The organism is Paenibacillus sp. FSL R7-0272 (assembly GCF_037969905.1).
Taxonomy (GTDB): Bacteria; Bacillota; Bacilli; order Paenibacillales; family Paenibacillaceae; genus Paenibacillus; species Paenibacillus polysaccharolyticus.
On the sequence record NZ_CP150221.1, the window covers coordinates 2650648 to 2708318 of the forward strand.

Here is a 57671-nt window from a genome sequence, read left to right on the forward strand (position 1 = left end):
ATCCGTTACCGTCTGGATTGGTACAGGCCGCGACCAGGCGCAGGTATTAAAAGCGATGATTGATGACACGTTTACACCGCTGACAGGCATTAGTGTCAATCTCAAGCTGGTCAATGCCGACGTGTTGCTCCGCGCCTCGCTTGCAGGAGAAGGACCGGATGTGGCGATGCAAGTAGGCAATGATGTGCCGGTTAACTTCGGGATGCGGCATGCGGCAGAGGATCTGTCTACGTATCCGGGGTACCACGAATTGATCAAACAGTTCAGGGACAGTGCCATGGTTCCTTATCAATTTGAGGATCAAGTATTTGCCCTACCGGAACAGCAAATATTCAATATGTTATTTTACCGGAAAGATATTCTGGAACAGCTTGACCTTGAGCCGCCGCAGACGTGGGAAGATGTGTATGCCATGATTCCGGTGCTGCAGAAGCATAACATGGAAATGGCACTGCCGCTTGCTCAAACCACAGGTGTACCGGTACTCGAAGTGAACCGGGCGTATGCAATGCTGCTCTACCAAATGGGTGGTTCATTCTATCTAGACCAGGGTGCGAAAAGTGGTATGGATACGGAAACGGGACTGGAAGCGTTCAAAGAATGGACGAATTTTTATACCAGTTATAAACTTCCGCTCACCTTTGATTTCCCGATGCGCTTTAGAACAGGTGAAATGCCAGTGGGCATTATGGATTACACCTTCTACAACTATTTGTCTGTATCTGCGCCAGAGATCAAAGGATTATGGGAGTTCATCCCGGTTCCAGGAATCAAGCAGAAGGACGGAAGCATCAAACGGGATGTGGCTAGTGGTGGCACGGCGACGGTCATGCTGAAACAATCCAAACATAAGGATGCGGCATGGGAATTCATGAAATGGTGGGTTAGTAAGGATGCACAAGTTCGATTCGGACGGGAAATGGAAGGTCTGATGGGAGCTGCGGCGCGCTATCCGACAGCCAACATTGAAGCATTACAGGAATTGCCTTGGCCAATCCGCGATTATCGCAGTTTGGAAGAACAATGGGAGTGGGTGCAGGGCGTGCCTGAAGTGCCTGGAGGTTACTTTACAGGTCGCCATCTGGACAATGCATTGCGTGAGGTCGTGAATAACGGTACCAATTCCACGGATGCCATCTATGATTATGTGCAGGAAATTAACTACGAAATTCAGCAGAAACGAAAAGAGTTTAAATTGGACGGAATGCGCTAGGGAGGGAATCTTTTGCAAAAGACAGAAATGGTGAACAAAACCGGTTCTCGGCCCAAGCGCACGCCTGCCGGCATGCCGGGAAAATGGGAACTCTTTGTCAGAGATATGAAGCGGGATAAACATCTGTATGTCCTACTATCTCCTTATATGTTGTTATTTTTACTATTTACCGTGTTTCCCGTCATCATCTCCATTTTCTTCAGCTTTACTAACTTCAATATGCTGGAGTTTCCGCAATGGGTCGGCTGGGAGAACTATTCCAAGCTGCTCTGGAATGATGATGTGTTCTTGATTGGTCTCAAAAATACAATTATTTTCTCGGTGGTCACCGGCCCAATCAGTTACATCGCTTGTTTTGTATTCGCGTGGCTGATTAATGAGCTGAATCCCAAGGTGAGAGCCTTTATGACCCTGATCTTTTTTGCACCTTCAATTTCAGGCAATGTGTTTTTTATTTGGCAAATTATATTCTCCGGGGATTCATACGGCATTATGAACGGTTTCTTGATGAAAACAGGCATTCTTTACGAACCGATCCTGTGGCTTCAAGATCCGAAATATATGCTGGCGATCATCATGCTAGTGCAGCTGTGGCTCAGCTTGGGAACCAGTTTCCTGGCGTTCATCGCCGGTTTGCAGACCGTGGATCGTACGCTGTATGAAGCAGGAGCAATCGATGGGGTACAAAATCGCTGGCAGGAGTTATGGTACATTACGCTGCCTTCGATGCGGCCTCAGTTGATGTTTGGTGCGGTCATTCAGATTACTGCGTCCTTGGCGGTTGCCGAAGTTGCTACGGCGCTAGCAGGGTTCCCAAGTGTGCAGTACGGTGCGCATACGATCGTCACTCACTTGATGGATTACGGAACGATCCGCTTCGAAATGGGTTATGCGTCTGCCATTGCAACGGTGTTGTTCGGTCTGATGCTGGGTTCCAACCTGCTTGTACAAAAGCTTCTGAAGAGAGTGGGGGAATAGCAGATGAAGATAGCCCTGCGTATGAAACGAAAAATCAACCGATCCTGGCAGGTCGACATCCTGCTGTTCCTGCTACTTGGCGGATTTGGCGCATTTATGGCGGTTCCGCTCATCTATGTCATTAATAATGCGTTTAAACCGCTGGATGAGCTGTTCATTTTCCCGCCAACCCTGTTTGTTCGCAATCCGACGTTCGAGAATTTCTCGGATTTGTTTCAGGTGATGAAAAATTCATGGGTTCCTTTTTCGAGATACATTTTTAATACCGTGTTCATTACTGCGGCGGGTACGTTTGGTCATATCATTCTGGCCTCGGCGGCTGCATACCCACTAGCGAAACATAAATTTCGCGGACACAAGGTGCTGTTTACAGTCATCGTATTGTCGCTTATGTTCTCGCCACATGTCACGGCAATTCCGAATTACATGATTATGTCGACCCTTGGGTGGCTCGACTCGTATCAAGCGATTATTATCCCTGCCTTTGCTTATCCGCTGGGTTTGTATCTGATGAAGCAGTTTATGGAGCAGATCCCGGATGCATTGCTGGAGGCGGCGAAAATGGATGGTGCGAGCGAATACCGGATTTTCATACAGGTCGTTATGCCGCTCGTTAAACCGGCTTGGTTAACCCTGCTAATCCTGATGATGCAGATGCTGTGGGGAACGGATGGCGGCAGTTTTATCTACAGTGAGCAGCTCAAAACGATGCATTACGCCATGGGACAGATTGTTCAAGGGGGAATTGCTCGTGCAGGGGTAGGCGCTGCAGTAGCGGTCATCATGATGACGGTGCCGATCGTGACGTTTGTATTGTCGCAGAGCAATGTCATTCAAACGATGGCTTCATCCGGCATGAAGGATTAAGGGAGAGGGTGTTACAGATGAGAGTGAAATCATGGCTAATCGTTCTGGCAGCTTCCCTGCTGATTGCCGGATTCGGACATAACCAGGCTCATGCGGCACCGTATGAGGGATATACCTACAACTATTGGGGAGATGCAGTGAAATCACCGATTGCGTTTCTTCCCTCCAGAGTAATCACAGGGGATGAGGCCGGAACAGGAGCATGGCAGTCTCCGCTGGATTTATATGCTGCGAAAGATGGCTTGCTCTATATTCTGGATTCAGGCAATGGACGGATCGTTGTCTTGAACGAGAAATGGGAAACGGTTCGGGTCATTCAAGAGTTTAACCATGACGGTAAAAAGGACAGCTTTAACAATCCTGAGGGACTTTTTGTGACGGAAGCAGGTCAAATCTACGTTGCGGATACCGAAAACAGACGAATCGTAGAGTTGAATCAAGATGGTACTTTTGTGCGGGCCATCGGTGCACCAGAGTCGGATGTGCTTAGTGATACGTTTGAATACTTTCCTCGCAAGGTTATCGTGGACAAAGCTGGACGGATCTACGTGGTTGGTCGCGGGGTCTTTGAAGGACTGATCGAGTTTGATAGTGACGGACGTTTCACCGGATTTATGGGTACCAATCGAGTGCAGTTTGATCCGGTCGACCTGTTCTGGAAAACCGTATCCACCAAGGAACAACGGGAGAAAATGATTCGTTTTATCCCACTGGAGTTCAACAACGCGGACATCGATGATGGCGGTTTTATCTACACCACAACAGCGGACAAAAACTCGCTTTCTGCGGTCAAAAGATTGAATCCCTCCGGTATTGACGTACTTCGGGTTAACGGTGAATTTTCACCGGTCGGAGACTTGACCTTTAATCGTTCTTCCTTCGTGGATATCCAGGTGTCCAGTAACGGTGTCTATCGTGCGCTGGATTCAACAAGAGGTCGGGTGTTCACGTATAACGAGGATGGTAATCTGCTCTATGTCATAGGTCAGCTTGGCAACCAGATCGGTACATTCAAAAATCCGGTCGCCATCGAAAGCTATGGGGACGCTATCTACGTACTGGATCGGGATCTCGGGCGAATTACGGAGTTCAAGGCAACAACGTTTGGAAGCCTGGTTAATGAGGCCAATCGGTTGTACAGCTCTGGCAAACATACGGAAGCCGCGAAGTTATGGCAAGAGGTGTTGCGCCTTGACGCGAACTATGAGATGGCCTATATCGGTATCGGAAAATCGATGCTGCGAGAAGGGAAGTACAAGGACGCAATGACCTATCTGAAGTTAGGGAATGACCGCGAATACTATTCCAAAGCTTTGGCGAAATATCGGAGAGAATACATGCGTGAATATTTCGGAATGTACATGACTGTAGCAATTGCCTTGCTAATCAGCGTCATCGTCTGGCGCCGGATCGCCAGAACAAGGAATGAGAGGGGGGTCAGAGATGTCGCTAATTAAGGAACTCAAATACTCTCTGCATGTCGCGGTACGTCCTTTTGACGGATACTGGGATTTGAAATATGAAAATAAAGGCAGATTGCGCGTTGCATTGCTAGTGCTTCTGGCTGTCACGATAACGATGATCTTGAAGCGACAGTTTGCCGGGTATGTTGTCAATGATAACTATCCGCTCTCGCTTAATAGTATTAACGAGTTCAAATATATCGTTCTCCCTTTTCTACTCTGGTGTATTTCCAATTGGTCCTTGACTACGCTGATGGACGGGGAAGGTAAGTTCAAAGACATCTTGATTGCAACAGGATATGCGATGCTTCCGCTTATTCTGGTCAACATTCCTAATATTTTGCTGAGTAATGTGATTACGCTGCGCGAATCTTCTTTTTATTACTTGCTGGATTCGTTCGGTGTCATCTGGTTTGTGTGGCTGCTGTTTATCGGAACCAAGACAGTACATCAATACTCGGTCATGAAAACGATTACCACCATGCTGCTTACGCTAGTTGTCATGGGTGTTGTGATCTTCCTGGGCCTGCTTTTCTTCAGCCTGATCCAGCAGATCATCAGTTTCGGTTATACCCTCTTTCAAGAGATTACACTGCGCGAATAGGAGAAGAAGGGAGGTGCCTGATATGAGAAAAAAGCGTACTACGTTTGCAGCGGTCATCCTTATTGCAAGCTTGTTTATGGCTCAAAATATCAACTATGCGGAATCCGTATCTGAACGTGTGGTAACCACATCTGGCGATTTACAAGAGGCGGATCAGAGTTCGGCTACTGAGTCTTCTAAAACACAGGAAACTTTAACAAAACAAGAGTCTACAACGACGGATCCTGAACGTGAGGGGGAAAAGCAATCCGATGCGACCAGCTCTGAACCGCAGACGGCATCTGCGAATCAACAGAAGAACGAAGCCGTAACTGTTCCTGAGGGGATGGAAGCTGTTGCGGAAAAGGATGGCCTGATCCTGTATCTAAAGCCGGAAACGACAGAGATTGCGGTCAAGGATCAGAAGAATGGTGCGATGTGGTTTTCTAACCCGCAGGATCGTGAACAGGATACCATTGCGACCGGTTATAACAAGTCCCAGCTGAATGTGCAATTTGAATTGACGTATTACGATAATACGGGCAATGCGCTCAAATACGATAATTTTACGCACAGTGTAGAGAGTGGTCAGTTTGAAGTTGAAAAAGTAGAGGACGGCTTCAACGTTGTATACACGCTGGGTGAAGTCAAAAGTGATATTGAAGCTATCCCTAAATATATTAGCGAAGAACGTTTTAACACGTTGATTCTCGGGAAACTGGAAGAAAAAGACCAGAAAGAGATTGAGAAGCGCTTTAAGTATGATGAGCAGAACAAACGATACGAAAGACGGGATTCATCTCTGAAAGGCGTAGGTTTGTCCAAAGTAACCCGAATTTTCGAGTCTGTCGGCTATGATGAGGCACAGATTGCCATAGACAAAGCGGCCTACGGTGAAGAGGAAAGCGGGAGCGCAAGTGTCATTGTGCCTGTCCAGTATCGGCTGGAGCAAGGACATCTGCGTGTTTCCATTCCGGAAAATGGAATCCAGTATCCAGATACGATGAAAATTCAATCCTTGTCCCTGCTGCCGTTTTTTGGAGCAAGCGGTCCAAAAGATAAAGGATACAGTCTGGTGCCAGACGGATCAGGATCTCTGATTTATTTTAATAATAAAAAAACGTCAGTATCCCCATATAGTACGGCTCTGTATGGAAGTGATCATGCTGTAAATCAGCTCTCCCAGATCCAGAAGGAACAGAAGGCGAGAATGCCGGTGTTTGGTATGAGTTACGGAGACAAAGGATACCTTGCTGTCATTGATAAAGGTGATGCGGTTGCGTCTGTTGAAGCGGATGTCAGCGGCAGATTGAACCAGTACAATACGGTGCATTCTAGTTTTTCACTGAGCAGTATGGAAGAGGTTACCCTGACGAACGGCTGGCGTTCCAGCACAGTCAAACGGTTTCAGGCACAGCCTTTTCATAATGAAATGTCCGTTATCTATGAATTTTTGGGCGCAGATGATGCGAGCTATTCCGGTATGGCCTCGACTTATCGGGATTATCTGACGGAGCAAAAGAATCTCACCCGTTTAGGTGATGATACGGAACTCCCTTTTTACGTGGAATTGATCGGCGGTATCCCGAAGAAAAAGTTTTTCCTCGGCATCCCGTATAATGCTTACGAGTCGCTTACCACGTTTGAAGAGGCACAGGATATTTTAAAAGAAATGCAAAGCCTTGGTGTGGAGGATATCCAGCTTCGGTACTCGGGGTGGTTTAACGGAGGTATGCATCATGATATGCCGAAGTCCATCGATGTTGATAAAAAGCTTGGTGGCGCTAAAGGTTTGCAAAGCCTACAGGCCTATACACAAGAGAATGGTTTTGGATTATATCCGGACGTATCCTTCCTGGAGGCGTTCCCAGAAGCGAAGGGATTCAAAAAATCGTATGCTTCTCGCCAAATTACGGGTAAACTTGCGCAGTTGTTCCCGTACTATATCGCCTCCTTTACACAGGATAATGAAGCCTCTCCGGGCTATGTCCTGAGTCCGGAAGCGGTGCCGGGCATTGTGAGCGGATTTATGCAAGATTATAAGAAAACAGGACTGACAGGTCTATCGCTTCGAGATTTAGGCGACCAGCTGAATTCCGACTTCAACCGCGCTAACGTGATCAATCGCGAACAAGCCAAAGAGGTTGTGATGAATCAGCTTGAGCAGGTGCGCAGCTCGGATGCATCGCTTCTCGTAGAGGGCGGCAATAGTTATGCAAGCCCCTATGCCAGACATATCGTAGATGCACCTGTGAGCAACAGCGGGTTTAACATCACCGATGAAGCGGTTCCCTTTTTCCAACTGGTCTATCACGGCTTCGTGCAATACACAGGGCAGGCTTGGAATATGGCGGATGATCAGGATTCTCATGTACAGATGCTCCGAGCGATCGAAACCGGATCGGCACCATATTACACGTGGTTCTACGCAGATCCATCTGCGATCAAACTGACGAGTTTTGACGCGTTATATTCGGCCGATTATCGACGCTGGATCGAGGAATCAGCAGAGCGATACAAGGAACTTAGGAATGTGTTGCAAGATGTACAGAATCAAACGATTGTTAAACATGAGAAGCTGAGTAAGGGTGTTTATCAAACGACTTACGAACAAGGTAAAACGGTCATTGTGAATTACAACGATGCTGCTGTGGAGTGGAATGGCACACGTGTGGCAGCGAAGAGCTACTGGGTAGGAGGTGACATGCCGGAATGAAACTTAAGAAATTATCCCTAGAGCAAAAAAACAGATATTACGGTTTGTATTTCATCCTGCCTTGGTTCATCGGTTTCCTGTTACTTTTCATGGTGCCGCTGATCTCATCGTTCCGATACAGTCTGAGCAATCTGCAGGTGTCCAATGAAGGGTTTACGCTGGAATTTATCGGTTTGGCGAATTTCCGTGAGGCTTTATTCTCTCATGAATCCTATGTGAGGATGCTGACGGAATCAGTGATCAATATCGTCGTGAATACACCGTTAATTATTATTTTCAGCCTGTTTTTTGCGGTGATTCTGAATCAGAAGTTTCATGGAAGGGTTTTGGCGAGAGCCATCTTTTTCCTTCCGGTTATTCTGGCTTCGGGTATTATTGCAAGTATCGAAAACGGGGATTTGATGCAATCCGTTGTACGTAGTGCTAACGATATGACGGGCGGTGGACTGTCCGTGATGAAAAATCTGGATCTGACCATTATGTTGCTTGAATCCGGCATGAGTCCGATTTTGGTCGAATATCTGACAGGTGCGGTTAGCCGGATATACGAAATTGTCAGTCAGTCAGGCGTCCAGATTCTGATTTTCCTGGCCGGTTTGCAGTCGATTTCTCCATCGCTCTATGAAGCAGCCAAAATCGAAGGATCTACAGGCTATGAAGCCTTTTGGAAAATTACGTTCCCGATGCTAAGCCCGTTGATTCTGACGAATCTGGTGTATACCATCGTGGATAGCTTCATCAGTGATCAGACGAGTCGGCTTGTGGTGGATACGGCCTTCAAAAGCTTTAACTTCGGGCTCAGTGCGGCGATGTCCTGGATGTATTTTGCCGTGATTGCACTGATCCTGTGGGTAACGACCGCCTTGGTATCCCGCAAGGTCTTTTATCAAAACTAGTATTCTGAAGGAGGCCTGACATGAAGACAGAAACCGCAGCAGGGCAACCGCCAGCGAAAAAGGAATGGCTGCATCGCCTGGGTTCCACGGCCTACTGGTTTGAAGCGATCAAGAAGTGGGCATGGATTCTGGTTCGGTTTGTCTTGATCTTTGGCATTTCATTTGTGATTCTATATCCGATTTTATTGAAAATATCAATATCCTTTAAAAGCATGTCCGATCTGTATGACCCAACGGTGATCTGGATTCCGCGTACGTTTACGCTCGAAAACTTTAAGCTGGTCTTCACGGCAATGAACTATCCCGGCGTGTTAATGAACACCTTATGGTTATCCTCTGCGGTCATGCTTCTACAGACGATAACCTGTGTGCTAGCCGGCTATGGGTTTGCAAGAATCAAGTTCAGAGGCAGTGGTTTGTTGTTTGCTGCCGTAATTTTTACCATTCTGGTGCCTACACAAACGATCATGATTCCGCTCTATCTGAATTTTAAGAACTTTGATGTGATGGGCTTAATCGAGCTGTTTCGTGGCAGTCCTGCTAATCTGATCAACACATACTGGCCGTTTCTGATCTCCGCAGCACTCGGTATGGGTGTGAAAACAGGTCTGTACGTCTACATTTTCCGCCAGTTCTTCAGAGGTATTCCGCGTGAGATTGAAGAGGCTGCCTACGTGGATGGTGCAGGATATTTCAAAACGTTTGGACGTATTATTTTGCCTAACGCGATACCTTCAATGGTTACGGTCATGTTGTTCTCGTTCGTATGGCAATGGAATGACTCCTTCTTCACCAATATGTATTTGAATGAACCTAAAGTCATGTCGTCGATGATGTCATCCTCGGGCTTTACCATTGCGACATATCTAACGGGCGGAGGCCAAGCTGCGGCATCTTATACACAAGACCCGTTTTTCATGTCCATGATGATGAATACGAGCGTGTTGATGGCGATTCTGCCGCTGATTATCATTTACCTGTTCGTTCAGCGTCATTTTGTGGAGAGTGTGGAACGTTCCGGTCTTGTAGGATAACAGGAATCGGAGCAGGGAATAAAGGGGGGGTATTCCTTTATAACCTGAGAAGACACTGAATTCGAAAAAATATAAGAGGCTGCCTACATAGCTGGCAGTCTCTAACCCATAGCCAATGAACGGTTTGGAGTGCAAAGATCTGCAAAGATAGACCAGGAAGAGGAGGATGAGGGATGCAAAGAGATACCCCAAAAGCAAACGATAGGCTGGATGCACAAGTCACAATTTATGGAAATATATGTCATCAGAGTATAGACAATTTTGGCGCGTCGGATGCGTGGTCGATGGAACCGCTAGGGAAGCATTGGAGCGAGGAAAACAAGGCGCAAATCGCCGATCTGTTATTTTCCAGGGAGCGAGGCATCGGGTTGTCCGCATGGCGTTTTAACATAGGCGCAGGTTCAACAGAAACCGATCAGGATCGAATTCCCGACCCTTGGAGAAGAGCCGAAGCTTTCAAAATATCAGAGGAGCACGAGTATGACTGGAGTAAACAGTCGGGCCAACAGTGGTTCCTTCAAGCTGCGCGTGATCGGGGAGTTGAGACACTTATCGCTTTTGTAAATAGTCCGCCGGTATGGATGACCAAAAATGGGCATGCCCAGCCTGATCTTGAAGTGGGTTCGACGAATCTGAAACCGGAGTATAATGGAAAGTTCGCGTCGTATCTAATTGATGTTTTATCGTATTTCAAGGGAAAAGGACTTGCTTTTGACTATATTAGCCCGATCAACGAGCCGACTTGGGACTGGAATCAGTCTTGGCAGGAGGGAAATCGTTATAATAATGATGATCTGAAGCAAGTGATTCTGGAATTATATCGCCAGTTACAGCAGACCGATTTACAGACACGGATCAGTGCACCGGACGGTGTGGAAATTACGGCGCTCTTGGACGACGAATACTATCGTCAGTTTGCGGGAAGTGGAACGTATTCCAGCGGCGCTAACAAGCTGGGAACAGGGAAGTATCGGGAATACATAAAGGATATGATCGGTGATCCTGAGGTGAAAGAAGCGATAGGCAATAAAATGGCTTCTCATTCATACTGGTCTGACTACAGTAATCCGGGGGATGATCGGTTAGTCAGATTGAGGCAATTGCTGCACACGAACATGAAGCATTATGATGAAGAGAGCAAGTACTGGGTGACGGAATATTGCATTCTGGGGGATTATGGTCCTGGACGTGATCTAGGGATTGAGCCTGCGCTTCATGTGGCAAGAACAATTCATTTTGATCTGGTGGAAGCGAATGCGGCAGCTTGGCAATGGTGGACAGCGGTTTCCAAAGTAGATTACAAAGATGGATTAATCTATACGGATTATAATGAAAATGGCGATGAGCAAAATATTCTGACATCTAAAATGCTGTGGGTGTTCGGTAACTATAGCCGATTTATTCGGCCTGGTGCGAAGCGAATCGACTTGACCGGGCTTGGTGAGGAAGCCGACAGCGGTTTGTTAGGTTCTGCCTATGTCCATGTAGGAGAGCAGACCGTGACTGCTGTTTTTGTGAATCATGGTGAACAGGACAAAAGCGTGCAATTAGACCTCCATGAGCTGGGATTAAATGAACGAATTGCAACAATGCAGTCTTACGTAACCAATGCGGAACTGGATCTGATTTGTCAGGAGAGAGTTACCGCAGCGGAAGAGGAGCAATCTTTTATCGTGAACATTCCAGGAAAATCGGTTGTGACCGTCACTGGCTGTGTTCAGAAAGTGGAAAGTAAAGAGTAAGAGCTTCACTTCATATTGCCCATGACATCATGAAGCTTGAACCATGCAGAGATGTGTGATTAAGCCATAATTTTGTCATGGGCTTTTTCCGGATCATGCGAACTTGTTCAGGCTGGATAAGAATCCGAATTTAAACTCCAAATTGTTTGAGATGATGGTCCAGATGTTTATAGATGCCTTTTCCCCATTGCTCAGGCGTTAGTTTTCCGAAGAAAGGATGAGGATGATGGGAGCAGTGATCTGAGCCGTTTACTTGAAAAGTGGTAATCTGCTGTTTCAGCTTTTCTTTCTCCGTCCTAAACACTCGATCATCATCAATAACGATCGTTGGAATGGTCGACATATTTTGTGGTAAGGGCTTTTCATTGTAAAACATCGGTTTGGCAAACCGTCCAACAAGTCTTCCGAGCAACCCTCTCGGCGGGAACGTATTACCCAAGGGAATATCATGAAAAGCCACACAGTGAGCTAACATTTGAGAAACCTGCATGGTTCCCCACAGAGGTGTGGAATCTTCACGGAGTCGATCAATACGATCTGTAATTTCAGAAGCATGCTTTGTTTCAAAGATACTTTTCATTGAAGCACCCCGATCCATTATAGTAACTGGTGAACTAGAAACAGGATCATTCCATTATTGAGAGGTTTATTCTGATATGTTCAACAATAATAAAATATGGTAAGTTTAGTCAATGAAAACGAGGAAAATAATGTTAGCAAAATGGAGGCGGATACCATGGAAAACAAGGAAACATTTAATCTCGTAGTGAGTGAATATGAGCGTTACAGACCTGTCTATCCGAGCGAAATGTTTGATGATATTTTTACATATGCGAAGCTTGATAAGCAAGATTCCATTCTTGAAGTTGGTTGCGGAACAGGGCAGGCCACTGGTGGTTTGGTGAGTAAGGACTACACCGACATTACGTGTATTGAATTAGGTAGCAATTTGGCACAGTTTACCGCAGATAAATTCAGATCGTATCCATCGATTCAAGTGATCAACACTTCGTTTGAGGAATGGAATGAAGAAGGAAAGCTTTTCAAGTTGATGGTGTCAGGGACAGCCTTTCATTTTATTGATCCAGAGATCGGCTACCGCAGGGCCTGGGAAGTGCTTGAGGATGAGGGATGCATAGGTTTTTTTTGGACCGTTCATGTTTCTGGCTACGACCAGCTGCATCGAGAAATCCGTGCGCATTACATTGCGCTAGCCCCTCATTTGGATGATTCTCAATATCCTTCGCCTGATGAAGTCATTCAGGAGCGCAAAGAAATAACGGAGCGTTCGGGCTTGTTCACAGACATTAAGGTCAAGGAATATAACTGGATACAGTCCTGTTCGAGCGATGAATATGTTGCACTTTTAAATACAAATTCCAAGCATCAGCAGCTTTCTGAGGATGTTCGGAGTACGCTTTTGGAGAGAATCAAACGTTAATTAGATCATGCAGGCGGAACGATAGACAAACATCACAAGGTCGCTCTTTTTTTAGGTAGAAAAAAAGTGTAAAAATACAGGTTCTATCATTTTAATCAAGAGGAGGAAAAGGAATATGACTGACCCGCGTTCAACTTACAATATCCAAACCGCAGTATTAAGTTTCGAAGCTGAATTAGAGAGGTTAAAGATGCAAGCCGGCATGGGATGGTCCAAAGAATTTCGTAATCTGGCGTGGTATGGGCTGGAAAATGGAATGCGTGTATTAGAGGTCGGAAGCGGACCCGGCTACATCACGGAACAATTATTGAACAGTCTACCGGGCAGCGAGATTACCTCGCTTGAGATAGATCGTACGTTACAAGCGCAAGCCAAAGAACGGCTGAAGGACGTTTCTTCGGAGCGACTGCAATTTGTGGAATCTTCCATTTATCAGATGGACCTGCCGGATAATTCATTTGATTTTGTGGTGGCTAGGCTGATCTTTCTTCACCTGAACAATCCGATCGAAGCTGCGCAAGAAATTTATCGTGTGCTCAAGCCTGGTGGCCGGCTGGCCATTATTGATGTTGACGATGGTGTTTTTGGCGCAGTGAATCCAGATATACCGGCGCTATATACCGTATTAATGAAAATCGCGGGCTATGTAGCCCAACATGGTGGGAATCGGTTAATTGGAAGAAGTTTGCCGCGGCTCCTCTCTGAGAGTGGATACATTGATGTTGACATCGATGCGGTTGTTCAACACAGTGACATCATCGGGATGGAGGGTTTCAAGCAACAATTCAATCTCCAGCGTTTTGTACATTTTGTTGAGAAGAGTATCATTAGCCGGGAGGAGTTTGCCCAGTTAGAGCGAGCTTTCGAAGCTATAAATCAATCACCAGAAGCCTATGCCATGATGAATTTTATTACTGCTTGCGGCACGAAGCCATTGTAAGGGCTATGAGGGACGGAGGATGAAGATGAGGAAGAATATCGTTCATGCTTTTCAGGAAACAGTCGCTCGAGGCGACCATCAGGGGATGATCAACTTATTGAAAGAATATGAACAATCCGGCGAACTAGCTGTGAATGAACGAGGCTGGGTATACTGGAATATTTCAGATGGTTATGCCCTTTTAAGAGATCCGGAGCCACTTTATGCCAATCATTTGGCATTTTTCGAATGGGGGAAGCAGATTCTCCCCCCTGAACAGTACCATTGGGTCGTTTCTGATTCTACACAGGCTTTGTCGTTGTCTCTAGGGAATTACTTAAATCATTGGATTGACTGGTATCGATATGCTTGTGATCATGCGCCAAGATTGGATTCCAATCGCGCCGTTCGTTTTGAGAGCCACCGGCCTTAAGCGGTACGTTCTGGGCATTAGAGAGATACAGCGAGATGCCGGAAGTCTTAGAACATATGAAACGGCTTATTGAAGAAGATCAGCAGTGGGACAATCTTCTTTTCGCCCGAATTACATACAACAAACAGCGTCTAGCTTATTTGTATCACTCCAGGAATGAAAAAGAAGTAGATTTACTTATGCATGAAACGATGCATTTAATAGATCACATCGATTGGGCTTCCTTAGAGCCAATGAAAAAAGAAGAAGTTGTCGGCAGTTGGGAAGATGTGAATTCGAGCAGAATATCACAGAGAGATATTCACATTGCGCTAAACAATCTGGCTTGTATTCTAGCGGATATTGAACAGTCTGAAGAAAGTGCGAAATTGTTCAGACAGCTACAAGATAGCGGGTACGTCTTGAATGGATATGCCTTTTCCAAATATATTTATTCGATCTGGAAGTCGGAAGGTTTAGGAGGTGTTCGGGAAGTAATGGTGGCTAACAAATCTTTTGAGTTCCCTGAACTGACTAAACATAGTCCTACTCTTGTCGAGATCGGAGATCAGATTTAAGCATGCAATAGTGAATAGCACTTAATGGAAATAAGAAAGAAGGAATCCTAAAATGATACATGACATCTTGTTAAATCGATTCCCCAATGTAAAAATCTTCGAATTAACTGGCGGTTATACGAATATGACCCTCTTACTTGAGGAAACTGACATGAAGAGGGTTGCCAAAATCTATGATGTGAACAACGCAGATGCAAAGACAGAAATAAATGCACTGAGGCTGTTAACTCATTCTGGGGTGACTCCGCGAGTGTATGATTTTTTTGAACAGGATGAACGGCTATTTGTAATGATGGACTATGTCCCGGGCGTAAATGCACAGACGATTTTGGATCAAGATGGACTTGAACAAGGCAGGAGAATGTATGAGCAACTGGGTAAATATCTTGCCAAAGAGGTGCACTCCGTCAAACGAGACAATAAAGACACAGAGTTGCCTGTTATCATGAAATCCGCTGTTGCTGTGGATGGACTTGAGTTCATCCCCACCGGAATCATGAGCATGGCAAATGAAGTGTTAAGCACTCCTGATCATGGGGAACAAACTCTGATCCACGGGGATTATGGACCTCATAATGTAATGTTTGGTAACGATTCCTTGTTCATTTTGGATTGGGAGTGGGCAGGCTGGGGGAACCCGTTATTTGATGTGGCATGGGTTGTCTGGTTTGTGCATTTACATTATCCTGATATGGCGAAGAAACTGTCAGGAGCCTTCTTAAGTACATATACAGAACATACAAATATCAAAATATCACATGATTTAATCCGATCTTACGCCACATCCAAAGTAATACAGATTATGAACCGCATCAAGAATGCCCACCCGGATGTACAGAAGGAATGGTTGCGAAGATTAGAATGGACGCTTCATACGAACTTTAGTGTAAATGAATAGCGAGATGAATCAAACCGAAATACCTAAGCCTATGTGAAAGGAGTGATGCAGTATGAGTAAACAGTTGAATATATGCATTAGAAAACGAAGAAAACCATTAGGAGGATTTTTAAATGACTATTCAGGTGAGACCGGTTTCGATGGATGATTGGTTTGCTTGTACTCAATTACAGGTAAGTGAAGAACAGAAAAAGGCGTTCCCTGCACCCGTGGTATATTGGTTAGCTGAGTCCAGGTTTGTCACTGACTTTCAACCCATGGCCATCTACAAGGACTTAGATCTGGTAGGTTTTGCAGTATACTCCGATCAAGAGCATGACGAGGGTGATTATTGGCTGCCTGCTGTGATGATTGATAGTAAATATCAGGGTAGAGGATATGGAAAAGAAGCGCTTCGTGCTTTGATTCAAAGGATGCAAAAGACACTAAACTGCAAACGCATTCTAATTGGACATAGGCCTGATAATCACGTTGCCGGCGCCTTATACGAATCTCTTGGTTTTCAGCGGATCAGTGAGCAACTTATCGATGGTGAGGTTGTTCGAGCTCTGAAATTTGGCATATAAAGGGTTTGAATAACGTCTTTATGATGGATTGAGCTGATGAGCCTCAACTTGTTTGGAGAGGAGGGACAGACGAAGATGAACATATTCAAAAGGCTGACCTTTTGGTTAGTCCTTTTCTCATTACTGGTATGTTTCAATAACCTAACGGGCAATGACGATAAAAACATTTTGATATATTTAACGAATCCATTCAATCCACTATTAAACCGCTGGCTAACAGGCATCAATATGAACCCGGAGACAACGTACTTGTTTAAACCTCTCATTTGTGGATTACATCTACTCTTTTGGACAGCATTGGGTCTGATTATTGATAAATTAATAAAGAAGGATAACATCAGGAAACAAACCGGGAGGTAATATTCAATAATGGTTGATCAACCACGTCGTAGACTAAGAGCTATGGCGTGTTTTTTATTTCCAGCATTTAGATGGTTGAGATCCTTTGGAATCATTTGCAACAATTGTGATCAACAATACAGCAATATAGTTCATATTAGTTCGAAATATCTGTGATACAATTCATTGTAAAGCGCTATCATTACAAATGATTAAACTATATTGCTATTTGTATTCAGAGAAGGGAGATCTTTATTGATGTTAACTATACACACCCCGACGAATATGGCATTGCAGGAAAATGAAGTTTATGTGCGCTCAGAAGCTGACAATTTTCAGGATGAATGGCCCATTCATACACATAACGGGTATGAGATTCATTATTTCATCCAAGGGGATGCAACCTTCTTAATCGGTGATCGAATCTATAAGCCGAAGCCCGGGGATATGTTTATTTTCAGAGGTGGAGTTCCTCATCGAATTAATCCTTCGAGAGAGATTGTGTACAAGCGAAGTTTTGTTAATTTTACGGAAATATTGCTATTAGATATGCTCGAACTTAGTCAATTAGAAAATCTGATGTCTATTTTCCGTCACCCCGACGGTTTATTGGTACATTGGTCCCCGGAGGAGCGTGAATACATCTCAAGTACATTTAAAGGGATTAAAGAGGAGATGGATGCCCGAAGTGCGGGATGCAAAACGATGGTTAAATTGATTCTTACTCAGTTGCTACTGCGGATTTATCGAAAAATGACTACGGAGCAATCTGTCGATCCGATTCTGATTTCCTCACAGAAGCAGTCCAGTGTGAGCCGGGTTCTTCATTATTTGAACCAAAATTATGCGGAGAACGTTTCGCTGGATGAACTGTCCAAAACGCTACATTTGAATAAATATTATATTTGTCATTCTTTTAAAGAAACAACGGGATATACGATCAGCAATTATGTCATACGAAAAAGGGTGGCAGAGGCCAAAAAGCTGTTGCTATCTACCGATGCACCGATTTTGTCTATATCCGAGACATTAGGCTTCAATACGCCTGTGTATTTCAGCAGAGCATTCAAACAATACGTCGGTGTTTCTCCACAGTTGTTCCGTAAAAACGAATTGCTTCATGTATCCCAAAATCATTAATTCTTCTTAAGGAGAGGTTAAAATGACAAGAAAAACATGGTTTAAGATGAGCATCAGCGCGTTACTGACAGCGGTGCTCATCCTGCTGAGTGCTTGTGGAGATGCAGGTAACAACGCTAATGGGAAACAAAAATCTCTTGATTTCTTATGGTTCTCTGATGGGAAAGAAGGAGAAGTCATCAAGGAGGTCATTAAGGAATACGAGCAAAGTAATACTAACGTAAAAATCAATCTGATTGAAGTCGGCTTCAAGGATATTCAAACCAAGTTGAAAACGATGTTATCCGGAGGTAAACCACCAGCCTTGAGCCGGGTGACGGATACGGGGTCTTTTGCCAATCAGGCTGTTGATCTTACCCCTTATGTACAGAATGCGGAACAATTCCAAGATCAATTTATCGACTCGCTTAAACCTTACTATGTTATGGATAACAAACTGGTAGCCGCACCGATGGATGTTACAGCAAATGGATTGATTTATAACAAAACCTTGTTTGATAAAGCCGGTGTCAAGGTGCCAACTTCTCCAGATGAAGTATGGACTTGGGATGAATATATCGCTGCATTAAAGCAGGTGATGGACAAAGGCGGAGCACGGTATGGCATGGTTTGGGATGTCACTCCCCACCGGTGGTCTACGCTGTTGTACCAGAATGGCGGAAGCATCTTGACAGAGGATGGCAGTGCTGCGGCGATTAACAGTGAAGCTGGAATTCGCTCCATGGAGATGTTCAAACAGCTTCATCAAGAGGGTATCATGCCTGAATCGGTATGGCTGGGTGGAGAAAATCCGAACAACTTGTTCCGTTCCGGAACGGTAGCGGCGCACTGGGCTGGCAACTGGATGATTAGCAATTATAAGGATATTACCGACTTCGAATGGGGTGTCACCTACATGCCAAAAGGAACGCAGCGTTCTTCCGTACCCGGAGGGAAGTTCCTTATGGCCTTTAAGGGCAGCGGACAGGAAGAGGAAGCTGCAAAGTTTATTGAATATTTGACGTCCAAGGAAGTGAATTCCAAATATAATCAGGAGTCCTTGTTCATGAGTCCAAGGAAGGACAGTTCCACACTGAATTATGAATTTGGCAAGGAGATGTTTGAAGTTTTCTCGGATGAACTGAAAAACAGTTCGCCGCTTGCAGCGAATGATTGGTCCAGACAAACGCTTATATCCAAGATTTCTACGGATTTGAAAAATCATATTATGGACGTGTTATCCGATAAAGCAACCCCGCAGGATGCATTGGATCAGATGGCTAAGCAGATCAATGAAGCCATTGCCAGTCAATAAGGTCTAAACCAAACACAAAGTTAAACGTAAAGCCAAATGTTCATCACAACCGGGGGCTTAGCGATTCCAGTTAGGCCTCCCTTTCGTTTAATTTATAAGGAAGGGGCACGCAGATGAGTGAAGCACAGCGAACAAATCATAAAACATTGACCAAACAGAACAGGAAACTCGTTATTGCTCCGTATCTGTTCATACTTCCGAATCTCCTGATCTTTAGTACATTTATTGTCTTTCCCTCTTTATTGGGGCTGTACTATTCATTCCATGTCTATGATGGGTTGAATCCGATGAAGTTTAATGGGCTGGACAATTATATGAAGATTCTGACGGATCAGGAGTTCTGGTCAACCATAGGACGAACAGGCGTTTATGCTGTCATTGTTGTTCCGTTAATTTATGCAACGGCTTTAGGCATTGCGTTGTTGCTAGCGCGTGAGATTCGGATGCGCGGTTTCTTCAGAGCTATCTTTTACTGGCCGACCATGATTTCCTTTATCATTGTAGGTTTAACCTGGAAGTGGATTTTCGGAGATTCTTTCGGCATTCTGAATCATCTGTTAACGATGGCAGGTGCAGAACCCGTAGGCTTTCTAACTTCATCTTTCTGGGCCAATACGGCCGTTATTGTAGCGACGGTATGGTCACGAGCAGGATTTTTCATGGTCATTTTTATTGCGGGGTTACAAGCTATACCCACAGATTATTATGAGGCCGCTCGCTTGGATGGAGCAACGGGCACCAAAGTTTTTCGTTATATTACCTTACCACTACTGAAGCCGACAAGTTTACTCGTGGTTATGCTTTGTCTGATTGACGCGTTTAAAGCCTTCCCACTTATGTTTGCGCTTACAGGCGGTGGGCCAGGTAAAGAGACGACCTTTATTGTTCAATACATTTATGAGATTGGATTTAACAGGCAGGAATTAGGTCTGGCCAGTGCCATGTCCGTTATTTTGTTTATACTTATTGGCGGTTTCTCGGCGCTTCAATTCCGCTTATCGAAAGGAGGAGCTGTCTGATGGTGATGAAACCTATGGCCAAAATTGCAATCTACAGTATATTGAGTGTGGCTGCAGTGTTATGGCTCCTGCCTGTACTATGGGTTGTGATCTCTGCTCTGAAAACCAATAGCGATCTATACAGCTTTCCTCCTAAATTGTGGCCAGATCCAGTGACCTTCGAACATTTTAAGGCGGCATTCAAAAAAGGTGATTTTGGCTTGTATTTTATGAATAGCACGATCGTCACGATATCTTCAACGTTATTGCTGTTATTGATCAATTCCATGGCAGGGTTTGCACTCGCAAAATATCGCTTCCGTGGAAGCTCCATTATACTTATTGCTTTTATCTCAACACTTATGATCCCGATTGAGGTCATTATGATCCCAATCTTCAAAGTGCTAAGTGCACTTGGTTTATATAACAGCCTGCTTGCCATCATCATTCCGCCTGCAGCAACGCCGACAGGTGTGTTCCTTATGCGGCAATATTTGCTGACCGTACCGGATGAGTTGTTAGAAGCGGCTCGTATGGATGGAGCTGGCGAATGGAAAATTTACTGGAGCATTATTCTTCCGATAGCCAAGCCCATTCTGGCTGTACTTGCGATCTTTTCTTTTATGTGGAGATGGGATGATTTCGTATGGCCGTTAATTGCAATCAGTGATCCATCCAAATACACCATTCAGCTGGCGCTCTCTAATTTTATTGGGGAATACAATGTCGATTGGGGAAGCCTGCTTGCGATGTCCGTTATTACGATGCTTCCGGTCTTAATTGTATTTATGGTTTTCCAGCGTTATTTTGTCAGCGGTATGATTACTTCAGGGATGAAAGGATGAGTTAAATGATAGAATCCACCCAGGGCGGGACGGAAACTTTAAATTACAAGCCGATGAAACTAGGCGGAGATCAAGTGATCAATCATTGGTTGATCAATGGTATATATACGGAGCCTGTTGCGTTTGTTCCAACAACGATGGAGGGAGATATTAATGATTGGCTTATCGATGGATTTGCTATTCACGAAAACCCGTGCAGGCAGGAGTTTGTTGAACATAGAAGATCACAGCCTGTATCCCGATTTTTCGATCAATGGAGTGAGTTCCCGAGTCCGGGAGATCGATTTCGTGGAGAACAGGTTGAAAAGCCATGGGAGATTTATTCTCCCTGGGGTAATCCGCGAGTAGAGAAATCAGGTTTCTGGTTTGTACCCACTCATCTACGTAGCTATGCCGCGACACGTCTGGTCTCTCCAACCGCTCATAAGGCGTCATTCCGAATCAAAACGTATGGAAGCCTGACACTGTGGATCAATGGAGAACAGGTCACGGATTTTACGCCACTTGTTCGTAACAAGGAGCAGGAAATCGTGATTCAAGCCGATCTTGTAGCCGGAATCAATGAGATTTATGCCTGCTGGGAGGATCTGGCTGAACGAGATACGATGTATGCTTTTGCCTTAGAATACCTTGGAAAAGAAGAATTGCAAGTTTCGTTGCCTATTGCTTCCCATTTGGTAGAGCCTGTGCGATCCGCCGAGCGTGCTCTGGAACAAGCTTACTTTCCTTCGGATATTTTTAAAGGCGAACAGATTAAACTGAAGCTTCCGCTTTCCTTGCCAGATATCGTCAGAGAGGTACGTGTTGAGTATGGCAATTTCTTTGATGGCACCGAAAATAAGACGATACAGATCGCCGAGAAGGAAGCGGATCTGGTTCTGGGACATACCAATGAAATTGGACATCATTACGTCTATTTCACGCTGACCCTTTCGGTTTCAAACGTAGTGCTCACCAAAAAGTTTGGCTGCCAATCCTACGATACCCGATATGATGAGGCTGCTCAACAAGCCAAGGATATTGAAGCCCGCAAATTGCTGGCTCTGAAGTGTATTGCCGAGAAGGGTAGCTCAAACATTCACACAGCGATCGCTATGCTAAAAACAAATGGCAATGTGCAAGACGCGGAGACCATGTTGTTAGAAGGTGTGGAGGGCATTGAAGAGCGGAAGGATTGTAGTGATTTTTATCTCGTAGGGTTGTTCCGGCTATGGAGAGATGAACGAGATAGCGGGTTGTTCAGTGAAGCATTCTGGGAGCGGGTAAAAGCAAGTATCCTGAATTATCGGTATTGGATCGATGAACCTGGCGATGATGTGATGTGGTTTTTCAGTGAGAATCATGCTTTGTTGTTCCATACGAATGAACTGTTAGCGGGGCAAATGTTTGGGGAAGAAATGTTCACGAATAGTGGTGAATCCGGTGCAGTACATCGTCAGAAGGCAGAGCAGAGGCTTGCTTTATGGTTTGAGCGTTTTATGGAAGAAGGATTGGCTGAATGGAATTCTAGTGCGTACATTCCCATTGATGCCGTTGGACTCTTGCATATTTACGAGTTTGCTCAGAATGAACAACTTAGAGAGCAAGCGAAAAAAGCAATGGATTTGTTATTTTATTATATTACGATTCAGATGCATCAAGGGGTAATGTCCACCACGTTTGGGCGTAGCTACGAGAAGGAATTGCTGGGGAGTTATGCCGCGGGGACAACGTCAATGTGCTGGATCGGTTATGGTGTAGGTCATGTGAACAATTATTCGATTAGTAACGTGGCTCTGAGTTTATCCGATTATATCCCTCCTGCGGCTTATCAGGAACATCTATTGCTTGAGGAAAATGAACAGTTAACGTTTACCAATCAGCAGGGCAAGGGAGGGTATGCCAAACTCTATCATTATCGAACAGCGGAGTACGCTTTATCTTCCATTATAAACTTTAGACCTGGAAAATCAGGTTATCAGGAGCATGTTAACCATCTGTCCCTGTCGCCAGAGGCGCAGGTATGGGTGAATCATCCCGCAGAGATATACAAACATGGGGATGGTAGACCTTGTTTCTGGGCTGGAAATGGTATTTTGCCTGACGTTGTTCAGCATGAAGCGATCGCTTTGATGATGTTTGATATTCCGGCAACGCATACTTCGGATTGGACACATGCTTATTTTCCTACGTCATTTTTCACGACATGGGAGAAACATGAGAATTGGTATTTTGGCTGTCTGAATAAAGGGTATGTGGCTCTATATGCAGCCAATGGAACGAGCATGGAGAAGAACGGAGTGACCAGAGAGCGTGAGCTTGTTTCCCCCGGATTGCGTAATGCCTGGATTATCAGAGCAGGCAATGAATCGCAATTCGGATCATTTAGCCATTTTATAGACCAAGTTCGTTCTTCCAGCCCGCAATTCGACAGTACTTCTCTGACGCTTAGCCTGACCGATCCGATATACGGTTCCGTTCAGTGGGGAATGAACAAACCTTTATTTGTCCAAAGAGAGGAAATCGTACATGCAGGTCATGGTGTTATGGGACAGTTGCATCTAGATAACATCAAACGTTGAATCGTGTGCAATAAAATCTGGGGAGTGAAACAATCATGCTGAATCAAGATATGCTTATGGAGAAAATAAGCAAGGTATCAGGTGCGATGAAATCGATGAAAAACACAAGCATCAACGAACAGTTTCCCATTGGACTGATCGACATTCATCTATGGGAATGGCCTCAAGGGGTCGGACTTTACGGTCTCCTTCAGCTCTATGAAGCAACCAACGATGCTGAAGTGCTTCGTTTTCTTGAATCCTGGTATGATGCCAGGCTGATGGAGGGACTACCCGAGAAAAATGTGAATACCTGTGCACCGTTGCTTACTTTAATGACACTAAGCCAGCTGACCGGAAACAATGAGTACGAACGTGTCTGTGAAGAATGGAGCAGCTGGATTATGGATGAACTGCTACGGACCGGAGATGGTGCGTTTCAGCATATGATCACGGGAGATGCAAATGACGGACAGATTCTGATTGATACCCTTTTTATGACGGTGTTGTTTTTGGCCAAAGCCGGAGTGCACTTTAAGAAACAAGCCTATGTGGAAGAAGCCAAGCGGCAATTCCTTGTGCATATTAAATATCTGTACAATAAACAAACCGGATTATTCTATCACGGCTGGGATTTCAATGAAAACCATAACTATGGTGCTGTTCATTGGGGAAGAGGAAATGCATGGTATACGGCCGGAGTGATGGATTTTCTAAATATCATTCCCATTGAAGATGGGCTCAAGGCTTATCTGCTGGATACAGCGACTGCGCAAGTCAGAGCACTTAGCAAGCTGCAGCATGAGGATGGCATGTGGCATACGGTACTGGATGATCCAGACTCCTATAAAGAAACGTCCGCAACGGCGGCGTTTGGATACGGAATTCTCAAGGGAATCCGGTACGGCTACCTGGATGAATCCTATCTTGATACGGGGATGAGGGCGCTTGAAGCCGTGTTGCAGCATATTGATGAAACCGGAGTCGTACAGCAAGTATCTTATGGAACACCTGTAGGGCATGATGCCCAGTTTTATAAAGAAATACCGATTAGTCCGATGGGCTATGGACAAGCGTTGACGTTATTTATCCTCATTGAGGGCTTGCGGTCTTCAGTCGTTGCAGAAGTGTCTTAAAAAGATAATACTCTCTACATGATTCGATAAAATTTCACCCTATAGCGAAGCCCTCTGAAAGGCTATTTCTATAGGGTGATTTCAATTCGTTACTATTCAGATGGAAGTATAGTTTGGTTGATTTCCTTTATCCCGGTATTAATAAAATTCTCAACAGGAAGTTCCTCGCTTGCACGCAGCAGCGTCTCAATAATTTTTGTTCCCCATACCTGCTCATTTTGCGAAATCACGGTTGATATCTGCCCATTTGACAGTCCTTTTTCACTAATTGAATTGCCACCGAAAGCGATTAGATGCCGGTTCAAGCCTTTGGCTTTCCAAACAAGGGTAGAGGCGGAAACGGATACAAAATCCAGCCCCACCACTGCATTAAAATGGGGGTGTGCATCAATCATGGATTCAATATCGTTGACCGCTCGATCTTCATTGCCTTGATTGTATCTGACTTCCAAAATTTCGATGTCAGTGTCATTACGAATATAATCAATGAATCCGTCCAGACGTTGCTGTAGACCAACCATCTCTTCCATACCACTTTCGACTAGAATCATGCCTTCATTATTCAGGAGCCTGGCTGTGGTCTGAGCAAACTGTCGGCCCGTTAGATAATTATCCGCTCCAACATACGCCATTCGATCGCTGGAAGGTGCATCCGATTCAAATGTAATCACCGGAATACCTGCTGCCGTAGCTTTATGAATGACCGGTGTAAGCGCGGCAATATCAATAGGAGCGATGGCAATTCCGTCAACATGTTGTTTGATCATATTTTCCAGAATGCGTATTTGCTGTTCGGTACTTGCTTCGTCTGGCGCGTTGACGGTAAGCGTCACATGATGTTTTTCAGCAGATTGTGTAGCATCCATTGTGATCATCTCATATGTCGGATAGGTCATCGGATAGATGATTCCGAAGGTTTTGTTTTTGGACGCGGATGCTTCCTCAGCTGTAGCAACATATTGGCTTACTTCCTGATTTTTGGGATGTGAATCACCTGAATCCGAATGGATCGTTGAACTCGAAGGGGCTCTCGTGCAAGAGGTTATCGATGATGCAAGCAAGATTAACAACAAGAACCAGCCAGCACTTTGGAGCTTACTCATACATCGGCTCTTTTCTCATGTCCACAGATGATTCATCGGGTACCACGGCCCCCCGTGTGCGATATTCCTTGGGCGTAAATCCGGTTGTCTTTTTGAATATATTTGAAAAATAGTGTGGATCGTTATATCCAACCTTGAATGCAATCTCAAATGTCTTGTTGCTCGTTGTTTTCAGCAGTTCTTTGGCTTTGCCGATTCTCACTTGGGTTAAGTATTCCGTTATGGTCTGACCGGTTTCCTGGCTGAAAATTTTACTGAGATGGCTTGGGCTAATACGCACATGTGCTGAGATACTCTTCAAGGAAACCTGCTCGTTATTGTATTGCCCAGACACATACGCTTTGACCTGATCAATGACATCACTGTATTTGCCAGAAGATGCTGCTCTTCGCTGCCATAATTGATCGAGCAGATCACACAAGTATCGGGTACAGGCTTCCCAGCTTGTAATTCCCCGAATCATCTGTTGCAAGCTCCGAATGTTTTCGTCCGGGTCAGCGCCCATACGAAAGATTTGATTCGCGATACGGAAGGATTCAAGAGTAAGATCGTTTAACAAATAAACGCCATACGACGAAGAATTCCAGTCCATCGACTGTAATGGAGCTGCAAATTCTTGTACAAAGCTGTCACGTAGATGGGGGTCACCAATCTTGAGAAATTCAAGAAATCGACTGCGATCTAACAAAATATTCATTTTCTCATCCAGGTGAATCTCTCGTAACGAGGCTTTGTTTTGCTGCGTCAAACGCGTGATATATTTGTCTTCATCCGCTTCCAGATAGGAAACATGAATGCCTTGCAGGCGTTCCTGATGACTTCCAATGCCAATAACGACACTGCAGTTGAACTGTTGCTCCAGATCGAGACGAATCTGTCCTCGAAGTTGTTCCAGATAAGCCATAATACGGTTTTCGGAGCTGGATTTAAGCAACAGCACCCGTTCCGTCCGGCTACGAATGTAAGAGAGAAGTTCCACATCAACGCTACAGCATTCCTCCAGAATCCGAAGTGTTTTATTTAATAATAACTCCGAATTTTGAGAATCATCATGGGGTCTGATATCCATAATGACAATGGTGTAGAATTTGGCAGAAAGAGATAGTGAGAGCTTTTTGGCAGAATCGATGGCATCCGATGTACCGATGAGCCCCCCGCACAGATCGGCGAGCAATTTTTCTTTGGTCATCGTAAGACTGGTCAGTCGTTGTTCTTCTTCATCCATCTTCTGGCTGACTTCATGCAATATCTGAAGAAGTTCTGTTGCACTGACGGGTTTAAGACAATATTCAGTAACGCCAAGCCGGATTGCCTCCTGAGCATAACTGAACTCATCATGTCCGCTCATAATAATGATCTTGATATGAGGTTTTTGCGCACGGATGATAGAGGCCAGCTCTAAACCGTTCATAAACGGCATTTTAATATCTGTAATGAGAATATCAGGTGCCCATTCTTCAATTAAGGGTAAAGCCAGCTCTCCATCTGGTGCATCTCCGCAGTAGTGAAAACCTTCCTTTTCCCATTGTACGCTGTTGCGTATATTCTCCCGAATCCCGATCTCATCATCGACAATCATTACCTTTTTCAATGCTGAACCTCCTTGCTTTTGGGGATGCGAATCTGAAATGTACTTCCTTCCATATACGTGCTCTCCATCTCAACACCATAGGATGGGCCAAAATAGAGACGAATGCGATCATGCACATTCAGCAGACCAAACCCGCCGTCTTGCTCATTTTCTTGAGGAGAACGGGAACCAGCAGGTTGATCTAATTTTTCTCTCAACTGTGTCAGTTGTTCGGTGTTCATACCAATGCCGTTGTCACGCACCGTGAGCACAATGCTTGTATCGTCCGAGTATCCCTGAATCGAGATGAGTCCTTGACCCCGTTTGTTTTTGATGCCATGATAGATGGCGTTTTCGATTAGAGGTTGTAGTGTCATTTTCAGAATGGGATACTCTTGAAGCTCATGCTCGACCTTGATTTCGTATGTCAAAATATCGTGATACCTCATCTGCTGAATTACCAGATAATTGCGCGCATGTTCAAGCTCTGTTTGGATCGATACCCAATCAAAGCCTTTGTTCAGACCCAACCGAAAGAACCTGGAGAGCGCCTGAACCAGCTTGATCACACTTTCCTTTTTTTCGGCTTCAGCCATCCAGATGATGGACTCCAGCGTATTGTATAGAAAATGCGGGTTAATCTGCGCTTGCAACGTTCGTAATTCGGCTATTTTGACTTGTTCATTTTCTTTGATGCTTTGGTCAATCAGCGTTTTAATTTTCTCCAGCATGATGTTGAAGCTTTGCCCTAAATCCGCGATTTCGTCCGAACCGGTAGGGGTGACTTTGACCTCCAGATATCCGCTAGCCGCTTTACGCATCTTGTTCATGAGAATTTGTATGGGATGAATGAGTCTGTTATTCAGGAAAAAATATAAAGAAATCGCAAAAAATGCGCTTAATAAAACACTGATGATAATTAGCTGGCGAATGCCATTGGCCTCCGTAATAATTTCTTGAAAAGGCGCAGCTCCGATGATTTTCCATCCCGTCTGCCTGGATGTACTATATACGACAAACTGCGGTTTCGAGCCTGCGGACAAGTTGAAGCTGTCTTGCTCTGCGTGTAGAGGCACGGAATTGATCTGGTTGATGATGGCGAGAGACGCCTCGCCCGCAGGCGGTGTGAAAAGTGTTTTCCCATATTGATCGTTAATATAGAAGAAGCCGGAATCTTTAATTTTCGTCGTTGTCAAAAAATCATCAATGAATGAATCATTCATATCAATCACAATAAAGCCGATGACTTCATGTGTAATGCGTTCCTTGACGGTTGTCATAATTGAAAGCGCATTCTCTTTTGGGTACGCGAATCCATCCAAACGGTTATATTCAGCATAAGGTGCAGCATGAGGAATTCGCAAAATAGCGTTTGGGTACTGTACCAGATACTGAAAATAGGGATTGCGAAGCGGGTTGCGTTCCAGCTTGAATACTCCTTTTCGTTCGCTGATGCCTTTGCCATAGAAGTTAACAAATGAGATGTTGAGTACCTTATCGTATTTGTAGGTTTCACGGTAAAGATTGTAGGTCTGTAAAATAGCCTTGGCTTCGCCATACGACTCGGATTGTGCGTACAAATACTGTAGAACTTGTGGATTCTTGCCCAGTTCTAGTAGCCGCTCCGTATCTTCAAACATGATGTCAATATTTCTGGCAAGCTGGTCCGCAGCCAGTTGGGTGGAGGCTTTGTTGTGATTCGATACAACGGTATATGACTTGTGGTACGAAATTAATCCAACGATAATCAGCGGTACAGAACTGAGGATGATAAACATGCTGAGTAATTTAAGTCTGAGGCTTGAAGCTATCCACCTAACAAGTTTCAACGTATTCCACTCCATCTGAAGGAATCAGGATCTAAAGGTAGCATTATTATAACATGAATTTGAACAATGAAAGCGTATCGCAAAATAGTACACCATTCACTAAAAAAATTACACGTTTATATGACATGTCCTCCACAATTACTAAATTATTACATAAAATTCGCATCACATTCCATGTTAGTAAATGATGTAAGCGTTTTATAATGTGATCACACCACACAAGGTGAACTGAAAAAGGGAGGATCACATGATGCGAAGCAAAAAAAAGTGGGGACTCGCCATCACACTGGCGATGGTTATGCTTGTAAGTACAGCGTGTAACAGCGGTAATGGGGCATCTGGTACAAATCAAGCGAGTTCTGGAGGAGATAGCGGAAGTGCACCTGCGACTTCCAAGACGATTACACTTGGTTTTTCTCAAGTAGGTGCGGAGAGCGGCTGGCGTTCAGCCAACACCAAATCCATTCAGGACTCAGCCAAAGAAGCCGGGTATGATCTGAAATTCTCGGACGCGCAGCAGAAACAGGAAAATCAGATCAAAGCCTTGCGCTCCTTTATTCAGCAGAAGGTGACTGTGATTGCTTTTTCTCCGGTGGTGGAGTCTGGTTGGGATACGGTCTTAAAAGAAGCAAAGGATGCGGGCATCCCGGTCATTCTGACGGATCGCGCCGTAGATTCACCGGATAAATCATTGTACAAGACGTTTATCGGTTCCGACTTTGTAGAAGAAGGACGTAAAGCAGGCCAGTGGCTGAGCGATAAGTATAAAGATGCACAAGAGGAGATCAATATTGTTGAACTGCAAGGTACAACAGGTTCTGCTCCAGCGAATGATCGCCAGGAAGGTTTTATGGAGATCATTGGTTCCAATGCCAAGCTGAAAGTGATCGCGTCCCAATCCGGCGACTTTACACGTGCCAAAGGGAAAGAGGTTATGCAGGCTTTCCTCAAAGCTCATAAAAAAATCGACGTTCTCTATGCACATAATGACGACATGGCACTTGGGGCCATTCAGGCCATTGAAGCTGCGGGTTTAAAACCTGGTGTAGATATCACCATTATCTCGGTTGATGCGGTGAAAGACGGTATGCAGGCTGCAGCAGATGGCAAGATCAACTTCATCGTGGAATGTAATCCGCTGCTCGGACCTCAGTTGATGGAGGCGGTTCAGGCTGTGGTGGACGGCAAAGAGATTGAGCCGCGTATCGTCACGGAAGAAACGACCTTTACATCGGAGCAAGCCAAAGAAGCACTGCCATCACGGCAATATTAAAAGCAGCTGCGGTTAACACCGAAAAGTCATTTTTCGACCTCACTGTCGCTAAATGACTTTTTTCTATCCCAATCGGATGGCCGTTCGAATGCGAACGGCTTCTACAATAAAGGAGAGATGGATGTGGAGGATCATCACGCACCGATCCTGCAGATGACGGGGATCACCAAACGTTTTCCAGGCGTTAAAGCACTCTCTGACGTCAGTTTTCGCCTGTTTCCGGGTGAGATTCATGCATTGATGGGTGAGAATGGAGCGGGAAAATCAACATTGATCAAAGTATTGACAGGGGTATACTCGATTGACGAAGGCACGGTGACGATGGACAGTCGAACGCTTGCCATATCAGGGCCGCTAGAAGCTCAAAAAGCGGGGATTAGTACGGTATATCAGGAAGTGAATCTTTGTCCGAATCTGACGGTAGCGGAGAACATCTATATCGGGCGGGAGCCGATGAAGTATGGCCGAATCAATTGGAAACAGATGAACCAGGATGCGGAGAAACTTTTACGTGAACGATTAAATCTGGTCATCGACGTGAAAGCGCCTCTGCAGTCTTATTCGGTAGCGGTACAGCAACTCATCGCCATTGCAAGAGCACTTAGCATCTCGGCTAAAGTCCTTATTTTAGATGAACCCACTTCCAGTCTGGATAAAAATGAAGTGCAGCAACTCTTCCAGATTATGCGCAAGTTGAAAAGCGAAGGACTGGCGATTCTGTTCGTCACGCATTTTCTTGACCAAGTGTACGAAATGTCGGATCGTCTGACCGTGCTCCGCAACGGGGAACTCGAAGGGGAATACATTGCTGCATCGCTTCCACGTATGGAACTCGTACTCAAGATGATTGGTAAAGAACTCGAAATACTAGAGGATCTTCCTAAGCAAACGATCGAAGGGAAGTCAGAGACAGAAGTGGAGACAGATGCAAGGGAGGTTATGATTACCGCAACGGGATTGGGACGAAAAGGAGCGATCGACCCATTCGATTTAACGATTCGTAAGGGCGAAGTTGTGGGTTTGGCTGGATTGCTCGGATCAGGTCGTACGGAGATTGCTCGTCTGATCTTTGGCGCAGATCGTGCCGACGAAGGCAAGCTGACGGTTGCAGATACAGGTAACTCGGTAAAGTCACCGCGGCATGCGATTGACCAACATATTGCCTTCTGCTCGGAGAATCGCAAAACCGAAGGCATCATCGACGATCTGACGATCAGGGAGAATATCGTTCTTGCCTATCAGGCGACACGGGGCTGGTCGAAGCCTATTTCGCGCAAAAAGCAGGATGAGCTTGCGGAGAGATATATCAATCTGTTGCATATTCATCCTAAAAATCCGGAGCAGCTGATCAAAAACCTGAGTGGTGGCAATCAGCAGAAAGTATTGCTTGCGCGTTGGTTATTGATGAATCCCGATCTGTTGATCCTGGATGAGCCTACACGCGGTATTGATATCGGGGCGAAGGCGGAAATACAGAAGCTGGTGCTCTCATTGTCGAAGCAAGGCATGGGTGTTCTGTTTATTTCGTCGGAGCTGGAAGAAGTGATTCGGGTTAGCGACCGGGTAGCGGTGTTGCGAGACCGGAAAAAAGTAAAAGAGCTCAGTGGAGAAGAGATCAATAAGCAGCAAATTATGAAAGCGATGGCAGGAGGTTGACGTCATGATGAGCAGGATGCGAAAACATCATTTGTTTTGGCCGTTATGTATGCTCGGTTTACTTTTATTATTTAACTTGATTTATTCACCCGATTTTTTCTCGCTTGTGATACGTGAAGGCAATCTATATGGCAGTTTGATCGATATTCTTAATTTCGGCGCACCGCTGATTCTGGTCTCCATAGGTATGACACTGGTCATCGCAACCGGCGGTATTGATCTGTCCGTAGGTTCGATTGTTGCGATCTCGGGGGCAATGGCTTGCATGACGATCAGCAAAGGAACAGATCAAAGTTCACTTTGGCTTGTTCTGAGTGCACTTGCGTTATCGATTGGTCTTTCGCTTGTTCTTGGTGTGTGGAACGGAGCGCTGGTATCCGTAGCTCGAATCCAACCCATTATTGCAACGCTCATTCTTATGGTGGCTGGCCGAGGTGTTGCGCAACTAATCACCGACGGACAGATTATAACGGTGTCCAATGCACAATATCAGTACATTGGCGCGGGTTCACTTGCGGCGTTACCTTTCTCAATTTTCATCGTACTGACGGTACTGCTTATTGCTGTACTTCTCACGAGAAAAACAGCACTGGGGCTGTTTATTGAGTCGGTGGGGAATAACGCACGGGCGAGCCAACTTGCTGGCATTCGTTCCAAAACGGTCATCCTTGCCGTGTACGTGTTCTGTGGTCTCTGTGCCGGAATTGCCGGACTGATTCTCAGCTCCAACGTATCCAGTGCGGATGGCAATAACGCCGGCCTGTGGTATGAGCTGGACGCTATTCTAGCCGTCGTGATCGGTGGAACTTCACTGAATGGTGGACGTTTCTATCTGATGGGTACGGTGGTCGGTGCGCTGATTATCCAGACCTTAACGACAACCATCTACATGATTGGTGTACCGCCTGAGGTTACACTCGTTGTCAAAGCCTTTGTTGTGCTCGCCGTATGTCTAATCCAATCCGATGCTTTCCGCAAGACCATGGCAGATCGCCTGAAAAAGCGGAAGTTTCCAGCTGAACAAGGGGTGAATCGCCATGTATCTTAATCGAAAGCTGCTCCCGGTTCTGGTCACCTTTGGCTTACTGGCTGTTATGATTGCCATTGGCTCGTTCCGTTACACGGGTTTCTTTTCCACACAAGTACTGTTTAATCTGTTGATTGACAATGCTTTTCTCATTGTGACGGCGATTGGCATGACCTTTGTCATCGTATCCGGCGGCATTGATCTGTCCGTCGGTTCGGTCATTGCACTGACCACGATTATTAGTGCGAGTTTGGTTGAAAAACAAGGCTGGTCGCCTACCGTGGTCATTCCCATGGTGCTCATAATGGGTGCGGTGTTTGGTACATTGATGGGAGCCATCATTCATTATTTTAAAATTCAGCCCTTTATCGTGACACTCGCCGGTATGTTTCTGGCAAGGGGACTCTGTTATGTCATCAGTACCGACACCATTACGATTACCAACTCGTTCTATACGGACGTTGCACAAGCCAAGATTCCGTTACCTGGAGGCAGCTTCGTTTCCGTTAATGTAATCATAGCTCTGATCGTCTTATTGCTTGCCATCTTCCTTGCCCACTACACCCGTTTTGGACGCAATGTGTACGCCATTGGCGGAAGTGAGCAATCGGCCATGCTGATGGGTTTACCTGTAGCACGCACCAAAATTTTGGTGTATACCTTCAGTGGTTTTTGCTCTGCACTGGCAGGAGTTGTATTTACATTCTATATGTTGTCGGGTTATGGATTACACGCCATGGGTCTGGAGCTGGATACGATTGCAGCGGTAGTTATCGGGGGGACATTGCTGACGGGTGGCGTTGGTTACGTAGCTGGCACGTTCCTTGGTGTATTGATCCAGGGGGTTATCCAAACTATAATTAGTTTCGAAGGCACGCTCAGCTCCTGGTGGACGAAAATTGTGATCGGTTTGATGCTGTTTGTCTTTATTTTATTCCAACGACTTCTCAGTGAACGGCGAGTATCCGCCAAATCATTGCATTAACCCACTTTATAACCATTGGCGAGTTGAATTTCTCAACACACATTTAAGAAAAGCACGTCAGATCAGATTGTAGTGAGAGGCTGGCAGACTTGGTTGGTATAAATGATGTTAGAGGGGGAGGGAATTGGTGAAAACAAATGCGATTTGGTTGTGTGTACTGCTACTGATACTGTTATGTCTTTCAGGCTGCACCCTGGTTGAGTCCGAGTCCAAACCTCTTCCTGTCCCTTCAAACGTTGAATCTCTGCCCTCGTTAGAGGAATGGATGGAATCAGCGGAATATAATCTGCCTTCCAAAGAACCGATTATATTGGGCTTTTCGCAACTGGGTACGGAGAGTGCCTGGCGTATCGCCAATTCCACCTCCATTCAGGATGCCGCCAAGGAATCTGGAATTACCCTTATTATAAAAAATGCAGAGCAGTCTCAGACGAAACAATTTGAGGCTGTTCGTTCGTTTATCAAGCAAAAGGTAGATGTAATCGCTATTGCACCCGTGGTGGAATCCGGCTGGGATGACATTCTGCAGGAAGCGAAGCAAGCCGGAATTCCCGTAATCATCGTAGATCGGTCCGTTGACGCTAAAGATACCTCTCTGTTTGTAACGACGATCGGCTCGGACTTCTATGAAGAGGGTGTGAAAGCCGGAAAGTATATTCAGGATCGGCTACGGAATATGCCAGGAACGATTCGCATTGCTGAATTGCAGGGCACAAGTGGATCAACGCCGTCTATCCAGCGGGGAGAGGGCTTTCGAAGCATTTTAGGGGATAAAGCTCAGATCTTGTTCTCGCAAAGTGCCCCTGCTGATTTCACAGAAAACAAGGGCAGGCAAGTGATGGAAGGTTTTCTTCAGGTTCGGGAAGAGGAGCGACCACAAGTCCTTTTTGCGCATAATGACGAGATGGCTTTTGGTGCTATTCAGGCGATTCAGGATGCTGGCTTGAAACCTGGTGAAGACATCATTATTGTGTCGGTAGACGGATCACGGAAAGCACTGCAGAGTTTGGCGGACGGGCAGATTAATGCCGTGGTGGAATGTAACCCGTTACTTGGACCTCAGTTGATGCAAGCTACCAAAGAAATTATGGCAGGGCGCACACTTCCCAAACGCATGGTACCCCGAGAGGATATTTTCACACAAGAAAGTGCGAAGCGTGAGATGCTTAATCGAAAATTTTGAGCGGTTAGAGTTTATAAAAATCCTGTTGGACAATCCCGACGGGATTTTGCATTTTTATTGAAGATGGCATATAGTATTTACCCGATATGATTTGATGTGAAGGAGTGAGTGTATGATCATCATGATTAATGGTGCGTTTGGTTCCGGTAAGACCTCAGCAGCGAAGGCGCTACAGCCAAGAATTGAAAATAGCATGATCTATGATCCCGAAGAGATTGGTTATATGATCCGAAAGCTTCTGCCTGAGGAATATCGGGAAGAACAGGAGCGCACCGATGATTTTCAGGATATTGAACTCTGGAAAGTGTTGACGGTGAACGCTGCGAGAGAGGTGAAGCAAAAATACAATAAACATCTGATTGTTCCCATGACGCTCTACAAGAAAGCAAACTTTGATTACATTTATAGTTGGCTAAAGAAGATTGATCCGGACCTACATCATTTTTGTCTAACGGCTGAACTAGAGACGATATATAAACGTCTTGCCAAGCGTGGAGATGAATTCGGCGGATGGCAATATCAACAGGCTCCGAAGTGTGTTGAAGCGTTCAAGGAAGCTGCATTCGAAACCCGAATTGCGACAGATCATCTGGCAACAGATGAAGTGATCGATATCATTTTGCAGAAAGTGAAAGGGTAAAACTAAGAGGAGGCAATATGAAAAGAGGCATACGATTTCAAATTCCAAATGAATATGGGAGCTTTTTGGGAGAAATCCTGAAACCGATCAAGATCGCGGATTATGACTGGTTTGTTGGCGGGGAAGAGTCCTATTTAGTGGTTAAGAATAGCTTGGGAGAGAGTCTTTTTCCAGACCGGGTTATGGGCATGGCAGGAGAAGAGTTGCAGACAATGATTGATGATAACAAGTATTATTTGATTTTTGCCAATCTGAAAGCCTATCCGAGAGGTACAGCAATTATAGATATAGAGACATATGAAGACTATGCAGAGAGTGATTGTCAGCTTGCATTGCTTGTCGTAGATAGCAGTTACGTTGCGGTATACATTAAAGATGCTGAAATACGGGAAGAAATGCTTGAGCATATCAAGAGAATAGGATACGAAGCGCTGGATTATATTACGGATGATAATGACGTAAGAACAAAACTGTCCGTCTGGTGATAATTGCTGGAAGTTCGGGATCATATCATCCTGAAGTTGGATAGACTATGACATATTTTAGGATTAGAATGAGATGTATTGAATTGTAAATGAAGTTAGATGAAGTCCTTTGGAAATGTGAATGCGTTTACAAGTAAGGGGTGTAACTATTGTCGGATTATTATTGGGATAACCAAATAGAGTATCTGAGAAATACACGCTGGCTTTATTATAACGATGATTATCTCGAATTTTTGGTTGAACGCGTTTGGAAGATTAAGCAAGCTGTACATATGATTGATTATGGATGTGGTTTTGGTTACATGGGACTGAAGTTACTCCCGCTCCTGCCTGTTGGCTCAAGGTACACGGGAGTAGATCAAGGATCAGAACTGATTAAACATGCGAAAGAACTCTACGCACACACAACTTATCAGGCTGAATTCATAGAAGGTGACATTGAAACGGTGCAGGTCGAACGAGCTTATGACATCGCGATAAGTCATGCTTTTTTGTTACATATGACAGAACCACGTGTGATATTAGAAAAGATGATTGGCAGTGTGGTGGATGGAGGCCGAGTGATTTGTTTCGAGCCACACTGGATTGCCAACATGGCGAGTTATGCAATAGACGGTATGGAGCAGTCCAGCATTGTGCAACTGGGCGTACTTCAGAAGTTGTATGAGCAGGCTGCCGGAGAGAGTGGCAAAGACGGGAATATAGGAATGAAGATTCCGACACTGCTCAGTCAGCTTGGTGTTAGAGGCGTGGAATGCCGAGTAAGCGATCGTGTGAACTTTTTAGATCAACAGATGGATGAACCGGATAAACATACGTTGTATAACGCGTTAAAAGAAGAAGGGTTAGGGGCTGTCCCGGGTAACCGAGAAGAAGTCATTGCCCACCTTATTGGACGAGGATTAACTTCCGAGGAAGCCACACATCAGTATGAGGCAGAAGAGAGATTTGCCAGGGAATTCAATAAACACACGTATATGACGTATGCTCCAAATATGAAAATTACTAGCGGAATTGTAATGGGATAAATTGAATGTATACCGAAGAAAGGCAGTGAAATTATATGGTGTCTACAGCAATACTTTCACAAGCTTCTCAATCCTTTGGCATTGCTCCGGACTCACTGGTTTTAGTAAGTCAATCCACGAATATGGTTTACAAATACCATCAGCAAAATAAAACATATTTTCTTCGGTTATCGGAGAAACCGGCAGCTTATGAAACATCTATTCAGGCAGAAGTTCACTGGGTTCGCTATCTGGTATCCAAGGGGGTTCGTGCATCATTACCCATTCTTACAGTAGAAGGCAAGCTGACTGCTGTATGCCGTGATCAAGAGAAATGTTATGTTGCCGCGGTATTTGAAGGAGCGACCGGATATTTTTTTGATTATGACTGGAGTGTATGGGATACGGATTTATTTACTCGATGGGGGAGCGTGATGGGCAGATTACACCATTTAACACAAAGCTATCAACCCGAAGATCCGAGGTTAGTCAGAGCGGACTGGGCGCCACTGGAACTGGAGAATCCACATCTGCATACAGGTGACTATGCCTTGCTCCTAGGGAAGCTTCGAGCAATGGAGCAACAACTGACGGATTTGCCCAGAGAGGCCGAAGGTTATGGCCTAATTCATTATGATTTCCATCCTTATAATTTTTTGATTGATCAGGGTGAGCTTAATGTCTTTGACTTTGATGATGCGATACGCGGCTGGTATGCTCTGGATATTGGGATCGCGGCTACACATGCGGTGTGGTGGGGGTCACATGATCCGAAGTGGGGAACGAAGGATGAGTTCGCGAAGACGTTTCTGACCGCTTTTCTGGAAGGGTATGTGCAACAACAGCCAATAAGTCAGGAATGGATCGCTCGGATTCCTTTATTCATGGAGTACCGAAATATAAGTTCATTCTTCTGGTGGTTGAAAGATTGGAACGGAGATGAAGCGAGCTTATCTGAACATCAAAAAGGGGCTATCGCATCAACAGTTAATTTGATCCAAAATGATCTAACGTTTGAAGGTTGCCGTTTTAAACTATAGAAGACCAAATGGAGATGTTAAATCTAGGAGTGGTGTATAGGATGGAGACAGAAAGGCTTATATTTCGTGAATATACTAAAAATGATTTTGAACATTTATATATGATGACAAGTGAACCAAATGTGATGAAATACATTCGCCACGGAAATCCATGGACAAAAGAAGAAACGATGCAGACACTAGAGAAGTTTATTCAATGGAACAAGGCAGGCAAAGGACTTTTGCTTGCCTTTAACAAAGAAGATCAGCAGCTTGTTGGAACGTCTGGATTGATACCGCAAGTGATTGATGGAACCGATGAGCTGGAAGTCGGTTATTGGGTGCGAGAGCCCTATTGGAGACAAGGCTACGGGTATGAGCAAGCTAAAGCCTGGAAGGAGTACGGTTTGCAACAAGGAGAGAACCGTTTGATTTCCTTGATCCAACACGGAAATGCAGGCTCGATGCGAGTTGCGGAAAAGAATGGCATGACTCATGAGAAGGATGTCGACATCATAGGGAAACAAGTTGCCATATTTTCTATCGAGGTGTAGTGGAATTTGAAAATTCGCATTATTGGCGCTTGCGGAAGCGGAAAATCGACTTTAGCTAGAGAACTGTCTCGAAAATATAACATTGCCTTCTATGAAATGGATAATCTGATTTGGGATCGAAGCGCAGAAAATAGGAGATATCCTGATGAGGTTAGGGACAGTTCTCTGCAAGCTATTGTTGGCTCAGATGCCTGGATCATTGAAGGAGCACAGCTGAAACCATGGACTTCATCTCTATTCTTGAAGCAGATTTGATTTTTGTGTTGCACCCCCATGTATTGGTTCGAGATTATCGGATTATTAAAAGGTTTCTGCTGTCTCGAACAGGGTTGCAGACGTGGAATTACAGACAATCCTTTAGCAATTTGTGCAAGATGATTGTGGAATGGAATCATCAATATGACGTTCAGGATGTCATAGAGATGACGAGTAAACATGGCAAGGATGTAGTTGTCATTACGAATGAGAAGCAGGCTGTAGAAAAGATAAATTCTACTTATAAACCTGCAACAACAATGTTTTAAAGATTGAATAAGGAGATTTACATGAGGACACACATCACTGAGATTCATCCCGTTACACAAGAGAATTGGGAACAGGCTCTAAAAATTTCGCTACATGAAAACCAAAAACATCTGGTTCCAAGTGTTACGGAGGGACTTGCTTATGCCTATATTAAACCATGGGATGAAGCATTTGATCCTTACGTTCTGCAAATCGAAGGCAAAATCATTGGATTCTTTTATATAAGTTATACGCCTGAAAGTACAGATAATTACTGGATTGGCGGCTTTCAGATCGACAAGACGTTTCAAGGGCAAGGTATGGGAAAACGAGCATTAAGAGCCATCATCGATTTTATCACCGATAAACATCCGTTATGTCACATCCTTTCTCTGACCGTTGAAAAAGACAATCATATTGCCCAGCACTTATATAGAAGTATGTCATTTGTAAGCGAGAATCTGACCAATTCGGATGGTGAGGTTATTTACAGATTGAAAATAAGATGAATCACAAAGTCAACATACATCGTTTAGAGGGAGGTATTTTTATGAGAACAATTGATTACAGCCAGTATTACTGGCAAGATGACAAAGTAAGGCTGAGAGCTTTTGAAGAAGAGGATTGGGAGAGTTGTTACACCGGTGGCTTTGACTCTCCCGCGCGCATTTTGCTTGAATGTGCTGTTGAACTTCCGCCAACGATCACTGGAGCTAAACGATTAATAGATCAGAACGTAACATTCTCATCAACCAATGGTCGTATTATGTTTACCACCCTAAAATCTTGAGGGGTACACCATACTGGGCCAATAAAAAGGAGACAAAAGAATGATTACATACCAAATCTTGAACCTGGATCATGTAAAACAGTTACATGAAATTGATCGTTCTGAATATATCGATCTCATCTATGAGGCCGGTGAACAGGGCTTAGTTGAGCACAAACAAGATCATGTATGCGCGAATTGGGGTCAGGAACAACTGGAAGAGATAGAGGATCGTTATATTTATGAATTGCAACATGGGGGAATGGCTTATGGGGCTTTTGATGGTACGAGATTAGTAGGCTTTGGTGTACTTGCCCATCAATTTAGGGGGAAAGAGCAGAATCAGTTGCAGCTCGATCTCATGTATGTCTCCAGAGCGTACAGACGGCAGGGAATTGGGACACGCATTCTTGCTTTTTTAAGTGAGGAGGCAAGAAGGCGTGGAGCGCGGTCCTTGTACATCTCGTCAACCGAAACGAGATCAGCGGTTTCTTTTTATCAAAGCCAGGGCAGTGAAATGACAGGAGAGGTGGACAAAGAACTGTACACCAAAGAGCCCAAAGATATTCATATGATAAAGGAGCTTAACGGATGACGACGGTTGGTTTGTTAGGAACCATTCATAACGTTGGTGCGGATCACAATTACATATTTCAGGATGAGTTACGGAAAGAGGATGTTCATTGGATTTATCCTTTGAAATTAAAGGAGAACGAATGAGGAAAAAGATAGCAAAAGTCTGTAAATATACCTTCTTTACCGTCGTAGGAATGTTCGTAGTTTTTCTCATTTTTCCTACATGGACACCGAGTATCGAAGGGGAGAACAGTATAAGCCGTATAGAGCAGATTGACATCAACGGTGAAGGGCACGAAGTGATGATCAGGGGAGCGGATCGAGCCAATCCGGTATTGTTATTTGTTCATGGTGGACCTGGGTACTCAGAGATTCCTTATGTAAGAAAATATCAGCGTGAGCTCGAGCGGTATTTTACAATTGTTCATTATGATCAACGCGGTAGCGGAAAGTCGTTCCATTTTACAGCGGATTATTCAAAGCTGACAACCGATGTACTTGCAGATGATTTAATCGCTCTGACAAAGTATGTTACTGAGGAACTTCATCAAGAGCAGGTGATCCTGGTCGGGCATTCTTTTGGGACGTATATCGGCATCAAGGCGGTTGCGAAGGCTCCAGAACAGTTTAAAGCTTATATTGGAATTGGACAGGTGGCCGACATCATTCAGAGTGAAATGGAGACGCTGGATTATACGATAAAGCAGGCAACCGCGGCAGGAAACAAAGCGGATGTGAAACAATTAGAGTTATTGCGTGATTCTGTGCAGCAAGGGAAAGGACTGACTCCTCGAACGTTTGTGCAAAAGTATGGCGGTTCAGCCAGACTCATTAACGAGAATGCTGATTATGTTAAAGGATTTCTAATAAATCCCGAGTACAACGGATGGGATGTCATTCGATTTTATACAGGGGTTCTCCAGTTGCAAGATCGGCTTGTGCGAGAAGCATTGGATCACCCATTGCCTGAGATTGTAGACGAGATCCAAGTTCCGACTTATTTCCTAATGGGGCAATATGATTATATGACGACCCTTAATGCTGCCAAGGATTACTTGCAAAAGTTGAAAGCACCCGAGAAAGAACTGGTTATATTTCATGAGTCCGCGCATTATCCTCAGTTTGAAGAGAAGGAACAATTCCTGGCTTGGCTGATTGAACATTTCAAATAGGGTTGAAAAGTGTAAAAACCTGTCAAAAAGGACAAGAGAATGAACTTTATTTACCATAATTGTGTTATTATGTTGGTGCGAACCGTTTTTTCGCTCACCACTCTATTCATAGAGAAGGGAGGAATATATTTTCGTATTTCTTCAATCAATCCATTTTTTAACCATCTAGATGAATCACTAGAATAACTGCACTGCTTGTTCTAAAATAAAATAAGCGGAGGTACCGTTATGACGAAAACGTTTAAAAAATTTGGCATAGCCAGTTTGGCACTGCTTTTTATGGCCACAGCGGCGTTTGCGGGATGGGGCTCTAAAGCATCGGCCGCTGATATGAGATCATTAACCGCTGCGCAGATTACTGCGGAGATGGGTGCAGGCTGGAATCTGGGTAATCAGCTGGAAGCAACCGTGAACGGAACACCGAATGAAACGTCATGGGGCAATCCAACGATCACACCTGAGCTGATCAAAAAGGTAAAAGCGGCAGGTTTTAAAACGATTCGTATTCCGATTTCTTATCTGAACTATATTGGAAGCGCTCCCAATTATACAGTGAATGCATCTTGGCTTAATCGTATACAGCAAGTGGTGGACTATGCGTATAACGAAGGTTTATACGTAGTCATCAATATGCATGGAGACGGGTTCCACTCGATTCCGGGCTCGTGGTTACATGTGAACAGTGGCAATCAGAACGTTATTCGTGAGAAGTATCAAAAGGTGTGGCAACAAGTTGCCAACAAGTTCAGTAATTATAACGAACGTCTGATTTTTGAATCTATGAATGAGGTGTTTGACGGAAATTACAACAATCCGAATACGTCTTATTATGGTAACTTGAATGCGTACAATCAGATCTTTGTGGATACCGTTCGCAAAACAGGTGGCAACAACAATGCAAGATGGTTGCTTGTTCCAGGCTGGAACACAAACATAGACTACACTGTGGGCAATTATGGTTTTGTCGTTCCAAGTGATAATTTCAGATCTTCCGCCATTCCAAGCTCTCAGAAGCGAATCATGATCTCGGCACACTATTACTCGCCATGGGATTTTGCTGGTGAAGAAAATGGAAACATTACGCAATGGGGAGCTACCGCGACGAATCCTTCCAAAAGATCGACATGGGGGCAAGAGGATTACTTGGAATCTCAGTTCAAATCTATGTACGATAAATTTGTGACTCAAGGTTATCCAGTCGTTATGGGTGAGTTCGGTTCCATCGATAAATCTTCTTATGATTCCAGCAACAGTACCTATCGTGCGGTTTATGCCAAAGCCGTGACTGCCAAGGCGAAAAAATATAAAATGGTTCCAGTTTATTGGGACAACGGGTTCAACGGCCAGCATGGATTCGCGCTGTTCAACCGGTTTAACAATACGGTAACACAGCAAAATATCATTAATGCGATCATGCAAGGCATGCAATAATTGATGTTGTCAGAAGCAAGAATGGGGCGGCATGTTTCTTATAACCAGGGACATGCCGCTTTAGTATGTTTTCTCAAAAAAGGTGATGCGAGTTCACTCGTAATTTCTCATGAATTTTTACACAAGCCGCAAGTAGAATTCATTAAATGCCACACAATCATGGTTATACTTAATTTTGCTTTGATCTAGCGAACTTGAAGGATTGGGTGGTAGACAGAATGTTGAAGAAGCGTGAGATGCATGAATGTCAATCTCTGTACAGCTTGATGATGGATCCCGCAGTTTCCCCTTATGTTCGTTATGCATGTCAGTCGCAAGAGGAATTTATGTTTTTAACGAGGCAGTTGATCGCAGAAGAAGAACAGGGAAGTGTTATAACGCGTACGATTTTGAATGAAACAGGCACCGCAATTGGCACTATTGATCTGTATCAGATTGTCAACCAGACTGGATTTCTGGCAACTTGGATTGGTGCTCCTTATTTCGGACAAGGATACAGTCAAAGAGCCAAGTCCGCGTTTTTGACAGAATTGTTTCTTGAACAAGATATACAGACGGTTTTTATGAAAATACGCAAACAAAATGTTCGTTCCCGCAAAGCGGTGGAGAAACTACCTTACGTTAACCTCTCCAATGACCTGTATCCAGAGGTCACGCATTCCATTAATGCGAAGCAGTCCATATATGATTTGTACCATGTCGAACGTGCTACTTTTCTCGAAAGTCATATGGAATTGCATCACATTTTAGCTACGTAAGAACCACTGGTTGAGAGTCATCAAAGAATAGTAAAAGAGTATACACGGCGCCGTCAGAGATGACGGTGCTATTTGATATACAGGGAAACACGACCTTATGAAACTAGGTATAGCTTCATTCGTAGAAGCATTGGTGAAAACTCCGGGATAAAAACTACTGCATACCTCGTTTAAAAAGTTATAGAAATTCCTTAATGGAAGAACATGGATTATAATTGAGGTGAAGTGTATTGAAGGAGGTTGTTGTTTTGACAACAGAGGTATGGATTCCAATGGAGGAGATTCAGGATCAGGAGCCGATCTGGGCAGGTACCAAAATTCGAATATATCAAGAACAGCCACTGGAATACTTGCTCTCATACATATATGGGAATTCGAATGAGCTTCAACTAACGTGCTTAACCCAAGGCGAGGCAGGTAATATCGGAGGCGTCATTACTAAAGACCTGCCCAACCACTATGTACTGGCTCAAACGCTAAAGACCTTTTTGACCGGAGTGTACAGTGAGATTTGTTTTGAATAAGAAGGGGGTTATATTTTGAATCAGATGAACAAGATTCTGGGTGTCGTGTTAATGGTTGCGAGTGTGTTCATATCCACACTTGAACGAATGTCTATCCGATTATCAGCAGCATTGGTTGAGTCGGGAAGCGGATCGGAGCAAGGTTTGCGAGAAGTTACGCAGAAGGTAGATGTACCCACAGGACTACTCGTATATTTCATGTTTTTTGTTGGGTTTGTATTGCTGGTTGCCGGTTTCCCAGGAACGTACAAAAACAAAAATAAACGTCAGCAGGAGCGGCCAGAGAATTACAAATAGAGGAGGATGCAAGTTGTCTGAACAACCGGAGGAGAAGTTAACAGGTGGTAACGTGAATGAAGTTGTGCGCGTTGGAGATACGGTTCGCCGGGGTAGTGACCCGAGTATTAACGCAAATCGTTATGTACACGAACTGCTCTCGCATCTGGAAAAAGAAGGCTTCCATCAGGCACCGAAGTATCTGGGCATGGATGAGAAGGGCAGGGAAATACTCTCTTACCTTGACGGAGACGTCCCGGGTAATGATTATCCGGAGATCGAAAGTTACATGTGGTCAGACGAATCACTGATTTCCGTTGCCCATTTATTAAGAGCCTATCACGATGCAACCGTAAATTTCACCACGGTGGAACAGCCTGTTAACCTTTATCCAGGCATAGGTAGAGATGAACACTCACATAAATCAGTTGATACAAATTCAGAGAATTCCGAAGTGGTCTGCCATAACGACTTTGCTTTATACAACATCGTGTTCAGACAAGGTTTGCCGCAGGGCATTATTGATTTTGATCTGGCATGCCCGGGGCCGCGTATGTGGGATATTGCCTATACTTTATATACGTGTGTACCTCTTGCGAATTTTTCGCCCAAGCTTGAAGAGCAAGGGAAATCGGTTGCCTCATATGATAGAGAAATGCACGCAAACGTTCGGAAAAAACGCATTGAATTGTTTATGAAAGCTTACGGTTCACATGTTCCACCTGATCTGAAAGATTGGGTCGTGTCACGTATTCGCTTTATGTGCAAAACTTTAGAGGATCGTGCATTAGCAGGAGACTTAGCCTTTGTGAAAATGGTTGAAGAAGGTCATCTGGCTCACTACGAGAGAGAAGTGATTTTTCTGGAGCAACATTGGCAAGAGTGGACATAGTTTTTGTCGTAACTTTTTCGGGTAAATGCAACGTTAAAACGGTTTGTATTCTATTTTTTCATTGGGGGAGAAAAAGATGGAAACGAAGATCGTTACATTGGCTGCATTTCATGTTGCAGGGTATCGCATTGAAGCTACGGTGGAAGAGTTTGAGGCAGGATTAGGACAGAATCTTTATGATAAGTTAATAGAGAAGAGGGATCAGATCAAGCATCGGAAAAACGACCAGGTTCTCTTAATGCAGCTGTATCCGTCCTATGAGGATTTTAATGCCAAAGTAGATCCATTCGCACATGTATTATGCTATGAAGTAAACGAGACGGAGGGCACGCCGCCTGGAATGATTATTCATCATGTGCCAGCTCGTTCATACGTTACATGTACGCACAGAGGACTAGAATCCGACATAGGTGATACATATGACTACATCTATGGACAGTGGTTAGAAGATGCTGGATACACACCTGAGTGTTATGATTTTGAAATCTGGGATGAACGCTACCAGCCGGATAGTGTCAATAACGAGATCGATGTTTATGTGGCTTTGCAATCTTAGTATTCGTCATGACTGACTTCGTATATAATGAAAGATGACTCTACAAAACAAGTAACTACATACTATTGCGAGGTGCACTTCGACTTATGCCAACGATCTATGATTTCACTGTGACGAGAACGAGTGGAGAGCGTTTTCCGCTCTTTCAATATGAAGGAAAGCCTGTACTGATTGTGAACACGGCAAGCAAATGTAAATATACGCATCAATTCGATGATATCCAGAAGTTATATGATGAGTACAAGGATCAGGGATTGCAGGTCATTGGCTTCCCATGTAATCAGTTTGCGGAGCAGGAGCCAGGTAGCAGTACAGAAGCCGAGTCTTTCTGTCAGATCAACTACGGGGTGAAATTCCCGATGTTTGCGAAACTGGATGTGAATGGAGAGGAAGCGCATCCGTTGTACGACTTTTTGAAAAAGTCAGGTCCGTTTGCCGGCTTTGATGAAAGCGACATTCAGGCCAAACTGCTCAAGCTGATGGTGGCAGACAAAGCACCAGAGTGGCTGCACGGCGATGCGATCAAATGGAATTTTACCAAATTCCTGATTGATGCAGAAGGTCAAGTCGTTCGGCGCTTCGAGCCGGTGGATTCCATGGACGAGATCAAAGCAAGTATCCGAGAGTTGTTATAAAATTTAGATGAACATTAGCGGGGCAACCAAGCATAACGTTGTATCCCGCTTTCTTTTTTTGCACAGGAGGTGATGATGTGCCAAGCATGATGCAGTTTAATTCCCCACTGGCGTATACCTATAGAGCCACCAGTCAGTTTGACCCGGGTAATTCGGACGGATTTCATTCGCATCCACACTATGAGATTTATTATTTTCATGAAGGGGAATGCACTTATATTATTGGAGATCGGGTATATGCACTGGAGCCGGGGGACTTGGTGTTAATGCATGGACTGACTTTGCATCGGCCGCATCCCAAAGTTGGTAAACCTTACGTTCGCACAACGCTTCATTTCGACCCTTCTGCCATTCGTAAAAGCCTGCATCCCGAGCGCATCCATGAAGTGCTGAAGCCGTTCGATGAGCTGGGCAATTGCCGGGTGAACCTGACCGGTGAGGTTCGCGCCGAATTCGAAGCACTGCTACATGATCTGCACCAGTTATCTTCTCACTCATCCAGATTCAGACAGGAGCGTATGCATATCCGGGTCTGTGATCTGTTATATTGTGTAGCAGAGATCTGTCAGGGACATGTGCAGGAACAGCGTTCTTCATCGGAAAAAGAAAGACATGTCCAGCATATCATCCGATACGTGGATACGAATTACATGCATGACATCGGTCTGGATGATCTCGCTCAGGAACTACATCTGTCCAAGCCCTATTTGGCAGGTATGTTCAAGGAGATGACGGGACTGACCATATTTAAGTACTTATATGACCGGCGTATTAATCAGGCGAAACTGCTATTCCAGTTTCAGCCCGAGATGAGTGTGACGGAGGCCAGTCGATTGTCTGGTTTTAAAAGGCTGTCTCATTTTAGCCGAATTTTTAAACAAAGCGTGGGCTGTTCGCCTGATCTGTATCGAAGTCAGCTGCATCGGCAGCTGTAGGGTCGATAGGGATGTTGAAACGAAGTTTAGCGCTGTTAGCGTAAACGAGGAATAAATGGTTGCCATGTAGAAGCCGAACCGCAGATTCATCGTGGTCGGCTTCTTTAGCTTTATTTTTATAACCATGATCAAATAGCGAGCAAGGGTCAGCCCCCTTCACGTAACGCAGATGTTTAGAATGCCAAACGAACAGGTAAAGAAAGGTAACGAGAAAAAGACGATTACAGGAGGCGAAAAGTGAATGGAGAAGCAAACACCGGCGCAACAACGGGAAAATGGCAAACGAGATAAGATGCCAGACCACCCGGAGCAACATAAGACTGAACATGAAAGCATGTTGGATCGATACGAGCAAGAACAAACGGTTGATCCGATTCCAATGCAAGATTTGAACATGGAAGCGCAGGAAGAGAAGAATAAGGATCAGACGAAAAGTAATTCGTCTACAGAAGAGGAATACCGGGCAGACTATCGTAAGAGGGATTAAATAATATAATGAAAATAAAATAGTTTATTGACTAATGTATGTTACTATATTATAGTTACCTTGTTGGCCATGAACTACAAATGACTTAGGAGGCGTATATGAATGTCTACTTTTTTTGATGCGTTGAAGAACAGAAGATCTTATTATGGAATCAGTAAGGAATCCACAATCTCGGATGCTAAAATTCAGGAAATCGTCGAAGAAGCGGTAAAGTATACACCAACTGCATTTAACTCACAGACTTCCCGGGCAGTCGTATTGCTTGGTGAACAGCATGATAAACTATGGAATCACACGGAAGAAATTTTGCGTGAAGTTGTGGGCAACGAAGAGGCATTCCAATCCACAGCTGAGAAAATGGCAGGTTTCCGTAGTGGCTACGGTACGGTTCTGTTTTTCGAAGACAACAATGTGGTAGCACAGCTTCAACAAAACTTTGCTGCGTACGCAGACAACTTCCCGATCTGGTCTAACCAATCGAACGGTATGTTGCAACTGGTCATCTGGACTGCACTGGAGCAAGAAGGACTGGGGGCATCCCTGCAACACTACAATCCACTGATTGATGAAAAAGTGAAGCAAGAATGGAATATTCCAGAGCACTGGAGACTGATCGCTCAGATGCCGTTTGGTAAACCAACCGCAACCCCAGGCGAGAAAGAGTTCCAACCGATCGAAGAGCGTGTCAAAGTACACAAGTAAGGAAGAGCGCGTCAAAGTACACAAGTAATTCTTGAACATTACCAATATTTAACCACATACGGCCTCGCTTCAATTTGATACGATAATGAAGATCGTAATCTATTGAAGTGAGGCTTTTTAATGTGAAAATAGTAAATGATAATAGAGCTTTTCGAACCTTTCATCCCGTATGGAAGATCGTATTAAGCGGCGTCATTTTATTCGGTTCAGTGATTGGAAATGGAAGTATCGTTAACGGGGCGGGGAGTGGGCAGCCGACCTTTCAGGATACAAGCAAAAGCTTCGCAAAAGAAGCCATTGCGCGACTGGTACAAAAAGGGATTGTAGCAGGAACAACGGAGCACACGTTTGAACCGAAAAAAGCGGTCACTCGCGCTGAATTTGCATCATTTGCGGTTCGCTTGCTCGGACTAGAGCCAGTTTCAAACAACATTAAACCTTTTGCAGATATTTCTGCGAAAGCTTGGTATTACGGTAACGTAGCTGCGATGACTAATCTATCGATTCTTGAGGGTAAAGGCCAGAACCAGTTTCAGCCGAACGCTTCTATTACACGGGAAGAGGCAGCTGTTTTGCTTGTTCGTATGCTGAAACAGCGCCCTGTGGCAGGCGATAGTATATACAATACATATGCAGACGCAGCGGACATCTCAAGCTGGGCTCTTCCATATGTACAGAAGGTGCATCAACTTGGATTAATGCGCGGAAGTAGCGGCATGTTCCGGCCGGCTGACCAAGTCACACGGGAAGAGGCAGCAGTGATGCTGGATTCGATCTTGCAAAACAACACATGGGCCACGCAAATTCAGCGGAAGCAGGATCATGGGATTCAACTGGGATGGCAGTATAATTCATCGACAGCAGAATTTATAAGACAAGTCGACCAGTCGCCTGTGAACACGGTCGTTCCGCGTTGGTTTTTCCTGAATAAAGATATGAACGTTTCGGATCACGCCAATGCCACATTGATCTCTTGGGCATCTGCTTCGGGCAGAGCGCTGTGGCCGATGCTGGGTAACCGTTCCAATAAGGAGATGACACATCAGATGCTGTCGAGCTCAGCGAACCGGGAAGCAGTTGTCAATCAAGTGAGTGCTTATGTGAAAAAATATAAACTCGGCGGTATTAATGTGGATTTTGAAAATGTAGATCCTGTCGATCGCGAAGGCTTTACCGCGTTTGTGACTTCGTTAACGAAATCCTTGCACACACTTGGCGCTGTGGTATCGGTTGATGTATCTCCCAATCTCGGTTCAGATTGGACGGCAGCCTTTGACTACGTCAAGCTGGGGGCGATCTCGGATTATATGGTACTTATGAGTTATGAAGAGCATTGGAACGGTGACCCCAAGCCCGGTTCGGTCGCTTCGCTTCCATGGGTGGATCGAGCACTGACAAAGATGCTCTCCGAAGTACCACGTACCAAGACTATTTTGGCGCTTCCACTATATACGCGGGATTGGTCCACCGTGAATCCTGCAACAGCTTCCTGGGACATTACACTGGGAGAGCAAGGAGTGCGGGCATCAGCATCAGGTTCGCTAAGAAACTGGGATACACAGCTGAAGCAGTATATGATTAACTACACGTCTAAATCGGTGGCACGAGCCATCTGGGCGGAAGAGAGTCGCTCCTTGTCTGCCAAAGTTCGGATGAGTGGTGAGCGAAACATTGCAGGACTGGCTTACTGGTATATGGGCGGCGAAACTGCGGATGTATGGAACGCCATCACCAATGCTATGCGTTTCGAATCGTATCAGTTCTAACACTTGAAGACCGAAACCTTTCGTTTGAAACCGGAGGTTTGGGTCTTTTATTTTTGGTTTAAGCTATGGAATAAGTCAGGCCGTTTAAGCCTGTTTGTACGGTTTAATGTATAGAAGGACAAGAATCATCATGCAAAAATATACTTTTTAAAAAGAGAGAGTACTGGATATTCAGGAGGGAATAACATGCGAGAGATGGATTGTATTATTGTGGGCGGAGGGATTGCAGGGCTTCAGGCAGCCATTCAGCTGGGACGTTATTCAGCGCATCAAGTACTGGTAGTCGATGCTGGGGAAGGCCGATCAACGTTATGCCGAACCTATCATAACATTCTCGGTTATCCGGATGGGGTGTCGGGCAAAGAATTACGGGCCATTGGCAGGATGCAAGCTGAGCAGACAGGTGTTTTGTTTGAAAAGGATCGAATTGTAGAAGCCATGCGTGTGCATGAGGACAAGATCAGGCTTAAAGGGTCCTCTGGAACCCTGTATCAGGCCAAAACAGTGCTGCTGGCAACCGGGTTATCGGATCGAATACCTGATATTCCGGGACTGAAGTCTACACTCGGCCGAACCGTGTATGTATGCCCTGACTGTGATGGTTATGAGATTCAAGGGAAGCGAACGATCCTGCTGGGGGCTGGCGAAGCTGGAGCGAATATGGCCATGACCTTAATTGAACGTACTAATGATCTTTTATATATCAACCACGAGCAAACAGCGATCTCGGCTGACCTTCATCGTCAAATGAAGCAAGCAGGAGTCCGTTATCTTGAAGCAGCGGTACAGGAAGTGCAACAGATGGAGGACGGTCATATTACAGGTGTTTTAACCGAAGATGGTCAGGTTTTTGAATCAGAACGTGGATTTATCGCCTTTGGCGGGAACCGGGTTCACTATGAGCTCGCTGAGCAGCTTGGAGCCGTCATTGCAGACAATAAACATGTAGAAGCGAATCCTCGTAGTATGCAGGCGGCTCCTCACGTCTGGATTGCTGGAGATCTTGGTATACATGCCGAACAAGCGACTGTTGCTATGGGCGAAGGCGCGATTGCGGCCATCTGGATTCACAAAGCGTTACAGAAGATGGCTAAGGGTTAATAGCATATAATAAAAAAAACACAAAAAAACAAGTCCTCTATTTTCCAGTTGGTTTAGGAGGACTTGTTTTCGTGCGTTTCTTTTAAGGATTATTTACCCGGTTCATCTGTTACATTTTTATTGGAAGAATGATCATGTCCTTTATGGGTAAAGTCTTTGCGAATGTTGTCTACAATATCTCCGACGACACCTTCAATCATGTCCGTAGGTCCCGGATTTTTTTTGTCTGGTTCAATGACGGTATTTACACCGGGTTTGAGTTCATCGGTTGTTTTGTCATGTTTAGGTTTGTCATTCATGAGATCTCCTCCTTAAATTCGGTAGTAATCAATGTTTACTAACATAACCAAACATCTACATGTATATGTAAAACGTTTAACCGAACTAGGATTTTTGAAACGGCTGATTAAACTTCAGCGAGACGTTTATATTATAAATGACCCAAGGTTGTGAAGCTTATTGCAAGCTCAACATAAGTCACAAAAATGAATAATGCAATTAAACTGAAGGAGGTAATAAGCATGAATGAACAAAATCATGTGATCCACAAAGACGGGCAGGTTTCCACAGATCAGGTAGACAACGCAATCGAAAAGATTGCACCGGAGGAAAGAGACCACATTTTACAAAATTTTGATGCATTCAAAGAATACCTCGGTAAACGGATTGCCATGGGCGAATCCATCGGTTTAAGTGAAGAACAAATGGCTAAAATTGCACAAAAAGTAGCAGATCATCTGGCAGCTAACGAAGAACCTCGCAACCGGGAAGAGAAGCTATTACAGGAACTCTGGAACGTTGGTAAAGAAGAGGAACGCCATATGCTTGCTCATATGCTGGTTCGTTTGGCGCAAGACACCAGAACAAGTCATTAAAGAAGTTCAGGCATAAATGGACTGTACAAGCATAGATTAATATAGATGCAGCAGAAACCCCGAATGCAGCTGATTTGGGGTTTCTCCATGTAAAGCGGTGGACAAGCTCAGTAGTGATGACGTGAATTGTAACTATTTTTAATCTGGCTGATACTTTTCAGAAAGTGCTATGACGTATGATGAGTACAACATAAACGAATCGTTAATGTTTGGCGTGTCGGTTTGAGAAGAAAAGCTTTCGTTTAATAATTAAAGAGACGTATGAAATAAGGAGAGATGCTGGCATGAAGAACGCGGCGAAACAATGGAGATATCGGATGATCGGTGCAGCAGTTGCTTTACTTGGCATCATCGTGCTGACTACATATTTGCTTACCCCTGCAAATGCAGAGGAGCGTACCGATGCTCAGTCACCTTCTGCTAATAAGGCCCAGTTGGCCAATTCTGAGGTATATACAGCTTATATTGACGGGATGCGTGTGGAAGACGGTAAATTAATGCTGACTGTAGATAAAATCGGCTGGTATCAGGGTGAGGAAGCCAATACGATTTTCAAACAACGTAATCCGGATGCGGGCATGGACGAAGCACCTGACGGTTACTATATTGTTAATGATAACAAAGAACAAGAGCAGGTTGAGGTCAAAGCTGACGCCAACGTTCTCATGCAACTGTATGACCGTGATGGTACGGTTCAAGGAGCGGAAATTCAGTGGAATGAACCCGTAAGCTTGACCAAGTTTGAGTCGTTGTATGGGGATAAACGCATTCTGGATATGTCTGTGTTCCCTTACCACCTGACGATTCAAGATGGAAAAGTAATTAAAATTGTACAACAGTATATCCCTTAAAAGATAACATACAAATAATCCAAAAAGCATTCTTTCCGTTCAAGTAAACGGTGAAGAATGCTTTTTGTTATGACAAATGGTTGAAAGCGATTGTAATTTATTGGTGGTACATGTATCATTATAGGAATGGCGTTTTTACATCATTCAGGAGGCATCTGATGTTTAAAGACATGATTGCATTAACCAAGCCCGGACTGTTAAGGTTGAATGTGTTTGCGGTTGCCGTCGGTTTCTGGGTTGCTTCACAATGGGATATCGCATGGATATCTCTGCTTATGGTCGTGATGGGTTCAACGCTCGTCATTGCTTCGGCATGTGTCATCAATAATTATTGGGACCGTGAGCTGGATCAAAAGATGGAACGAACGAAAAAAAGAATGGATTACATTAATCATCTGAAACCAGGATTTGTTCTTGGTTACGGCTTGGTGCTCGGAGTCGCTGGTTTAGCGATATTGTTTCTACTGGTGAATCCGTTATCCGGCTGGATGGCTTTGCTCGGTTGGTTTGCGTATATCGTGATCTATACGATGTGGCTAAAACGTACATCGACATGGAGCACATCGCTGGGCGGAATTGCAGGGGCGATGCCACCTGTCATTGGGTATACCGCCGTAACGAATGAAATCGATGCAGGAGCCTGGCTGTTGTTTGCACTGTTATTTTTGTGGCAACCTCCACATTTCTGGTCGCTGGGTATTCGCCGTGTGGAAGAGTATCATGCTGCAGGCTTTCCACTCTTACCGGTGGTCAAAGGTGTGAAACGTACCAAGATACAGATGATTCCTTATGTTTTTCTGCTGATTCCTGCTGTGTTTTTGCTGTATTATTTTGATTACGTTGGACTGGTATTTCTGATTGTATCTCTGATTAGCAGCGTTATCTGGTTTGTACATACACTTGGCGGATTGAAAACACAGGATGATGAGAAGTGGGCGAAGGTTAATTTTTTGATCTCGGTCAATTACCTAATGCTCCTGTTCATCTTAATGGTAGTGAATACAACTTGGTCTTAAACAGAAGATAGCAGAGTTTCCCTCAGAGAGCACATGTTGGAATAAAACGGACAACCTCGTTGTTGGTATTATTACAAGATGTGCTTGTTTATTATTAAGGGTTATTGGATGTGACAACAACATGAATGATTTGCAACAAGCGATCTGCCTGCGACAGGAAGGCAAAGTGCGGGAGGCAATCGAGCTTTTGCACCAAGTTACGGAGTTTGAACCGGAAAATGGGGAAGGCTGGTATCAACTCGCATGGGCACATGACTCGCTAGGATTGGAACGTGAGGCTGTGCCTTATTATGAAAAAGCACTGCAGCTGGAACTATCGGCAGAAGATCGGGCTGGTGCAATTCTCGGACTAGGGAGTACTTATCGCACGCTTGGACAATACGAGCAGGCCAAATCATGGCTGCTGGCAGGAATATCGGAATTTCCCGAGCACCGGGAATTTGAGGTATTCTATGCTATGGTGCTCTATAATCTCGGCGAACACGCAGAAGCGATGGGGCGGCTGCTTGTTCAGCTTGCGGATACTTCTTGCGATCCGCGAATAATGGACTACAGCCGGGCGATACGCTACTATGCAGATCAGCTAGATCGGGTCTGGGAATAAGATAGGATCGTCTTTAAGCCTGTTCACCCTAGTTTGAGTCACGTAAAACTAAACTTCTTGATTAGAGATGAGCCATTGTTGGACTTCTTCAATAAAACGACGTGCTGCTGGTGAAATATTCCGAAGGGAAGCACAAGCTAAACCGATCATTCGGTAAGGGTCACCTGTAAGCGGCACCAGCGCGAGTGATTCCGTATGATTTTGCAGCACCATCTCGGGAAGAAGACTGATGCCAAGTCCGTTACGTACCATGGCCATAATAGCCTGATCCTCGGCAACCTCATATACCACATTTAATTTGGCAGCATGTTGACGAATCAAACGTTCAATTTCGTTGTCACCGCCCCATTTGGGAAGAATGAAAGGCTGCTCTAGCAAAACTTCAAAAGATACCGATTTCTCTGAAGCCAGAGCATGATCCAGAGGCAGGATGCACATCATCCTGTCTTTTTGTAATGTAATCGTATCAAATGGCGACGAGTCGCCAAGAGACAAGAACCCAAGGTCGATGGCCCCGCTGGCGAGCCAGTTCTCAATTTCCGCATAGTCACCCTCCCACAGCTTAATTTCAATTCCGGGGTGGCGAAGCCTGAACTGCTTGAGAATACCCGGAAGCCACTGTGTCGATACACTAGCAAATGTCCCGATTCGGACCGTGCCAATCTCTGCACCGCGAATCAGGAAGATTTCCTGGTTCATTAGTTCGGCCCAGCGGATGATTTCACGAGTGTAACCGAGAATTCGCTCACCTTCCGCGGTGACCCGGACACCCGAGCGACTGCGATGAAGCAGGGAGAATCCATATTCGCTTTCCAGGCTGGCGATGGCGTGACTGACGGCGGATTGTGTAATATTCAGGGCCTCGGATGCTTTGGTCAGACTGCCATATTCAACTACCGTGTTTAGAATTTCGTATTTAATCAGTGACATATATATTAACTCCCTTTCAGGTTTAACCACAATTATATACATGAGTTTATTTCATAATAACTATTATAAATATTCATTTTTATAATGCAAAGAGATCGTTTATACTTGCCAAGGCGAGTTAGTTTAGTACATATAACCAACGTAGCTCAGACTATTATAGAAGAATGAAGGTAGAAGTTAGATGAATGGGGTACAAGGAAATCAGATTCAAGCATCACGAAGAGCAGATGTACAGATGTTGCTTGCAACCGTTATTTGGGGTTCTTCTTATCTGTTTATGAAATCGGGACTAGCTTCAATGCAAGAACTAAATTTGATTGCTTTGCGATTTGGAATCGCGTTTGTAGCGGCAGGGCTACTCTTTCACCGCCGTTTGAGAAGTGTAGATCGTGGTACGTTGCTTGCTGGAGGTGTGCTGGGTACAGCGTTGTTTGCTGCGTTTGTATTCATTACCTATGGTGTACAGCAAACGACGGCGTCTCAGGCTGGGTTTTTGATCAGTTTGGCCGTCATTTTTGTACCGATATTAACGACAGTCTTGCGCCGGCGATTGCCGGACAAACGTCTTAGTGTCAGTATAGTGGTCGCAGTAGCAGGGCTTGGACTATTGACCCTTCAGCATGAAATGAGTTTGCATCTTGGGGATCTTTTGTGTATTATCGCGGCACTGGTTTACGCCATATATATTCTGCTAGCGGGTAAATATACACCTCAGCATGACCCACTTACACTCGGAATCGTTCAACTTGGTGTAGCGGCTTTGTTGGGAACCGTAGCCACATTTTTGTTTGAAACACCGCAGTTACCAGATACACCGGAATCATGGGCATCGATCTTGGGACTCGGAGTATTATGCAGTGGGCTTGGTTATATTTTGCAAACTTTTGCCCAGCGCCACGCTTCACCTACGAGAACGAGTCTGATCTTTTCTCTGGAGCCACTGTTTGCCGCGGCGTTTGCTTTTATTTTTCAGGGAGAGTCTCTTACGTTGCAAGGATACTGCGGAGCGGCATTGATGCTGGCTGGCGTATTGATTACGGAGGTCAAACTGCCGCTGCATGTGTTCAGACGCAGAAAGCGCCCGGCGTTATAGTGTTAACTGAATCTCTCTGTCCATCTAAATATATGTAGTGGAAGACAGTCGCCCATAAATAAACGATAGAAAAACGAAGTTACAGGTTATTCTGTCTTACTCTGATCTAACCTAACAAACCCCGAATGAACAAAACATGTTTTGTTCATTCGGGGTTTTATGCTACACTGGATGAAAAATCAGGAAAATCGGGTGAGCAAGATGGGCAAAAGAGTGACTATGCAGCAGATCGCAGATGCTGCAGGAGTATCCAAGTTCGCAGTTTCCCGTGCACTGACGGGTAAGCCGG

General features: G+C 44.7%; 62 protein-coding genes (2 of these 62 only partly in view). 56 read left to right on the top strand and 6 right to left on the bottom strand.

Annotation, left to right across the window (positions count from 1 at the left end):
* The 9 genes from MKY23_RS11875 to MKY23_RS11915 all read left to right on the top strand — a co-directional run.
* Positions 1–1213, top strand: partial view of an extracellular solute-binding protein gene (locus MKY23_RS11875; RefSeq protein WP_339838209.1) — the end only. Its footprint begins 1700 nt before the window's first position; only the last 1213 of its 2913 coding nucleotides appear in the window; its start codon lies off the left edge, out of view; its stop codon occupies positions 1211–1213.
* Between the two features lie 72 nt (positions 1214–1285).
* Entirely contained in the window at positions 1286–2191 is a 906-nt protein-coding gene (locus MKY23_RS11880) for a sugar ABC transporter permease (RefSeq protein WP_240037208.1), read from the top strand.
* Between the two features lie 21 nt (positions 2192–2212).
* A complete protein-coding gene (locus MKY23_RS11885) occupies positions 2213–3058 on the top strand; it encodes a carbohydrate ABC transporter permease (protein ID WP_261769158.1) in 846 nt (281 codons plus the stop codon).
* Positions 3059–3075: 17 nt separating this feature from the next.
* Complete coding sequence (locus tag MKY23_RS11890; protein WP_221791035.1) at positions 3076–4515, top strand: gluconolactonase; 1440 nt, start codon at positions 3076–3078, stop codon at positions 4513–4515.
* Positions 4502–5125, top strand: coding sequence for a Yip1 family protein (locus tag MKY23_RS11895; RefSeq protein ID WP_090920930.1), 624 nt, complete (start codon positions 4502–4504; stop codon positions 5123–5125). Before MKY23_RS11890 ends, MKY23_RS11895 begins: the two co-directional genes overlap by 14 nt.
* A 22-nt stretch (positions 5126–5147) precedes the next feature.
* Positions 5148–7820: a DUF5696 domain-containing protein gene (locus tag MKY23_RS11900; RefSeq protein ID WP_339838218.1), complete on the top strand. Its 2673-nt coding sequence runs from the start codon at positions 5148–5150 to the stop codon at positions 7818–7820.
* On the top strand, positions 7817–8716 hold the full coding sequence (locus tag MKY23_RS11905; RefSeq protein WP_090920925.1) for a sugar ABC transporter permease: 900 nt from the start codon (positions 7817–7819) through the stop codon (positions 8714–8716). The genes MKY23_RS11900 and MKY23_RS11905 overlap by 4 nt, the downstream gene beginning before the upstream one ends.
* 20 nt (positions 8717–8736) lie before the next feature.
* Positions 8737–9750 (top strand): carbohydrate ABC transporter permease, encoded by a 1014-nt coding sequence (locus MKY23_RS11910; protein ID WP_090920923.1) that lies wholly within the window; start codon positions 8737–8739, stop codon positions 9748–9750.
* Between the two features lie 173 nt (positions 9751–9923).
* Entirely contained in the window at positions 9924–11492 is a 1569-nt protein-coding gene (locus MKY23_RS11915; RefSeq protein WP_339838223.1) for a glycoside hydrolase, read from the top strand.
* A gap of 130 nt (positions 11493–11622) precedes the next feature.
* Here MKY23_RS11915 and MKY23_RS11920 read toward each other — a convergent pair whose 3' ends face one another.
* Positions 11623–12072, bottom strand: coding sequence for a DUF1569 domain-containing protein (locus MKY23_RS11920; protein ID WP_154886278.1), 450 nt, complete (start codon positions 12070–12072; stop codon positions 11623–11625).
* Between the two features lie 156 nt (positions 12073–12228).
* Between MKY23_RS11920 and MKY23_RS11925 the strand changes: the two genes are divergently transcribed.
* The 12 genes from MKY23_RS11925 to MKY23_RS11980 all read left to right on the top strand — a co-directional run bounded on the left by MKY23_RS11925 (position 12229) and on the right by MKY23_RS11980 (position 24598).
* The gene (locus MKY23_RS11925) at positions 12229–12933 is read left to right on the top strand and encodes a class I SAM-dependent methyltransferase (protein WP_339838228.1); all 705 of its coding nucleotides are present in this window, start codon (positions 12229–12231) and stop codon (positions 12931–12933) included.
* A gap of 115 nt (positions 12934–13048) precedes the next feature.
* A complete protein-coding gene (locus MKY23_RS11930) occupies positions 13049–13873 on the top strand; it encodes a methyltransferase domain-containing protein (RefSeq protein ID WP_154983814.1) in 825 nt (274 codons plus the stop codon).
* A 25-nt stretch (positions 13874–13898) separates the two neighbouring features.
* On the top strand, positions 13899–14285 hold the full coding sequence (locus MKY23_RS11935) for a hypothetical protein (protein ID WP_154983813.1): 387 nt from the start codon (positions 13899–13901) through the stop codon (positions 14283–14285).
* 35 nt (positions 14286–14320) lie between these two features.
* Positions 14321–14842, top strand: a complete 522-nt coding sequence (locus tag MKY23_RS11940) for a hypothetical protein (protein WP_154983812.1) — start codon at positions 14321–14323, stop codon at positions 14840–14842.
* A gap of 52 nt (positions 14843–14894) precedes the next feature.
* On the top strand, positions 14895–15740 hold the full coding sequence (locus MKY23_RS11945; RefSeq protein WP_339838236.1) for a phosphotransferase: 846 nt from the start codon (positions 14895–14897) through the stop codon (positions 15738–15740).
* A 113-nt stretch (positions 15741–15853) separates the two neighbouring features.
* Positions 15854–16306 carry a GNAT family N-acetyltransferase gene (locus tag MKY23_RS11950; protein WP_339838239.1) on the top strand — a complete coding sequence of 151 codons (453 nt, stop codon included), beginning with the start codon at positions 15854–15856 and terminating at the stop codon, positions 16304–16306.
* Positions 16307–16903: 597 nt separating this feature from the next.
* Positions 16904–17785: an AraC family transcriptional regulator gene (locus MKY23_RS11955; RefSeq protein WP_154983809.1), complete on the top strand. Its 882-nt coding sequence runs from the start codon at positions 16904–16906 to the stop codon at positions 17783–17785.
* 22 nt (positions 17786–17807) lie between these two features.
* Positions 17808–19079, top strand: coding sequence for a sugar ABC transporter substrate-binding protein (locus MKY23_RS11960; RefSeq protein ID WP_339838244.1), 1272 nt, complete (start codon positions 17808–17810; stop codon positions 19077–19079).
* Between the two features lie 113 nt (positions 19080–19192).
* Positions 19193–20098, top strand: coding sequence for a sugar ABC transporter permease (locus MKY23_RS11965; RefSeq protein WP_339838247.1), 906 nt, complete (start codon positions 19193–19195; stop codon positions 20096–20098).
* Positions 20098–20922, top strand: a complete 825-nt coding sequence (locus MKY23_RS11970; protein ID WP_154886269.1) for a carbohydrate ABC transporter permease — start codon at positions 20098–20100, stop codon at positions 20920–20922. The genes MKY23_RS11965 and MKY23_RS11970 overlap by 1 nt, the downstream gene beginning before the upstream one ends.
* 5 nt (positions 20923–20927) lie before the next feature.
* A complete protein-coding gene (locus MKY23_RS11975; RefSeq protein ID WP_339838251.1) occupies positions 20928–23483 on the top strand; it encodes a hypothetical protein in 2556 nt (851 codons plus the stop codon).
* Positions 23484–23518: 35 nt separating this feature from the next.
* Positions 23519–24598, top strand: a complete 1080-nt coding sequence (locus MKY23_RS11980; RefSeq protein WP_339838254.1) for a glycoside hydrolase family 88 protein — start codon at positions 23519–23521, stop codon at positions 24596–24598.
* Between the two features lie 92 nt (positions 24599–24690).
* Here MKY23_RS11980 and MKY23_RS11985 read toward each other — a convergent pair whose 3' ends face one another.
* From MKY23_RS11985 to MKY23_RS11995, 3 genes are read right to left on the bottom strand one after another with little or no spacing between them, the layout of a single operon-like run.
* Positions 24691–25701, bottom strand: coding sequence for a substrate-binding domain-containing protein (locus MKY23_RS11985; protein ID WP_339838257.1), 1011 nt, complete (start codon positions 25699–25701; stop codon positions 24691–24693).
* Positions 25694–27292, bottom strand: coding sequence for a response regulator (locus MKY23_RS11990; RefSeq protein WP_339838259.1), 1599 nt, complete (start codon positions 27290–27292; stop codon positions 25694–25696). Before MKY23_RS11990 ends, MKY23_RS11985 begins: the two co-directional genes overlap by 8 nt.
* Positions 27289–29049 carry a sensor histidine kinase gene (locus tag MKY23_RS11995; RefSeq protein WP_339838262.1) on the bottom strand — a complete coding sequence of 587 codons (1761 nt, stop codon included), beginning with the start codon at positions 29047–29049 and terminating at the stop codon, positions 27289–27291. The genes MKY23_RS11990 and MKY23_RS11995 overlap by 4 nt, the downstream gene beginning before the upstream one ends.
* A gap of 298 nt (positions 29050–29347) precedes the next feature.
* Here MKY23_RS11995 and MKY23_RS12000 point away from each other — a divergent pair, with 298 nt between their 5' ends.
* The 29 genes from MKY23_RS12000 (at position 29348) to MKY23_RS12140 (ending at position 52013) form a co-directional block, all read left to right on the top strand.
* On the top strand, positions 29348–30373 hold the full coding sequence (locus tag MKY23_RS12000) for an ABC transporter substrate-binding protein (protein WP_251503159.1): 1026 nt from the start codon (positions 29348–29350) through the stop codon (positions 30371–30373).
* Between the two features lie 123 nt (positions 30374–30496).
* Complete coding sequence (locus MKY23_RS12005; protein ID WP_312027657.1) at positions 30497–32029, top strand: sugar ABC transporter ATP-binding protein; 1533 nt, start codon at positions 30497–30499, stop codon at positions 32027–32029.
* Positions 32030–32033: 4 nt separating this feature from the next.
* Positions 32034–33077 carry an ABC transporter permease gene (locus tag MKY23_RS12010; protein ID WP_154886263.1) on the top strand — a complete coding sequence of 348 codons (1044 nt, stop codon included), beginning with the start codon at positions 32034–32036 and terminating at the stop codon, positions 33075–33077.
* Complete coding sequence (gene yjfF, locus MKY23_RS12015; RefSeq protein WP_154886262.1) at positions 33067–34041, top strand: galactofuranose ABC transporter, permease protein YjfF; 975 nt, start codon at positions 33067–33069, stop codon at positions 34039–34041. The genes MKY23_RS12010 and yjfF overlap by 11 nt, the downstream gene beginning before the upstream one ends.
* 127 nt (positions 34042–34168) lie before the next feature.
* Entirely contained in the window at positions 34169–35224 is a 1056-nt protein-coding gene (locus MKY23_RS12020; protein ID WP_339838267.1) for an ABC transporter substrate-binding protein, read from the top strand.
* A gap of 112 nt (positions 35225–35336) precedes the next feature.
* Positions 35337–35864: an AAA family ATPase gene (locus tag MKY23_RS12025; RefSeq protein WP_339838270.1), complete on the top strand. Its 528-nt coding sequence runs from the start codon at positions 35337–35339 to the stop codon at positions 35862–35864.
* A 17-nt stretch (positions 35865–35881) separates the two neighbouring features.
* Positions 35882–36349: a DUF2691 family protein gene (locus MKY23_RS12030; protein WP_336122435.1), complete on the top strand. Its 468-nt coding sequence runs from the start codon at positions 35882–35884 to the stop codon at positions 36347–36349.
* Between the two features lie 149 nt (positions 36350–36498).
* On the top strand, positions 36499–37377 hold the full coding sequence (locus tag MKY23_RS12035) for a class I SAM-dependent methyltransferase (RefSeq protein ID WP_154983800.1): 879 nt from the start codon (positions 36499–36501) through the stop codon (positions 37375–37377).
* A 35-nt stretch (positions 37378–37412) separates the two neighbouring features.
* Positions 37413–38396, top strand: a complete 984-nt coding sequence (locus MKY23_RS12040) for a phosphotransferase (protein WP_154983799.1) — start codon at positions 37413–37415, stop codon at positions 38394–38396.
* A gap of 41 nt (positions 38397–38437) precedes the next feature.
* Positions 38438–38929 (top strand): GNAT family N-acetyltransferase, encoded by a 492-nt coding sequence (locus MKY23_RS12045; RefSeq protein ID WP_154983798.1) that lies wholly within the window; start codon positions 38438–38440, stop codon positions 38927–38929.
* Positions 38930–38935: 6 nt separating this feature from the next.
* On the top strand, positions 38936–39184 hold the full coding sequence (locus MKY23_RS12050) for an AAA family ATPase (protein ID WP_261764528.1): 249 nt from the start codon (positions 38936–38938) through the stop codon (positions 39182–39184).
* Positions 39151–39453 (top strand): hypothetical protein, encoded by a 303-nt coding sequence (locus MKY23_RS12055; protein WP_261764527.1) that lies wholly within the window; start codon positions 39151–39153, stop codon positions 39451–39453. The genes MKY23_RS12050 and MKY23_RS12055 overlap by 34 nt, the downstream gene beginning before the upstream one ends.
* 21 nt (positions 39454–39474) lie before the next feature.
* A complete protein-coding gene (locus MKY23_RS12060; protein ID WP_339838277.1) occupies positions 39475–39942 on the top strand; it encodes a GNAT family N-acetyltransferase in 468 nt (155 codons plus the stop codon).
* Between the two features lie 41 nt (positions 39943–39983).
* Complete coding sequence (locus tag MKY23_RS12065; RefSeq protein WP_186811698.1) at positions 39984–40223, top strand: hypothetical protein; 240 nt, start codon at positions 39984–39986, stop codon at positions 40221–40223.
* A 40-nt stretch (positions 40224–40263) separates the two neighbouring features.
* Positions 40264–40797, top strand: a complete 534-nt coding sequence (locus tag MKY23_RS12070; protein ID WP_154958853.1) for a GNAT family N-acetyltransferase — start codon at positions 40264–40266, stop codon at positions 40795–40797.
* On the top strand, positions 40794–40922 hold the full coding sequence (locus tag MKY23_RS12075; RefSeq protein WP_261771629.1) for a hypothetical protein: 129 nt from the start codon (positions 40794–40796) through the stop codon (positions 40920–40922). Before MKY23_RS12070 ends, MKY23_RS12075 begins: the two co-directional genes overlap by 4 nt.
* Entirely contained in the window at positions 40919–41950 is a 1032-nt protein-coding gene (locus tag MKY23_RS12080) for an alpha/beta hydrolase (RefSeq protein WP_154958852.1), read from the top strand. Before MKY23_RS12075 ends, MKY23_RS12080 begins: the two co-directional genes overlap by 4 nt.
* 228 nt (positions 41951–42178) lie before the next feature.
* Positions 42179–43381 (top strand): glycoside hydrolase family 5 protein, encoded by a 1203-nt coding sequence (locus MKY23_RS12085; RefSeq protein ID WP_154958851.1) that lies wholly within the window; start codon positions 42179–42181, stop codon positions 43379–43381.
* Between the two features lie 218 nt (positions 43382–43599).
* A complete protein-coding gene (locus tag MKY23_RS12090) occupies positions 43600–44139 on the top strand; it encodes a GNAT family protein (RefSeq protein WP_154958850.1) in 540 nt (179 codons plus the stop codon).
* A gap of 266 nt (positions 44140–44405) precedes the next feature.
* Positions 44406–44663 (top strand): hypothetical protein, encoded by a 258-nt coding sequence (locus MKY23_RS12095; protein WP_154959018.1) that lies wholly within the window; start codon positions 44406–44408, stop codon positions 44661–44663.
* Positions 44664–44678: 15 nt separating this feature from the next.
* A complete protein-coding gene (locus MKY23_RS12100; RefSeq protein WP_260511133.1) occupies positions 44679–44960 on the top strand; it encodes a hypothetical protein in 282 nt (93 codons plus the stop codon).
* 13 nt (positions 44961–44973) lie between these two features.
* The gene (locus tag MKY23_RS12105) at positions 44974–45831 is read left to right on the top strand and encodes an aminoglycoside phosphotransferase family protein (RefSeq protein WP_260511132.1); all 858 of its coding nucleotides are present in this window, start codon (positions 44974–44976) and stop codon (positions 45829–45831) included.
* A gap of 76 nt (positions 45832–45907) precedes the next feature.
* Complete coding sequence (locus MKY23_RS12110; protein ID WP_339838285.1) at positions 45908–46387, top strand: effector binding domain-containing protein; 480 nt, start codon at positions 45908–45910, stop codon at positions 46385–46387.
* Positions 46388–46473: 86 nt separating this feature from the next.
* The gene (locus MKY23_RS12115; RefSeq protein ID WP_154958848.1) at positions 46474–47022 is read left to right on the top strand and encodes a glutathione peroxidase; all 549 of its coding nucleotides are present in this window, start codon (positions 46474–46476) and stop codon (positions 47020–47022) included.
* Between the two features lie 86 nt (positions 47023–47108).
* Positions 47109–47957 (top strand): AraC family transcriptional regulator, encoded by an 849-nt coding sequence (locus MKY23_RS12120; RefSeq protein ID WP_244159324.1) that lies wholly within the window; start codon positions 47109–47111, stop codon positions 47955–47957.
* A gap of 241 nt (positions 47958–48198) precedes the next feature.
* Positions 48199–48444 carry a hypothetical protein gene (locus MKY23_RS12125; RefSeq protein WP_339838287.1) on the top strand — a complete coding sequence of 82 codons (246 nt, stop codon included), beginning with the start codon at positions 48199–48201 and terminating at the stop codon, positions 48442–48444.
* 102 nt (positions 48445–48546) lie between these two features.
* Positions 48547–49146: a nitroreductase family protein gene (locus tag MKY23_RS12130; protein WP_090920855.1), complete on the top strand. Its 600-nt coding sequence runs from the start codon at positions 48547–48549 to the stop codon at positions 49144–49146.
* A 122-nt stretch (positions 49147–49268) separates the two neighbouring features.
* On the top strand, positions 49269–50912 hold the full coding sequence (locus MKY23_RS12135; protein WP_339838291.1) for an S-layer homology domain-containing protein: 1644 nt from the start codon (positions 49269–49271) through the stop codon (positions 50910–50912).
* Positions 50913–51098: 186 nt separating this feature from the next.
* Positions 51099–52013 carry an NAD(P)/FAD-dependent oxidoreductase gene (locus MKY23_RS12140; protein ID WP_154958846.1) on the top strand — a complete coding sequence of 305 codons (915 nt, stop codon included), beginning with the start codon at positions 51099–51101 and terminating at the stop codon, positions 52011–52013.
* 89 nt (positions 52014–52102) lie between these two features.
* Here the strand turns inward: MKY23_RS12140 and MKY23_RS12145 are convergent, their stop codons facing one another.
* Positions 52103–52312: a hypothetical protein gene (locus MKY23_RS12145; RefSeq protein ID WP_154958845.1), complete on the bottom strand. Its 210-nt coding sequence runs from the start codon at positions 52310–52312 to the stop codon at positions 52103–52105.
* A 222-nt stretch (positions 52313–52534) separates the two neighbouring features.
* Here MKY23_RS12145 and MKY23_RS12150 point away from each other — a divergent pair, with 222 nt between their 5' ends.
* From MKY23_RS12150 to MKY23_RS12165, 4 genes are all read left to right on the top strand, one after another.
* The gene (locus tag MKY23_RS12150) at positions 52535–52888 is read left to right on the top strand and encodes a DUF3243 domain-containing protein (RefSeq protein ID WP_123066707.1); all 354 of its coding nucleotides are present in this window, start codon (positions 52535–52537) and stop codon (positions 52886–52888) included.
* 284 nt (positions 52889–53172) lie between these two features.
* Positions 53173–53739, top strand: a complete 567-nt coding sequence (locus MKY23_RS12155) for a hypothetical protein (RefSeq protein ID WP_339838296.1) — start codon at positions 53173–53175, stop codon at positions 53737–53739.
* Positions 53740–53897: 158 nt separating this feature from the next.
* Positions 53898–54755, top strand: a complete 858-nt coding sequence (gene cyoE, locus MKY23_RS12160; RefSeq protein ID WP_339838298.1) for a heme o synthase — start codon at positions 53898–53900, stop codon at positions 54753–54755.
* A gap of 121 nt (positions 54756–54876) precedes the next feature.
* Positions 54877–55359, top strand: a complete 483-nt coding sequence (locus MKY23_RS12165; RefSeq protein ID WP_339838300.1) for a tetratricopeptide repeat protein — start codon at positions 54877–54879, stop codon at positions 55357–55359.
* Positions 55360–55407: 48 nt separating this feature from the next.
* Here the strand turns inward: MKY23_RS12165 and MKY23_RS12170 are convergent, their stop codons facing one another.
* Positions 55408–56289 (bottom strand): LysR substrate-binding domain-containing protein, encoded by an 882-nt coding sequence (locus tag MKY23_RS12170; RefSeq protein WP_339838303.1) that lies wholly within the window; start codon positions 56287–56289, stop codon positions 55408–55410.
* A 181-nt stretch (positions 56290–56470) separates the two neighbouring features.
* Here MKY23_RS12170 and MKY23_RS12175 point away from each other — a divergent pair, with 181 nt between their 5' ends.
* Complete coding sequence (locus tag MKY23_RS12175; RefSeq protein ID WP_339838306.1) at positions 56471–57382, top strand: DMT family transporter; 912 nt, start codon at positions 56471–56473, stop codon at positions 57380–57382.
* A gap of 159 nt (positions 57383–57541) precedes the next feature.
* Positions 57542–57671: the start of a LacI family DNA-binding transcriptional regulator gene (locus MKY23_RS12180; RefSeq protein WP_339838308.1), read on the top strand. The gene runs 944 nt beyond the window's last position; 130 of the gene's 1074 nt are visible here — the first part of the coding sequence; its start codon is at positions 57542–57544; the stop codon falls past the right edge of the window.

What these genes read in the sequence shown, in the direction of transcription:
- MKY23_RS11880 (WP_240037208.1), top strand. Translation starts at nt 1,286, where the DNA reads ATGCCGGGAAAATGGGAACTCTTTGTCAGAGATATGAAGCGGGATAAA.
- MKY23_RS11885 (WP_261769158.1), top strand. Translation starts at nt 2,213, where the DNA reads ATGAAACGAAAAATCAACCGATCCTGGCAGGTCGACATCCTGCTGTTC.
- MKY23_RS11890 (WP_221791035.1), top strand. Translation starts at nt 3,076, where the DNA reads ATGAGAGTGAAATCATGGCTAATCGTTCTGGCAGCTTCCCTGCTGATT.
- MKY23_RS11895 (WP_090920930.1), top strand. Translation starts at nt 4,502, where the DNA reads ATGTCGCTAATTAAGGAACTCAAATACTCTCTGCATGTCGCGGTACGT.
- MKY23_RS11900 (WP_339838218.1), top strand. Translation starts at nt 5,148, where the DNA reads ATGAGAAAAAAGCGTACTACGTTTGCAGCGGTCATCCTTATTGCAAGC.
- MKY23_RS11905 (WP_090920925.1), top strand. Translation starts at nt 7,817, where the DNA reads ATGAAACTTAAGAAATTATCCCTAGAGCAAAAAAACAGATATTACGGT.
- MKY23_RS11910 (WP_090920923.1), top strand. Translation starts at nt 8,737, where the DNA reads ATGAAGACAGAAACCGCAGCAGGGCAACCGCCAGCGAAAAAGGAATGG.
- MKY23_RS11915 (WP_339838223.1), top strand. Translation starts at nt 9,924, where the DNA reads ATGCAAAGAGATACCCCAAAAGCAAACGATAGGCTGGATGCACAAGTC.
- MKY23_RS11920 (WP_154886278.1), bottom strand. Translation starts at nt 12,072, where the DNA reads ATGAAAAGTATCTTTGAAACAAAGCATGCTTCTGAAATTACAGATCGT.
- MKY23_RS11925 (WP_339838228.1), top strand. Translation starts at nt 12,229, where the DNA reads ATGGAAAACAAGGAAACATTTAATCTCGTAGTGAGTGAATATGAGCGT.
- MKY23_RS11930 (WP_154983814.1), top strand. Translation starts at nt 13,049, where the DNA reads ATGACTGACCCGCGTTCAACTTACAATATCCAAACCGCAGTATTAAGT.
- MKY23_RS11935 (WP_154983813.1), top strand. Translation starts at nt 13,899, where the DNA reads ATGAGGAAGAATATCGTTCATGCTTTTCAGGAAACAGTCGCTCGAGGC.
- MKY23_RS11940 (WP_154983812.1), top strand. Translation starts at nt 14,321, where the DNA reads ATGCCGGAAGTCTTAGAACATATGAAACGGCTTATTGAAGAAGATCAG.
- MKY23_RS11945 (WP_339838236.1), top strand. Translation starts at nt 14,895, where the DNA reads ATGATACATGACATCTTGTTAAATCGATTCCCCAATGTAAAAATCTTC.
- MKY23_RS11950 (WP_339838239.1), top strand. Translation starts at nt 15,854, where the DNA reads ATGACTATTCAGGTGAGACCGGTTTCGATGGATGATTGGTTTGCTTGT.
- MKY23_RS11955 (WP_154983809.1), top strand. Translation starts at nt 16,904, where the DNA reads ATGTTAACTATACACACCCCGACGAATATGGCATTGCAGGAAAATGAA.
- MKY23_RS11960 (WP_339838244.1), top strand. Translation starts at nt 17,808, where the DNA reads ATGACAAGAAAAACATGGTTTAAGATGAGCATCAGCGCGTTACTGACA.
- MKY23_RS11965 (WP_339838247.1), top strand. Translation starts at nt 19,193, where the DNA reads ATGAGTGAAGCACAGCGAACAAATCATAAAACATTGACCAAACAGAAC.
- MKY23_RS11970 (WP_154886269.1), top strand. Translation starts at nt 20,098, where the DNA reads ATGGTGATGAAACCTATGGCCAAAATTGCAATCTACAGTATATTGAGT.
- MKY23_RS11975 (WP_339838251.1), top strand. Translation starts at nt 20,928, where the DNA reads ATGATAGAATCCACCCAGGGCGGGACGGAAACTTTAAATTACAAGCCG.
- MKY23_RS11980 (WP_339838254.1), top strand. Translation starts at nt 23,519, where the DNA reads ATGCTGAATCAAGATATGCTTATGGAGAAAATAAGCAAGGTATCAGGT.
- MKY23_RS11985 (WP_339838257.1), bottom strand. Translation starts at nt 25,701, where the DNA reads ATGAGTAAGCTCCAAAGTGCTGGCTGGTTCTTGTTGTTAATCTTGCTT.
- MKY23_RS11995 (WP_339838262.1), bottom strand. Translation starts at nt 29,049, where the DNA reads ATGTTTATCATCCTCAGTTCTGTACCGCTGATTATCGTTGGATTAATT.
- MKY23_RS12000 (WP_251503159.1), top strand. Translation starts at nt 29,348, where the DNA reads ATGATGCGAAGCAAAAAAAAGTGGGGACTCGCCATCACACTGGCGATG.
- MKY23_RS12010 (WP_154886263.1), top strand. Translation starts at nt 32,034, where the DNA reads ATGATGAGCAGGATGCGAAAACATCATTTGTTTTGGCCGTTATGTATG.
- yjfF (WP_154886262.1), top strand. Translation starts at nt 33,067, where the DNA reads ATGTATCTTAATCGAAAGCTGCTCCCGGTTCTGGTCACCTTTGGCTTA.
- MKY23_RS12025 (WP_339838270.1), top strand. Translation starts at nt 35,337, where the DNA reads ATGATCATCATGATTAATGGTGCGTTTGGTTCCGGTAAGACCTCAGCA.
- MKY23_RS12030 (WP_336122435.1), top strand. Translation starts at nt 35,882, where the DNA reads ATGAAAAGAGGCATACGATTTCAAATTCCAAATGAATATGGGAGCTTT.
- MKY23_RS12040 (WP_154983799.1), top strand. Translation starts at nt 37,413, where the DNA reads ATGGTGTCTACAGCAATACTTTCACAAGCTTCTCAATCCTTTGGCATT.
- MKY23_RS12045 (WP_154983798.1), top strand. Translation starts at nt 38,438, where the DNA reads ATGGAGACAGAAAGGCTTATATTTCGTGAATATACTAAAAATGATTTT.
- MKY23_RS12055 (WP_261764527.1), top strand. Translation starts at nt 39,151, where the DNA reads ATGGACTTCATCTCTATTCTTGAAGCAGATTTGATTTTTGTGTTGCAC.
- MKY23_RS12060 (WP_339838277.1), top strand. Translation starts at nt 39,475, where the DNA reads ATGAGGACACACATCACTGAGATTCATCCCGTTACACAAGAGAATTGG.
- MKY23_RS12065 (WP_186811698.1), top strand. Translation starts at nt 39,984, where the DNA reads ATGAGAACAATTGATTACAGCCAGTATTACTGGCAAGATGACAAAGTA.
- MKY23_RS12070 (WP_154958853.1), top strand. Translation starts at nt 40,264, where the DNA reads ATGATTACATACCAAATCTTGAACCTGGATCATGTAAAACAGTTACAT.
- MKY23_RS12075 (WP_261771629.1), top strand. Translation starts at nt 40,794, where the DNA reads ATGACGACGGTTGGTTTGTTAGGAACCATTCATAACGTTGGTGCGGAT.
- MKY23_RS12080 (WP_154958852.1), top strand. Translation starts at nt 40,919, where the DNA reads ATGAGGAAAAAGATAGCAAAAGTCTGTAAATATACCTTCTTTACCGTC.
- MKY23_RS12085 (WP_154958851.1), top strand. Translation starts at nt 42,179, where the DNA reads ATGACGAAAACGTTTAAAAAATTTGGCATAGCCAGTTTGGCACTGCTT.
- MKY23_RS12090 (WP_154958850.1), top strand. Translation starts at nt 43,600, where the DNA reads ATGTTGAAGAAGCGTGAGATGCATGAATGTCAATCTCTGTACAGCTTG.
- MKY23_RS12110 (WP_339838285.1), top strand. Translation starts at nt 45,908, where the DNA reads ATGGAAACGAAGATCGTTACATTGGCTGCATTTCATGTTGCAGGGTAT.
- MKY23_RS12115 (WP_154958848.1), top strand. Translation starts at nt 46,474, where the DNA reads ATGCCAACGATCTATGATTTCACTGTGACGAGAACGAGTGGAGAGCGT.
- MKY23_RS12120 (WP_244159324.1), top strand. Translation starts at nt 47,109, where the DNA reads ATGATGCAGTTTAATTCCCCACTGGCGTATACCTATAGAGCCACCAGT.
- MKY23_RS12125 (WP_339838287.1), top strand. Translation starts at nt 48,199, where the DNA reads ATGGAGAAGCAAACACCGGCGCAACAACGGGAAAATGGCAAACGAGAT.
- MKY23_RS12130 (WP_090920855.1), top strand. Translation starts at nt 48,547, where the DNA reads ATGTCTACTTTTTTTGATGCGTTGAAGAACAGAAGATCTTATTATGGA.
- MKY23_RS12140 (WP_154958846.1), top strand. Translation starts at nt 51,099, where the DNA reads ATGCGAGAGATGGATTGTATTATTGTGGGCGGAGGGATTGCAGGGCTT.
- MKY23_RS12145 (WP_154958845.1), bottom strand. Translation starts at nt 52,312, where the DNA reads ATGAATGACAAACCTAAACATGACAAAACAACCGATGAACTCAAACCC.
- MKY23_RS12150 (WP_123066707.1), top strand. Translation starts at nt 52,535, where the DNA reads ATGAATGAACAAAATCATGTGATCCACAAAGACGGGCAGGTTTCCACA.
- MKY23_RS12155 (WP_339838296.1), top strand. Translation starts at nt 53,173, where the DNA reads ATGAAGAACGCGGCGAAACAATGGAGATATCGGATGATCGGTGCAGCA.
- cyoE (WP_339838298.1), top strand. Translation starts at nt 53,898, where the DNA reads ATGTTTAAAGACATGATTGCATTAACCAAGCCCGGACTGTTAAGGTTG.
- MKY23_RS12165 (WP_339838300.1), top strand. Translation starts at nt 54,877, where the DNA reads ATGAATGATTTGCAACAAGCGATCTGCCTGCGACAGGAAGGCAAAGTG.
- MKY23_RS12170 (WP_339838303.1), bottom strand. Translation starts at nt 56,289, where the DNA reads ATGTCACTGATTAAATACGAAATTCTAAACACGGTAGTTGAATATGGC.
- MKY23_RS12175 (WP_339838306.1), top strand. Translation starts at nt 56,471, where the DNA reads ATGAATGGGGTACAAGGAAATCAGATTCAAGCATCACGAAGAGCAGAT.